Annotated in this window: 44 protein-coding genes and 7 pseudogenes (1 of these 51 running past the window's edge); 25 read left to right on the top strand and 26 right to left on the bottom strand. The window is 40.3% G+C overall.

All coding sequences use genetic code 11. The features are described 5' to 3' along the window. Window positions 1–1,294 carry the beginning of a hypothetical protein gene (locus AB4249_RS05320; RefSeq protein WP_408063646.1) on the bottom strand. Its footprint begins 6,068 nt before the window's first position, so 1,294 of the gene's 7,362 nt are visible here — the first part of the coding sequence; the start codon lies at window positions 1,292–1,294; its stop codon lies beyond the left edge, outside the window. A 258-nt stretch (window positions 1,295–1,552) separates the two neighbouring features. Here AB4249_RS05320 and AB4249_RS05315 point away from each other — a divergent pair, with 258 nt between their 5' ends. Both AB4249_RS05315 and AB4249_RS05310 read left to right on the top strand, forming a co-directional pair. Further along, window positions 1,553–2,512 (top strand): peptidoglycan DD-metalloendopeptidase family protein, encoded by a 960-nt coding sequence (locus AB4249_RS05315; protein ID WP_372102451.1) that lies wholly within the window; start codon window positions 1,553–1,555, stop codon window positions 2,510–2,512. A 530-nt stretch (window positions 2,513–3,042) separates the two neighbouring features. Next, window positions 3,043–4,269 (top strand): tyrosine-type recombinase/integrase, encoded by a 1,227-nt coding sequence (locus tag AB4249_RS05310; protein ID WP_086714117.1) that lies wholly within the window; start codon window positions 3,043–3,045, stop codon window positions 4,267–4,269. 770 nt (window positions 4,270–5,039) lie between these two features. Here the strand turns inward: AB4249_RS05310 and AB4249_RS05305 are convergent. Further along, the gene (locus tag AB4249_RS05305; protein WP_086714118.1) at window positions 5,040–5,810 is read right to left on the bottom strand and encodes a TerC family protein; all 771 of its coding nucleotides are present in this window, start codon (window positions 5,808–5,810) and stop codon (window positions 5,040–5,042) included. A gap of 280 nt (window positions 5,811–6,090) precedes the next feature. After that, window positions 6,091–6,599: pseudogene (locus AB4249_RS05300) on the bottom strand (transposase); the annotation flags it as partial. A gap of 152 nt (window positions 6,600–6,751) precedes the next feature. Between AB4249_RS05300 and AB4249_RS05295 the strand changes: the two are divergent. Beyond that, the gene (locus AB4249_RS05295; protein WP_228761174.1) at window positions 6,752–7,678 is read left to right on the top strand and encodes a LysR family transcriptional regulator; all 927 of its coding nucleotides are present in this window, start codon (window positions 6,752–6,754) and stop codon (window positions 7,676–7,678) included. Between the two features lie 694 nt (window positions 7,679–8,372). On the opposite strand, the gene AB4249_RS05290 is transcribed toward AB4249_RS05295, so the two are convergent. The 5 genes and pseudogenes from AB4249_RS05290 to AB4249_RS05270 form a co-directional block, all read right to left on the bottom strand. Then, window positions 8,373–8,699 (bottom strand): hypothetical protein, encoded by a 327-nt coding sequence (locus AB4249_RS05290; protein ID WP_229647823.1) that lies wholly within the window; start codon window positions 8,697–8,699, stop codon window positions 8,373–8,375. Window positions 8,700–8,727: 28 nt separating this feature from the next. After that, window positions 8,728–9,297: an AbiV family abortive infection protein gene (locus tag AB4249_RS05285; protein ID WP_229647824.1), complete on the bottom strand. Its 570-nt coding sequence runs from the start codon at window positions 9,295–9,297 to the stop codon at window positions 8,728–8,730. A gap of 61 nt (window positions 9,298–9,358) precedes the next feature. Continuing rightward, window positions 9,359–10,084: an EAL domain-containing protein gene (locus AB4249_RS05280; protein ID WP_086714120.1), complete on the bottom strand. Its 726-nt coding sequence runs from the start codon at window positions 10,082–10,084 to the stop codon at window positions 9,359–9,361. Between the two features lie 704 nt (window positions 10,085–10,788). Further along, entirely contained in the window at window positions 10,789–11,580 is a 792-nt protein-coding gene (gene trpC, locus AB4249_RS05275; protein WP_086714121.1) for an indole-3-glycerol phosphate synthase TrpC, read from the bottom strand. Window positions 11,581–11,786: 206 nt separating this feature from the next. Further along, window positions 11,787–12,712 (bottom strand): annotated as a pseudogene (locus AB4249_RS05270) (alkene reductase). Window positions 12,713–13,275: 563 nt separating this feature from the next. Between AB4249_RS05270 and AB4249_RS05265 the strand changes: the two are divergent. Together AB4249_RS05265 and mrdA are read left to right on the top strand one after the other, a co-directional pair. After that, a complete protein-coding gene (locus AB4249_RS05265) occupies window positions 13,276–14,571 on the top strand; it encodes a dicarboxylate/amino acid:cation symporter (protein ID WP_086714200.1) in 1,296 nt (431 codons plus the stop codon). A gap of 191 nt (window positions 14,572–14,762) precedes the next feature. Beyond that, window positions 14,763–16,649 (top strand): penicillin-binding protein 2, encoded by a 1,887-nt coding sequence (gene mrdA, locus AB4249_RS05260; protein WP_102333503.1) that lies wholly within the window; start codon window positions 14,763–14,765, stop codon window positions 16,647–16,649. Between the two features lie 285 nt (window positions 16,650–16,934). On the opposite strand, the gene AB4249_RS05255 is transcribed toward mrdA, so the two are convergent. The 4 genes and pseudogenes from AB4249_RS05255 to rarD all read right to left on the bottom strand — a co-directional run bounded on the left by AB4249_RS05255 (window position 16,935) and on the right by rarD (window position 19,909). Further along, the gene (locus AB4249_RS05255; protein ID WP_267868993.1) at window positions 16,935–17,324 is read right to left on the bottom strand and encodes an IS30 family transposase; all 390 of its coding nucleotides are present in this window, start codon (window positions 17,322–17,324) and stop codon (window positions 16,935–16,937) included. Window positions 17,325–17,329: 5 nt separating this feature from the next. Beyond that, window positions 17,330–17,491: a diacylglycerol kinase gene (locus AB4249_RS05250; RefSeq protein WP_102333505.1), complete on the bottom strand. Its 162-nt coding sequence runs from the start codon at window positions 17,489–17,491 to the stop codon at window positions 17,330–17,332. A gap of 359 nt (window positions 17,492–17,850) precedes the next feature. Next, window positions 17,851–18,881, bottom strand: a pseudogene (locus AB4249_RS05245) (IS630 family transposase). 98 nt (window positions 18,882–18,979) lie between these two features. Further along, window positions 18,980–19,909, bottom strand: coding sequence for an EamA family transporter RarD (rarD, locus tag AB4249_RS05240; protein WP_086714197.1), 930 nt, complete (start codon window positions 19,907–19,909; stop codon window positions 18,980–18,982). A gap of 1,114 nt (window positions 19,910–21,023) precedes the next feature. Here rarD and AB4249_RS05235 point away from each other — a divergent pair. Continuing rightward, window positions 21,024–21,995 (top strand): LysR substrate-binding domain-containing protein, encoded by a 972-nt coding sequence (locus AB4249_RS05235; protein WP_086714196.1) that lies wholly within the window; start codon window positions 21,024–21,026, stop codon window positions 21,993–21,995. A 168-nt stretch (window positions 21,996–22,163) separates the two neighbouring features. Next, window positions 22,164–22,871, top strand: a complete 708-nt coding sequence (locus tag AB4249_RS05230) for an SDR family oxidoreductase (RefSeq protein WP_086714195.1) — start codon at window positions 22,164–22,166, stop codon at window positions 22,869–22,871. 607 nt (window positions 22,872–23,478) lie between these two features. Here the strand turns inward: AB4249_RS05230 and AB4249_RS05225 are convergent. The 3 genes from AB4249_RS05225 to AB4249_RS05215 all read right to left on the bottom strand — a co-directional run bounded on the left by AB4249_RS05225 (window position 23,479) and on the right by AB4249_RS05215 (window position 27,434). Beyond that, entirely contained in the window at window positions 23,479–24,228 is a 750-nt protein-coding gene (locus AB4249_RS05225; RefSeq protein ID WP_086714194.1) for a 3-oxoacyl-ACP reductase family protein, read from the bottom strand. 482 nt (window positions 24,229–24,710) lie between these two features. Then, complete coding sequence (locus tag AB4249_RS05220; protein ID WP_102333506.1) at window positions 24,711–26,558, bottom strand: hybrid-cluster NAD(P)-dependent oxidoreductase; 1,848 nt, start codon at window positions 26,556–26,558, stop codon at window positions 24,711–24,713. Window positions 26,559–26,666: 108 nt separating this feature from the next. Continuing rightward, window positions 26,667–27,434: a carbohydrate deacetylase gene (locus AB4249_RS05215; RefSeq protein WP_086714192.1), complete on the bottom strand. Its 768-nt coding sequence runs from the start codon at window positions 27,432–27,434 to the stop codon at window positions 26,667–26,669. A 210-nt stretch (window positions 27,435–27,644) separates the two neighbouring features. On the opposite strand from AB4249_RS05215, the gene AB4249_RS05210 reads away from it, so the two are divergent. Next, complete coding sequence (locus AB4249_RS05210) at window positions 27,645–28,538, top strand: LysR substrate-binding domain-containing protein (RefSeq protein ID WP_086714191.1); 894 nt, start codon at window positions 27,645–27,647, stop codon at window positions 28,536–28,538. Window positions 28,539–28,699: 161 nt separating this feature from the next. On the opposite strand, the gene AB4249_RS05205 is transcribed toward AB4249_RS05210, so the two are convergent. Beyond that, on the bottom strand, window positions 28,700–29,674 hold the full coding sequence (locus AB4249_RS05205) for an alpha/beta fold hydrolase (RefSeq protein WP_086714190.1): 975 nt from the start codon (window positions 29,672–29,674) through the stop codon (window positions 28,700–28,702). A gap of 396 nt (window positions 29,675–30,070) precedes the next feature. Between AB4249_RS05205 and AB4249_RS05200 the strand changes: the two genes are divergently transcribed. The 4 genes and pseudogenes from AB4249_RS05200 to AB4249_RS05185 all read left to right on the top strand — a co-directional run bounded on the left by AB4249_RS05200 (window position 30,071) and on the right by AB4249_RS05185 (window position 33,015). After that, window positions 30,071–30,493 carry an IS1-like element transposase gene (locus AB4249_RS05200; protein ID WP_086714189.1) on the top strand — a complete coding sequence of 141 codons (423 nt, stop codon included), beginning with the start codon at window positions 30,071–30,073 and terminating at the stop codon, window positions 30,491–30,493. Between the two features lie 31 nt (window positions 30,494–30,524). After that, the gene (locus AB4249_RS05195; RefSeq protein WP_086714188.1) at window positions 30,525–31,694 is read left to right on the top strand and encodes an MFS transporter; all 1,170 of its coding nucleotides are present in this window, start codon (window positions 30,525–30,527) and stop codon (window positions 31,692–31,694) included. Window positions 31,695–31,978: 284 nt separating this feature from the next. Continuing rightward, window positions 31,979–32,710, top strand: a pseudogene (locus AB4249_RS05190) (AzlC family ABC transporter permease). Beyond that, window positions 32,707–33,015, top strand: a complete 309-nt coding sequence (locus AB4249_RS05185; RefSeq protein WP_086714187.1) for an AzlD family protein — start codon at window positions 32,707–32,709, stop codon at window positions 33,013–33,015. The pseudogene AB4249_RS05190 and the gene AB4249_RS05185 overlap by 4 nt, the downstream one beginning before the upstream one ends. A gap of 390 nt (window positions 33,016–33,405) precedes the next feature. Here AB4249_RS05185 and AB4249_RS05180 read toward each other — a convergent pair whose 3' ends face one another. From AB4249_RS05180 to AB4249_RS05160, 5 genes and pseudogenes are all read right to left on the bottom strand, one after another. Then, a complete protein-coding gene (locus tag AB4249_RS05180; protein ID WP_102465043.1) occupies window positions 33,406–34,911 on the bottom strand; it encodes an AbgT family transporter in 1,506 nt (501 codons plus the stop codon). A 4-nt stretch (window positions 34,912–34,915) separates the two neighbouring features. Further along, window positions 34,916–36,832 (bottom strand): TonB-dependent siderophore receptor, encoded by a 1,917-nt coding sequence (locus AB4249_RS05175; RefSeq protein ID WP_229647825.1) that lies wholly within the window; start codon window positions 36,830–36,832, stop codon window positions 34,916–34,918. A gap of 324 nt (window positions 36,833–37,156) precedes the next feature. Further along, a pseudogene (locus AB4249_RS05170) lies at window positions 37,157–37,342 on the bottom strand (DUF2913 family protein); the annotation flags it as partial. Window positions 37,343–37,494: 152 nt separating this feature from the next. Then, complete coding sequence (locus AB4249_RS05165; RefSeq protein ID WP_102304078.1) at window positions 37,495–37,701, bottom strand: AlpA family transcriptional regulator; 207 nt, start codon at window positions 37,699–37,701, stop codon at window positions 37,495–37,497. A gap of 118 nt (window positions 37,702–37,819) precedes the next feature. Beyond that, window positions 37,820–38,257, bottom strand: a complete 438-nt coding sequence (locus AB4249_RS05160; protein ID WP_102465041.1) for an RNase H family protein — start codon at window positions 38,255–38,257, stop codon at window positions 37,820–37,822. A 219-nt stretch (window positions 38,258–38,476) separates the two neighbouring features. Between AB4249_RS05160 and radC the strand changes: the two genes are divergently transcribed. From radC to AB4249_RS05135, 5 genes are all read left to right on the top strand, one after another. Then, complete coding sequence (gene radC, locus AB4249_RS05155) at window positions 38,477–38,953, top strand: DNA repair protein RadC (RefSeq protein WP_102333509.1); 477 nt, start codon at window positions 38,477–38,479, stop codon at window positions 38,951–38,953. Then, the gene (locus AB4249_RS05150; protein ID WP_102333510.1) at window positions 38,950–39,375 is read left to right on the top strand and encodes a DUF2787 family protein; all 426 of its coding nucleotides are present in this window, start codon (window positions 38,950–38,952) and stop codon (window positions 39,373–39,375) included. The genes radC and AB4249_RS05150 overlap by 4 nt, the downstream gene beginning before the upstream one ends. Before the next feature lie 26 nt (window positions 39,376–39,401). After that, entirely contained in the window at window positions 39,402–39,830 is a 429-nt protein-coding gene (locus tag AB4249_RS05145) for a DUF2787 family protein (protein WP_017102422.1), read from the top strand. Window positions 39,831–40,041: 211 nt separating this feature from the next. Further along, on the top strand, window positions 40,042–40,602 hold the full coding sequence (locus AB4249_RS05140) for a tyrosine-type recombinase/integrase (RefSeq protein ID WP_102333511.1): 561 nt from the start codon (window positions 40,042–40,044) through the stop codon (window positions 40,600–40,602). Between the two features lie 102 nt (window positions 40,603–40,704). Further along, on the top strand, window positions 40,705–41,205 hold the full coding sequence (locus tag AB4249_RS05135; protein ID WP_102333512.1) for a lecithin retinol acyltransferase family protein: 501 nt from the start codon (window positions 40,705–40,707) through the stop codon (window positions 41,203–41,205). A 37-nt stretch (window positions 41,206–41,242) separates the two neighbouring features. Here the strand turns inward: AB4249_RS05135 and AB4249_RS05130 are convergent, their stop codons facing one another. Continuing rightward, window positions 41,243–41,899, bottom strand: coding sequence for an inovirus Gp2 family protein (locus tag AB4249_RS05130; protein ID WP_086714178.1), 657 nt, complete (start codon window positions 41,897–41,899; stop codon window positions 41,243–41,245). Between the two features lie 393 nt (window positions 41,900–42,292). Here AB4249_RS05130 and AB4249_RS05125 point away from each other — a divergent pair, with 393 nt between their 5' ends. The 3 genes from AB4249_RS05125 to AB4249_RS05115 all read left to right on the top strand — a co-directional run bounded on the left by AB4249_RS05125 (window position 42,293) and on the right by AB4249_RS05115 (window position 46,440). Next, window positions 42,293–43,291: a hypothetical protein gene (locus AB4249_RS05125; protein WP_133154074.1), complete on the top strand. Its 999-nt coding sequence runs from the start codon at window positions 42,293–42,295 to the stop codon at window positions 43,289–43,291. Window positions 43,292–44,187: 896 nt separating this feature from the next. Beyond that, complete coding sequence (ylqF, locus tag AB4249_RS05120; RefSeq protein ID WP_086714176.1) at window positions 44,188–45,132, top strand: ribosome biogenesis GTPase YlqF; 945 nt, start codon at window positions 44,188–44,190, stop codon at window positions 45,130–45,132. Between the two features lie 282 nt (window positions 45,133–45,414). Beyond that, a complete protein-coding gene (locus AB4249_RS05115; RefSeq protein WP_017070587.1) occupies window positions 45,415–46,440 on the top strand; it encodes a GGDEF domain-containing protein in 1,026 nt (341 codons plus the stop codon). A gap of 168 nt (window positions 46,441–46,608) precedes the next feature. Here the strand turns inward: AB4249_RS05115 and AB4249_RS05110 are convergent, their stop codons facing one another. Next, the gene (locus AB4249_RS05110) at window positions 46,609–47,154 is read right to left on the bottom strand and encodes an N-acetyltransferase (RefSeq protein WP_017062600.1); all 546 of its coding nucleotides are present in this window, start codon (window positions 47,152–47,154) and stop codon (window positions 46,609–46,611) included. Between the two features lie 166 nt (window positions 47,155–47,320). Between AB4249_RS05110 and AB4249_RS05105 the strand changes: the two genes are divergently transcribed. From AB4249_RS05105 to AB4249_RS05085, 5 genes and pseudogenes are all read left to right on the top strand, one after another. Further along, window positions 47,321–48,463 (top strand): fatty acid desaturase, encoded by a 1,143-nt coding sequence (locus AB4249_RS05105; RefSeq protein ID WP_017062601.1) that lies wholly within the window; start codon window positions 47,321–47,323, stop codon window positions 48,461–48,463. A gap of 279 nt (window positions 48,464–48,742) precedes the next feature. Next, on the top strand, window positions 48,743–50,113 hold the full coding sequence (locus tag AB4249_RS05100; RefSeq protein ID WP_372102447.1) for an endonuclease/exonuclease/phosphatase family protein: 1,371 nt from the start codon (window positions 48,743–48,745) through the stop codon (window positions 50,111–50,113). 192 nt (window positions 50,114–50,305) lie between these two features. Beyond that, complete coding sequence (locus AB4249_RS05095; RefSeq protein WP_065584768.1) at window positions 50,306–50,596, top strand: putative quinol monooxygenase; 291 nt, start codon at window positions 50,306–50,308, stop codon at window positions 50,594–50,596. A gap of 275 nt (window positions 50,597–50,871) precedes the next feature. Beyond that, window positions 50,872–51,767, top strand: a pseudogene (locus tag AB4249_RS05090) (hypothetical protein). Between the two features lie 191 nt (window positions 51,768–51,958). After that, window positions 51,959–52,711, top strand: coding sequence for a YdiY family protein (locus AB4249_RS05085; RefSeq protein ID WP_010430032.1), 753 nt, complete (start codon window positions 51,959–51,961; stop codon window positions 52,709–52,711). Between the two features lie 88 nt (window positions 52,712–52,799). Here AB4249_RS05085 and AB4249_RS05080 read toward each other — a convergent pair whose 3' ends face one another. The 3 genes and pseudogenes from AB4249_RS05080 to AB4249_RS05070 form a co-directional block, all read right to left on the bottom strand. Next, window positions 52,800–55,877: an efflux RND transporter permease subunit gene (locus AB4249_RS05080; protein ID WP_372102445.1), complete on the bottom strand. Its 3,078-nt coding sequence runs from the start codon at window positions 55,875–55,877 to the stop codon at window positions 52,800–52,802. Continuing rightward, window positions 55,864–57,171 carry an efflux RND transporter periplasmic adaptor subunit gene (locus AB4249_RS05075; protein WP_102333514.1) on the bottom strand — a complete coding sequence of 436 codons (1,308 nt, stop codon included), beginning with the start codon at window positions 57,169–57,171 and terminating at the stop codon, window positions 55,864–55,866. The genes AB4249_RS05080 and AB4249_RS05075 overlap by 14 nt, the downstream gene beginning before the upstream one ends. Window positions 57,172–57,365: 194 nt before the next feature. Beyond that, a pseudogene (locus tag AB4249_RS05070) lies at window positions 57,366–57,656 on the bottom strand (OmpP1/FadL family transporter); the annotation flags it as partial. Window positions 57,657–57,671: the final 15 nt, after the last annotated feature.

Genomic DNA, 57,671 nt, shown 5'->3' with positions numbered 1-57,671 from the left:
GTGCCGCAGTTACATTTGAGAGTCCCGTATCCGAATCAACTTCTACCGCGTCAATGGCTTTTGTGTCTACACTTACTTTAATACTTGTTTCTCTAAGACCAGATTCAAAGCCGTCGAATTCCAAGAAACAAAACTCACTACCCGCAGTTTGTTCATCGTCACACTGACTCTCGAGAGACCAGACACCGTCCAGTTGGTATTCAAGGTACGCTGAGACACCTTGAACACCAATTTCATCATTGAGCTTAATATCCACTTTATCGAGGCTTACCAATACATCACTGTCTGTTCTAGACACTGTAGGCGCTTCGGTATCAATTTCGGTTTCGTCGCGAGGTGGGATCACACCGCCAGTACCGCTATTGGTGCCTTGGTCATTAATCTTACGGCTAAACTCAACATAGTCGTCTGCGTCTGTTCCTGAAATATTTAAGTTAGGATCATTGACGACAATTAGAACATGCTGTGCCAAATCGTGAGTGTAAATATCACTAGAGACTTTTTGTTGACCGAAGGTTAAAGGGGTTACCCCTCCCGACACAGTACTTATTTCCAGCCCATCAAGAAGACCATCGGCAATGACATCTCGATATTGGATATCAGCCAAATGCATCGATGTGTAAATATTACTCTGAGTATCACCGTATTTTTGAATTAGGTCGTACGAATAAGAAGAATAAGCGGTTAACAAAGCACCATATTGGTGACCGGATGTAGCAAAACTACTTTGACCACCTTTAGTAATGTCTATCGGAGTAGTTTCATTGACATCGAAATCATACATATCGTTAATGCTATTTAGTGATTCCGATATAGCAGTAGAGTCTGACACTCCCCTGCCTACTTTGTATTGAGTTAAGCCTGAAACGATGTTCGTCAAAGGGGTCAGCATTAAGTTTTGATCACGCCCTTCTTTGTAATTGAGCATGGCTTCTAAACGCAGTGTTTTGCCGTTACTGACAGACACTGTATTTTTCGTTAAGGGATCGGTATAACTGCCTTCTTTAGCTACGATGAAAAGTGGCATCGATGAAGATTCAAATTCAACCTTGTAGTCACCAAAAGCATCGGAAGTCGTACTTGCTAACTTCCTACCTAGGTTTCCATCCTTGTATTCAAACACCTCAATTTTCGCACCGCTCACAGGAGCGTCAAAAACGTTACCTGAGATGCTTCCGGTATTCCTTGCTGGCGGGGTGTTATCACCTCCGCCTTCCCCACCGCCACATGCGCTTAAGATAAGCGACGTAACAATAAGACCTAATGTTGATTTCAACGTATTTTTAGTGAACATAGTTTTCTGGCAGAGTATATTTTTCCGCGATTATATTATCGTCTAAGATTTTCTCAACATGACATAATAACTACTTATAAAGTACAGTTTAGCTAAATCAAAAGGTGAAACGTTTGTTTTTTATCTCTCTAAAAACACACCCTATACCTTTAGCTAGTCATTACGAAGGAATGAACTAAAATAACATGCAAAAAAAACAAATAAATATTATGATCTAATTCTTATTTTTATCCATTAACCGAATTTTATTGATAATTTATGTATTTGAAAATAAATAGCCATTTAAGTCGCCGTACCCTTTCCTTTGGCCTTTTGATGGTTTTTTTGATCGTTTCAACAGCCATATCGCTAAGCTACAATCATTCAAATACTGATAAAAAACAAGCACCTAAAATAGCCAAGCCCAAAAGCATTCATATTCCAACCCCAGCTCCGACATCTGAAATGGTTTCAGGGGTTGTGAAATACTCTTTTGTCAGTTCTATACTATCCTCTGGTTTGACGAACAATGAATTAAAATCACTATTGAGTCTATTAGGTGATAATTTTGACATTATTAAATCAGTTAACAACGGTGATAAGTTTTCAATAAAAACCCAACATGATGGTACAAAAACAGAATATGTCAGTGCTTTTTACTATTTAGGTAGTGATATAGAATTTTTTGCTATGAGAGGGGCGGATGATAATATCTACAACGAAAATGGATATAAAATAAACAATGACTATGTATTCCCTCTTGCTAAGCATTATCGAGTGAGTTCATCATTCGATTTAAACAGGAAACACCCTATAACGAATCGAATTGCACCTCATTTTGGAACGGATTACGCGACACCTATTGGCACAGAGATTCATTCGTTGTCCAACGGTGTCGTTTTGAAGTCTCGATATAACCGTTTCGCAGGTAACTACTTAACCATAAAACACACTGATGGAAACTATGCGCGCTACCTTCATCTTTCAGAAAGACATGTCTTAGCTGGGGAATACATCACTAAAGGTCAGATAATCGGTCTTACTGGGAATTCAGGCCGAACAACTGGACCTCACTTGCATTTAGAGCTTTCGGTTGCTGGAGTACCAGTTAACTGCGAACAATATATCAACGCAGACAAAAGCTACAACGACCAATTTATATACATTGCTCAAGCTGAACGTAAGCAGCTAATAAAAAGCCTAGCTCAATCTGTACAATCAAACCAACCTCCAACATAGAGTTCCCCTAGTAATATTCGATTTGCCTTTGAGGCAAACCAAGCAAATACTCGCATTATTTATCTCTGAATAGGAGACTCAGATAACGCGTTGTCTCACTAACTCATTTCAAGTTGTTAGCAGTTGAATCAAAGACTTAGCCGCATAAGTACTGCGTTCTAAATTGTAACTTAATAGTCAATTTCAATTGAACTCCCAAGAATCTTTGCGCAAATGTCTTTTTCTGTAGTTCTTCTAGGCGATATAGCGCTTTACACGCCCTATCGAACCCTTACAATGTGCAGCAAATATATTTATCAAGGTTTATCTCTATGTCTATTCAATGGTTTCCGGGTCAACTGAATTAAAATTCCAAGAACAACCAATAAATACCAAAATCAACACAAAATCAATCATTTAAATAGAGAAACCATCCCAGGACATTCCAGTAAATCCCACTCCAATTCAACATTTTGGTACCCCACCCGGTACCCCACCAGACTAGTTTGCTATACAATGGTCTCTATTTTCTCATCTATGTGATTATGATTATGGCTAAACGGATTACAGATACATCAATAAAAGCGCTCGTTATCAAAGACAAGGAATATACCTACACTGTTGAAGAGGGCTTACAGCTCCGTATTCGACCTAAACGCTCTAGTGCAGGAACTGGAACGAAAGCCTGGCAGTTTAAATATCGTCACCCTGTAACGCGAAAAGTAACCAAAATTTCGATGGGAACCTATCCTTCTTTACGACTGGCAGCCGCCAAATTAGAAGCAGCAGAGTATCGGAAACAAATTGCGGAAGGTTTAGACCCTAAGCGCCTTAAAGAAGATAAGAGAATTGAAGAGCTGCGTAAGCACAACGATAACTTTCTTGCTGTTGCAACGATGTGGTTTGAAAGAAAACGTAAATCTGTTAGCCCCTTTCATGCAGAACGAACCTGGAGAACATTGGAGAAATACGTATTCGACCATTTAGGCGCACTTCCCATAAGTGAGATCAGTCGACGTTATGCTATTGAAACACTGAGACCATTGGAAACCGACGGTAAACTATCAACTATTAAAAGAATTTGCCAAAGTCTAAATCAAATAATGGAATACGCTGTCGCAAGCGACGTCATAGCAGCTAATCCCCTAACAAAAATGATCCATTCGTTTGAGAAACACCAAGTTGAAAACATGCCCACTATACGCCCAGAGCTTTTAGGCGAATTTCTGTCTCGCTTGTCACAGAACGAAAACATCCAAGATAAAACCAAACTACTTCTACTGTGGCAGTTACATACCATCGCTCGCCCAAAAGAGGCGGCCAGAGCGCGCTGGAAGGATATTGATCTTAAAAATAATTGCTGGACTATACCTGCTGAAGAAATGAAGCGTAGGCGTGAACACAAAGTACCTCTAACCGAACAAGCAATAGATATTCTTAAATACATTAGAATTCAAAGTGAAAATAAGGAGTTCATCTTCCCGGGAGAACGAGACCCAAACAGTCATATAAGTATCTATACGGCCAATGCAGCTTTGAAGCGTAGTTTAGGGTTCAAAGATGAACTTGTAGCACATGGATTGAGGTCCATAGCTTCTACCGCGTTACATGAACAAGGGTACGATACGCTTCATATTGAGGCTTGCCTATCACACATGGACAAAAATACGACAAGAGCAAGTTATAACAGATCTGACTTTTTCGAAAAAAGGAAAGTGCTCATGCGCTGGTGGAGTGAGTATATAACGCAAGCGCATAGCAGCGATAGAATAACGTAAATGAGGTGGTTGAAATTTAATAACTCTAGTTAACTTTCGGGAGCACTCTCTATTTTAAAGAGGCCAAAACATAGAGAATAGCTGGAGTGACCCAACAACGTCTGCAGGTAAATTAAGCAACTATATAAGCGAGCTTAGGATGGTTCTGCCATATGGCAACTACTAATCTATGCCCGCAAACACATTTAATGTACGTAAAGAAAATGGGAAACAACTTCCTCTGAAAAACCAAAACTGTTTGAACGCTAGTCCAAAGGACAATAACTTAAGCAAACGAAACTAACGTGGGAAAATAATTCCGCACACCATTTTATTATGCCTTAAGGCTTGAGCGCAATGTTCAATATGCGTCCACACGTCAAATAGCATAGCATTAACAGGACAGAAACTCATGGTAGTACTTCTTGTTTCTTTGGCGAGAAGAGCATACCATTTTCAGCAGTTGGCTGCCTCTTCTACACCTTTTCATGAATGTCGCACTTATTATCTAAATCGGGTATAGAAGCTAGAAGACCAAGTGGATACCAAGAACACCGAACACAAATTATGGTAAAAAGAGACTTTGATTACTACCTATAAGTTACTGCACCGACAACTGCCATATTAAATAAATAATGGGTTGTCTCCAGTAAACAAAGAAAAACCGGCCTAAATTAGAACCTAAGTCTATTGAACACCCCACCAAAAATAAGTTCAATCAGTTAAGTGGAATGAGTCGTAGTCAATTCCACTTCTACTTGATAACCTCGTCAATGCAGAAAATTATATTATTATAACGTCATCTGATTCGCTTTAGACTTAAGTACTTTAATGCGATGGATAATTAACGTTCTCTTTTGTTTGTTTTTTATTTGTATATGACATAATTCAAGCGCAAGACCAAACACCATAGCAAAGTATACATAACCTTTATTAATATGAATTGCTAACCCTTCGGCCATCAACAATCCGCCTAAGAGAACCAAAAACAATAAAGCCAGTGTCTTAAACCCGGGATAACGCACAACCAAATTGTTTATTTTTTCCGCGGTCAAAATCATAAAAACAGCGGAAGTCAAAATAGCAGCTACCATAACAGGTATTTCAGACGTTAAACCAACAGCGGTTATAACTGAATCCATTGAAAAAACGGCATCTACCGCTACGATCTGAAGGAGTACTACAGCCAGTCCAGCCTTGGCACGAGTTGAGTAAGACGATGGTGTATGCTTCAACCATGACCAAAGTTCTTTACCACTTTTAACCAACAAGAATCCACCGCCCATAATCATAATTATATCTCGTCCGGTGAACGTTAAATCGGCTAAACTCAACAAAGGGTGAGTAAGAGACATCACCCAAGAAATAGAAAAGACCAAACCTATTCTGGTTAAAACGGCTAAACCGATCCCCAAATTACGTGCGGTTTTACGCTGCTCTACGGGAAGTCGCTCACACAGAACAGAAATGAAGACAACATTATCGACACCCAAAACGATTTCAAGAATCAGTAAGGTTGTAAATACTACCCAGATTTCGGGTTGTAGAAAGAGTTCTAACATTGTCTTGCCCTCTCAATAAAAGAAGACGATTGAATACAACGGCACCTAAAGGAGTCGTCCATAGAAATAAATTACCTCTTTGTTAACGGTTAAAAATTAATTTCTAATATCTTTTCGTTACGAATAATAGAAACAACCAGTAATAACTCAGCTAAATAATAGCTTATTCACGCACCTCGATTAAGACAATAAAAATCACAACACTTAGTCCAATGAAGACCCAATAGATCGACCTAATGATTTAAATCAACAACTTTGCCACAGAGCTACATAGGGGTCATAGAACCAATACGGCTCTCTTAATCTTAATCGCAGCGTGACAAGCTGTCGTGTAGTAAGTGCCATCACCAGACACCTCAAGGATGCTTCGGTGTGTTTGTTTAAGTAAGTTCGGGAGTGCTTCTCCATCTGTAACCGTCGATAAACTTAGCTTAGCTGCAATAATTTCATGAGTGTTTGTCTAGACTACAATATGAAGCTTTCGCTAAACTCTACGCTTGCCATCCATCCCGTGTTTTTGACTTTCCATTCGTCTTCGCCATAAACCTTAAGGCCAGTTGCATCAATGGTTAGGTGTTGGTATCGCTCCTCTCGTTTTAGTCTTAAATGAGACCTCAACTTGCTTTGTTCGATAAATCCTTGCAGAGATCTCAGTGGCATAGAAAACACTCGTTTCACTAAAAGCGTTGTCGTGATGGCCAAATCACTGTACCGACGTGATCTCCAGCGCTTATTCGGTTTACTTCGCGCCCACCTGATTATCACCTCTTCATCACTCCAAAAAGTCAGAATCGAATGAAGCTATTTATATTGTTGTTATTTGTGTAAGAAAGATAACTGATTTTCATCCTAAACCGACATGAGTAAATTAAATAATTCACAGACACCAATTAAGTCCGTATAATTATAAATACAAAGTCAACATGGGAATTAATGGTATAATGAAAAGCCATATTATTGAAATTCGCCACTTTATTACAGTAGCTCAACTAGGTAGTTTTACGCTTGCGGCCCAAGCTCTCGGTATGACAGGCTCAGCCTTAAGTAAAAGCGTTCTTCGACTAGAGAAGCAACTGGGTACAAAACTACTGCATAGAACGACTCGACGCATCGCATTAACCAATGATGGAGATTCTTATTTTGCAGATTGCCTTAAGGCAATGACGATTTTAGAGGAAGCTGAAAAGCGATTAAACAACCAACAATTACTGCCTTCTGGACGTGTTCGTCTCGACTTACCAGCTGTTCTCGGTAGAAGAGCAATTTTGCCCAAGTTGCTAGAATTAACGTCCAAGTTCGAGCAATTAGATTTATCAATCACCTTTAATGACCGTCCTACTGATTTAGTCAGCGACGGGATTGATCTTGCGATTCGAGTTGGCCACTTAGAAAACTCAGGCGATATTGTTGCGCGTAAAATTGGGGAGCAAAAAAGGGTGATATGCGCTTCACCCTCTTATTTAGCTACTCGAGAGCGTATTACCAAAAAAGAGGATCTCGCCCAACACGATTGCATCGTCGGTTGGCCTATAGGACAAAGGCATAGTTGGTTATTAAAGAATAAAAAAGGTATGAATGAATCGTTTCATATTGATGCCCGCCATGAAATAGCCGATTGCGAAGGTATCTTACAGTCAGCTTTATCTGGCACGGGTTTAGCGCAATTACCTGTCTGGCTAGTTCAAGAGCATATTGAGAAAGGACATTTATCCCCGGTATTGGAAAATATCTCAGGTGAAAGTTCACCAATAAGTGTAATTTGGCTTAAGACACCTTATATTTTACCAAAAATTAGAGTCATCATAGATGAACTCGTGGCTTTAGCGAGCTCTCACCCAAATATTTTCAATGCTTCATTAGACGAATAAACCACTCATTTTTAGTAAGAATAGTTGTACAACGTTATATATTTCTCTATCAAGCCCACTTACTGGTAACCCAAATAAAGTGGGCTCCCAATAGTATCCATAACTATTATCTCTTAAAATCTTATTAGCTGTCGTTTGATAGAGAAGCTGCGATCATTTTTTAATATTAAACAGGATTTTTCAATACAGTAATTTAGAGCCCCACATTCAGGCCTCAATTTTTACGTGTGACAATTTAATAAATGGTTTTCTGTGCTGATAAGAGCTTGGTGGTATAGTCATGCTCTTGATAAATAAAGTTCACTTCATTCGAGCATTGCTATTTATTAATATAACGATAGCTATACTTTTATGCCTCCCTCTATCTTGACATAGAAGTCTGAACTCGCGCCCAATCTATTTTCTCTTCTCCAATTGGAACTGGGAAAGATCAAAGCCGTCAATTAAGCTTAAGAAGTAACAGTATTAAATGGTATTTCCTTTATTCTTGAACATCAATCACCGACATTATGGCAGGAGCCTTATTAATATCAACACTTGGACCTGCATTGGCAGTTACAATCATAGTCTCGCCTAAATATTATTTAGCTAAAGAGATTAGTGGAATGAGTAATAATAATCCCATATACTTGAGTAAGTAAGGCTTTAGCTTTATTTTCATATTTTTATCGTGATTAATTTATATTTTCAATCATTAATTATTCAGATTTTCGTGTAGTTCTCTAATCTCAGAAAACAAAGAGACTGTAGTTTCCATACTATCTTGGTTAGTCACTACTGATATTATATCGTTACAAAAATTGTATTTTGACATGATCACGCCGCCCCGATGTGTCGAAAGGTCGTTTTCGATCTTACTATTTGTATCAATTAGCCCCCAATCAGCATTTCGATGACGTTGAAAAATTACCCACAAGTTTGCCCCTATATTTCTATCTAACAAACCATTTATACCATTTGATATAATAACAGTCCCTAAATCAAAATTGGTGGCATTACAAAAATATTGTCCACTTCCCAAAATTAACCCCATAAAATAAAATGTCAAATTATCCGTTATCTCTAGCGCTTTTTAACCATAATTCAACCTCTTTATACAAACTATCAATTGAGTCACAAATAACTGATGACTCGGATGTAACCCCCCAAAACTCGTTACTAAACACACTAATTACTGTAATAAAATACTCAGCAGTAAATATAATATCAAATTTATCCAAAGGTGAATTTAACCCATCCTTATCTCTATTAAGAGTTAATATTTCCTTATCAAAATTTACCCCTAATGCGTATCTATGAAAAATGTCTTTCACACGATCATCACTAATAATTAATGCTAATCTTTTAGCCACACTAGAGTTAAGACCGAGCAAAGTATCATGTTTTTTGGTGCTCTTAACTAAGTTTATACGTTGCTCTTCTACACTTGAACCTCCGTATATTTCAATTTGCCATTTTTTAATCTTCGATATCTCGTCAAATACTGAACTTAGAATAATAGAACTAGATACATACTTCTTCGAAAGAAAAAGTACGTAAGCTGACTCTATCAGTTCACCAACGTAAAAGATTGCCAAATTATACTCTTTACGACTTAAATGCTTCATAACACTAGCCATTATTTCCTAATAATAAACGTTCCAAAAAGATCCCACTAATTAAAAATTTCATATAAAAAAGTCAAACATTTCTTAATGAAAGATTAAAATTATTTATTTCATTAATAGGCATTGGCTTCCCAAAGACAAAACCTTGGAAATTAACCACACCCAAATCTAATAAAAATTTTAGGACTTTTTCATCTTCGATCCCTTCAGCAACTGTTTCAATATTTAACTCTTTATGCGTAAACTCGACAAGCCACTTTAAAACTTTTCTTTTTTTTTCACATTTTAAAATATCATTGGTTAAAAATCTATCCAACTTAATTACATTAATATTCTCAATATTAATTATTCTTTCTAAGGATGTATAATCTCTTCCAAAATCATCAAGAGCTAACCTTATAAAGGGAAATTCTGAGGTCAGGAAATTCATAACTTTATTTACTTTAGAAAAATCGTTTACTCTTGAGCTCTCTAATAATTCAAGATCCAAACTAGCACAATTAAAACCATCAAAAATTTTGTTTTCTGAAATTTTAAAAAATTCAAAAAAGGAAGGGTGTACATTTACACTGATGTTTTTATTTGAGAAACAACTCTCTTTTTTTAGGCTATCTCTTAACAACCTAATAATGAATATATCAAACTCATAGTTATCTTTACACTTTTCAAGTATATCAAGGGGAACATTATAAACCCCATTTTTTTTACAGCGTAACAAAGCCTCATAGCCGTATATGGAGAAAGTACCGTCCTTCTTAGCAGCTACCTTAGGTTGATAAAAAAAGACCAAGTCATTCATTATGATGAATGCACCTCTAAAAAAATTATCATAGTTGTACTTACAATAACCTATTAACTTCTTTGATAGAACTTAAAGAAATACAATTCTCTTAGTCCTAACAAGACCTAATTAGAGTTCAAAACTTGATACATAAAAAATGAACGTTTGAAATATTAACTTGCAAAGCCATAAACAACCATTTTGACAACATCGAAAACACTCCACCAAGTAATAAGGTTCCTATTCTAACCAGAGAAGTGGCACAAAGCGTTAACAGCAAGGCTGGTTTATAGATAACGGTAAGTCGCTGATCTAGTCAAGCTGAAGAGAAATAGCAGCTACATTATCAAAGTTTTTCGGTGGCTTGCTGAACAAGATTATCGTCCATTGTGAGCCTAGCAATCGAGACTGCACTAAAAGCAATCCAAACATGATAACCAACGATAGTGAGATAAATTATGAATCGTAAAGTAATTAATTAGGTAAGCTTAGAAAATAAAGTTTCGATCAAAAGAATGCCACTCTCCTTTGATCGGGCCATGCCTCCCACATCTGCACTTATGGTGGTTATTTCCTCTAAAAGTAAGAACCACCGGCATAGACGGTGGTTTTAAAAGCCAACAAAAAACTGATGCTATCGTTATACGTTTGTTTAAAATAATCTTTAGAAATCATACTTTGTACAAATAATAATCGACTTCTCATAGAGCAACAATAATTCTTTAGATACCTTCAATTAACTCTTTAACTGCATGTGCTACGTCATCTTTCCGCATTAAGCTCTCCCCCACTAGAAAACTATTAAAACCTGATTTTCTTAGTCTCAGGCAATCGTCATTAGTAAAAATACCACTTTCACTAACTAACAATTTATTTTTGGGCGTCATTTTTGACAAATGCTCACTAACGTTGAGGTTCACCTCAAAAGTTCTGAGGTTACGGTTGTTTATCCCTAACAGAGGAGACTCTAACAATAATGCTCGCTCCATTTCTTCTTGATTGTGAACTTCAATTAGTACGTCCATCCCAAGTTCAATAGCCAAACCTTCGAAATCTTTAACTTGCGAGTCACTCAAAACGGACATTATTAACAATATACAATCGCTTCCCCAAGCTCTAGATTCATATATCTGATAATAATCAAATATAAAATCTTTTCGCAACACAGGTAACTTGCAGGCTTGGCGCGCATGAGCCAAATAATCTAAAGAGCCTTGAAAACTTGGCGTGTCCGTCAGAACTGATAAGCAAGCAGCACCACCTACTTCGTAACCATCTGCTAATGTTGCCGGATTAAAATCTGACCGAATCAACCCTTTAGACGGACTGGCTTTTTTTATTTCTGCAATTAGACCAAACTTTCCTTGTTGTTCTTTGTTCATTAATGCTTTGACGAACCCACGCGTTGGTGGCTGGTCAAGAGCTATTTCCCTAACCTCTTTTTCTGGACGCGTTAATTTCGCGACCTTAATTTCTTCAAGCTTATAATTTTCTATCTTTTTAAGTATATCCATAATAACGTTTCCTTAATATAATCCATAGTAGTTTCCATATAAAAACCATTTTAACATAAAATCAAATCATCATTAGTTGTCATATGTACCGTAAGATGCTAATAAATATCAATTTAATAAAATAAAAAATAATCAACCAATCCTATTCTACCAATTGTGAATAAAGTTTAGAGTTATATTTACAAAATTTCTAATTATTCTTAATTCTATTCAGTAAGTTGGAGGGGGGGCATAAACAGTGGACCGAACCCTACCATATCAGTTAAATCAGACTCTATTGCTATTCTGGCCTGTTCGGAATGATATCGACCAGTAGAAATTATTATTCCTTTATATAAATCTCGAATAGCTATTTTAAACTCTATAGGGATTGCTGGGTCATCACCCGAATCAAATTCATCTATATGAATATAGACAACTCGCGATTTATTGAGAGATTTAACTGCTGATATATAAGTTTTTGCTGTATTTTTATCGACAGCTCCGTTTAGAGGTGCAAATGGAGCCAAGCGACCCCCTACACGGTCTTTTCCTATAGCACTAATAAGAGTATCAACAACCACATTCAAAAAAGCAGGCGATTCTCTGTAAAACCTTCATACTCATAAACGAAGGTATTGCCCTCTGATTCTATGAATTGATGAGCGAAATAGCCATTTTCTACATGTAGTTCGACACCATCAAAGCCAGACGTCATAGCAGTCAAAGCAACTTGTCGATACTTTTCAGCGATGTCGAAAATACTGTTTGTAGTTTCTTTTGGTATTGCTGCCCCGACAAACTCCTGATTACGATTTTTAGTATCAACAAAAACCTTAACACTATCTTTTTTGACTACGGAAGAAGTAATAGATTGTCCACCATCGATATTTTCGGGGTGACCACCGTACCATAATTGAGCGAAAATCACGCCACCACTTTTGTGAACTGAATCAGTGATTTTTTTCCATTCCATAATCTGTTCTTGAGTATCGAGAGCAGAAGGCAACGAATACTCTTGTTCTTTCGGATAAAACAGATTTCCCACAGCGATTCTCAATCCCGCAGATGAACGTCGAGAATAATATGTTGCCATCATATCGTTAACGAAGTTTCCGGATTTAGTGGCTTCAGAAAATGCTACAGGTGGCATAACGATACGATTTTTTAAAACAATTGAACCTAAATTAATAGGATGCAATAACACATCAACCATATCAATCCTTTCTTTTAATATCAAAAATTTAAATGCCTATTATTAAATTGACATAAAAAATAATTTTAAATGTACCATTTATATTCCAAGATAATTATAAATTATTTCATAATTATAGTATAAACACAAAGTCCCACCGAGACTCAATCAAAGTATTGAAAACCAGATAAAACCGGGTTAGCTTAACATGGACTTTTATAACTTACATAAACATATAAATATAAATATAGATAAATTGATAAAATCAATATTTCCCGACATCAAAAATATAGTTTAACTGAAATTTTTCTAAACAAGAAAAATAGCAGGGGAAAAGATTTAACATCATTATTTTTATAAATTGATAATCTTAATATTAACTGAAAGTAAATACCTGATTTTATAGTTTATTTGTTAAAATTTTTAGTAGTGGTTCTCACCAAGTCCACAACTGAGCATGTATTTCCACCTACTGTATTCTCAACCATTTTTAAATGATTTCAACATAATGGAGTATCTTCATGAAAACTAACAAGCAGATGTCTTTAACCGGCCGTGTAATATCAGGGATGGTTATAGGCGTCTTGACAGGATTTATAATTCGCACATTTTTTTCCTATAACGAGTTTATTGATTCCTATATTGTAAATGGACTATTCGAAGTCGGGGGGCAAATCTTCGTTGCTAGTTTAAAAATGTTAGTTGTACCACTAGTATTTGTTTCACTCGTTTGTGGTACTAGTTCCTTAAAAGACATATCTACATTAGGAAGAATGGGAGGGAAAACCTTAGTTTTCTATGTAGCAACAACTGCTATCGCGATTACACTCGCACTTACAATGGGCGTATTGTTTGAACCGGGATCCGGTGCCGATCTCACAGCTGCTAGTTCATTTAAATCGGTAGAAGCGCCGTCTTTAGGCCAAGTGATCATCGACATGTTTCCAACTAACCCAATAAGCGCCATGGCTGAGGGTAATACACTGCAAGTTATCGTATTTGCAGTCCTGTTTGGCATAGCCATTAGCATTTCAGGCCAACCTGGCAAACAAATTGCTGAATTATTTTCCAACTTAAATGAAGTAATAATGAAGTTGGTTGCTTTACTGATGAATCTAGCGCCATATGGTGTATTTTTCTTGATGGCAAAACTGTTCAGTGGCTTGGGTATTGGCGCAATACTCAATCTTGCTGAATACTTTTTAGTTCTAGCCGGAACCTTAATTTTACATGGTCTTGTAACGTATGGCTTAATGTTAAAAGGCTTTACAGGTTTGAATCCTGTTTTGTTTCTGCGAAAAATGGAAGATGCGATCATGTTTGCTTTTTCGACAGCATCATCTAATGCCACTATTCCGGTAACAATGGAAACTGCAAAACACCGCATGGGCGTAGCAAACCGAGTATCTTCCTTTACAATACCTTTAGGTGCAACTGTAAATATGGACGGTACTGCAATAATGCAGGGCGTTGCTACTGCATTTATAGCTCAAGCGTTTAATATTGATTTAACAATGGGCGATTATCTAATGGTAATCATGACTGCTACACTAGCATCTATTGGTACAGCCGGCGTTCCTGGTGTTGGGTTGGTCATGTTAGCAATGGTATTAAATCAAGTAGGTTTACCTTTAGAAGGAATAGCGCTAATTATGGGCGTTGACCGCCTTCTGGATATGATTCGTACAGCGGTAAATATTACAGGCGACAGCGCAGTAACAATTATTGTCGCAAAATCTGAAGGAGCATTAGACGAAGCTCGTTTCAATGATCCAACGGCAGGTTTAACTGAACACCCAATACGAAATAACTCCTAAATCATTCCTCGTTCTATTTCCAAAAAAAAAGCCTGGTAATAATATCAGGCTTCTAAAAACTAAGTTTAAATTCAATCTATATAAACGAGTGCATCCTATAAAATAAAACATAACTTCAAACCAATGAAAAATTACATGTTTCATACATAATATAAAAGCCTCTAATATATAGAAGGTCGAGTTTGATATGAATAATAAAAAAAATAAAGCTTCGTGATCATAAAAGAGAAATTAGTATTTTCAGGACCAGAATAATTGTTGTATATTCTGGAATAATCTTTCTCACTTTAATCTTAATTGGGAATTTATACAGGCTCCAAGTGATAAATTTTGAACGTTATAAAGCATTAGCTGATGGTAACAGAATAAAATTACTTCCTATTGCTCCTACACGTGGATTAATATATGATCGAAACGGTTCTTTACTTGCCGAAAATAAGATCACATATACTTTGACATTGATTCCAGAGCAAACAGTTGATGTAGAATTGATGCTACAAAGGCTTAGCAAATTCATAGTCCTAGATACAAAAAAAATCAATAACTTCAAACACCGCTTAAACAACAAACGTTCCTTTGAATCGGTGACGCTCTTAGAAAACATGAATGAAACAGAGGTCGCGAAGTTTTCGGTTCGTAAATATCAATTTCCCGGTTTATCTATCGAAGCCAGAAAAAAACGCTTTTATCCTCATGGTGAAGTCCTTACTCATGTGTTAGGTTATGTGGGAAGGATTAACAATAACGAATTGATAAAACTGGATAAAAAAGGTGTAGTGGCTAACTATCAAGCAACTAAAGTGATTGGGAAACTTGGTGTCGAACTATATTATGAACATTTACTTCACGGTAAAAAAGGGTACAGAGAAGTAGAAGTCACGAGCCAAGGCCGCATCGTTAGAACAATTAAATACATACCGGCATTACCAGGTAAAGATATCGTTCTAAACATCGACTTGGAACTACAAAATTACTTATTTCATCAACTAGCTCCGCATACAGGTAGTGCCATCCTACTAGACTCAAAAGACAACAGCGTATTAGCGATGGCATCAGCTCCTAGCTATGACCCAAATCTTTTTGTCGATGGGATATCTAATAAAAACTACCAAAAATTATTAGATGACCCTGCCCGTCCATTGATTAACCGAGCTACATTAGGCGTTTACCCTCCAGCTTCAACAATAAAACCTTTTATGGCCATCGCTGGTTTGCAAGAACGTGTAATTTCTAACAACACGATTCGCGATAATCATGGTAAATGGAAAATCCCGGGATCTGCACCAAACTCGAAAGTGTGGCGAGACTGGAACAGGTGGGGGCACGGTCCAGTAAACGTTACCGAAGCTATAGAAGAATCAGTCAATTCATTCTTTTACCAAACAGCATTTGATTTAGGTATAGACCGAATATCTTCTTGGATGAAACGGTTTGGTTTTGGTGAACCGACAGGAATCGACCTTTATGAAGAAAGTACCGCTAACCTCCCGACTCGAGAATGGAAACTGGATCGTTATCGTATCCCATGGTATCAAGGAGACACTATTCCAGTAGGAATTGGTCAAGGTTACTGGACCTCCACTCCTCTTCAGCTTGCGAAAGCTACATCCATCTTGGTTAATCGTGGCCAGGTTACAGCTCCACATTTACTTAAAGCAACGTTAAACCATGGAGAAAGTTTTAGTACACAAAAGATAATTGTACAGGCACCGATAAGAGTCATGAAGGAAGTGTCAAATAAAGTTTGGGATATTCCACTTAACGCAATGCGTCTGGTAAACCATGGTAGCCGTGGTAGCGCTAGAAATGCTTTCAAGCATGTAGAATATATAAGTGGTGGTAAATCCGGAACTGCACAAGTCTTCAATCTTGCGAAAGGCCAGGTTTATAACTCTAAAAAACTTGCGAGGAGCTTACATGACCAAGCGCTATATACTGCATTTGCACCGTACGAGTACCCACAGTATATCGCAACGGTCGTAATTGAAAATGGTAATGGCGGCTCTAAAGTAGGTGCGCCTTACATAAGAAAGTTATTAGATTTCGCTTTCGACAATCAGAAGAATGACGTTCAATAGATAGTGATAGTGATAAGTTGTTAATCGTCTATAGCTGTAGAAATAACGAAAAGCTATTTACTATCTTTCAATATGTATCGATGTTACTTTCTCTTAGTACGAACGTTCCTCCACCGATAAGCAGGGTGGAACAACAAATATTTGAGCTTTTTGTACCGACAAGTGTAAATACCCCCTTAGCAGAAATCTGATTTTAGTAGTTAGGGGGCTACATGAATTAGGGCATTAGTTTTTATGACAAAAATAATAGCCCGTATTCAAGTCCTAAGTGCGACACTTCGCCATTTAAGCAGCCATGCAAATTTCTTTGAATATAACCGCAAGTTGCTTAAAACCCAAACACTTCTCCGGCCTATAGTTAATCCTCGCTATAGCAAACAAGATAACATCATCGCCAACTTCTCTTATGTTTTTCCCTTTCGGAACATACTGACAAAGGAGTCCATTTGTATTTTCATTGGATCCACGCTCCAATGAACCGCATAGATGAGCAAAGTTAAATTCAGCGTCTAATGCTGTTGCTATCTCTTTGTGGTTCGCAAACTCACTACCGTTATCGGCGGTCAGGCAAGAACCTATTCTTGTTATCATGCACATTATTATTCTTAAACACTCAACCGCGATAATGTAAATTCTGAAAATTAAAAATCTATCGAGTGAAACGTTATTGCCCATGTCAATCAAACAACTCTAGAAAAAACTCGACATACTTCGATTATTATAAACGATACAAATATACTTACACCTACTGCGGCAGAAGAAACATCTTTGATTCGACCTATTTTAATATTTTGATTTAATTCAACAAAGTCACATAGTGCTTCTATGGCGGTATTAAACATTTCTGATACTGGACTAATACGGTCGCAATGAATACCAAACTAAAATCTAACCATTGACTGAAATAGAAAAACCCTATCATCAATATGATAAAAAGTGCTAATTTGTAAGCGACGGAAAAATCCATAAGGACAGCAAGACACCTCTAAGTTCTCTCCTAATTTTTCGAATCGGTTTAAACCTAGAGCCCCCTTATCTAATCTCATATATTCCCTTAAATAAGTTAAATAGATAATAAACCAGCCACTAATTCAAATATTATTGTTTGATATCAATTAGTTCACCTATTTCGAATTTTTATTATGAAACCAATCATCAAACAGCTTCGGTTAGTCGTTGAGTAACCAGGTACTATACCCAATCAACTTGAAGATGCTGGCTTGAACACCTGAAAATTATCATTTATTCGAGACGTCAAAGAGCTTGCGATCTCTGGAAGAGTCACGGTGCAAAATTCTCGATTGCTTCTCTGAATTCCCGTTTAGTTTTTAAATAAACGTTGTTCCTTGAATATTCGTTCATCACCTTCCAAAGCCGCTCGATTGGATTTAGATTTGGACTATAAGGTGGAAGGTAGTGAAGCTTAATATTCAAGACAAAAGCAGCATTTCTGACTAAATCACTACGATGGTACCCCGCACCATCTAAGATAATGTGGAGCTTGTGTTCCAATGGATAACGTTCTCTAATTTGGCAGAAAAATCGAACGATGCTTTCACTGTTTATGGTCTCGTAATCATTAATAATAGTGCCGCCAATGTCGTTAAGATTCAAAGCACCAATGAGGTTGAGACGACTTCGACTTCCCGTTGTTTCAACGGCTTTATCATGCCCTGTTCGTATCCAACCATGTGATATTTTGGTTGCTTGAGTAGGATGGACGGCATCAATGAATAAAATCGATTCATCTTTACTACAGCTTGCTTTGAGCGCTTCATAAGCCTCAATAAAAGCTTTCTGTTTGGTTTCATCGAATTTATGAGGTACGCCTTTGGGCATCTTGTAGCTGAAACCATTTTGGTGAAGCCACTTGTTCATCCCTGCAACACTATATTGCACTCGATAAACTGTGAAAACATGAGCAACAATCTCACGCGTATGATGATAGATGTGCACGGTTAGGTGTGTGATTAAACTTTGGGTTTGCTGCTGAGATAGGTAGTTTTTTGAGCCACCGTTTTCAGGCTTGAGCTTGTTCGATAGCGAGTAATCTTTGAGATGCTGTCTAACCGTTGTTTCATGGATAAGTAGTGCATCGGCAATTTCTTCAGGACTCCACCCGTTACTGGCATGAATAACAGCTTTGATACGGTCGCGAACTCGATCATCACGAGTTGTATCATGTTGGTTAATCAGCGTAAGCTTTTGTTCATTGGATAGAGTTATTTTCATGTCACCTAGCATGATCCTCATTTTGGCTAAAATCAAGCATCTTCAATGATCACGGGTATAGATCTTATTAACTCGTACCCAAATTTTACTAATCTAGTTTACCTAAACCTTTTAATCCCATCTAATACGAGTGCGAACAGTGATAACGTAATCAACAAATAAGTTGGTATTTCTTGTACTGTAATAGCGTCACCAATCAATAACCCAACAACAAAAATAAAAGCAGGCTCAACGTAACCAAGCAACCCAAAGACAGAAACTGACAATTTAGAGTAAGCGTACAGATAGCAAAGCATAGGTATTACAGATACGATACCTAAGCCAGCATAATATGCATAATTACCGACAGAAAGAGATAAAGAAAAGTCTAATGGATAGAGCAAGAAAAAACCGAACAAAGCCAATGGCATAAGGAATAGGTGATCTACAGCCAATCCAATATCGGTAGCTAATGGTATTGTTTTTCGGTGCATAAAATAAGCTGGGTAACCCAAAGCTATCACTAGTACCACCCAAGAGATTCCGTCGGATAAAGCATACGTATAAAGCGTACCCGACAGTGCGAGATAACACGCTAGCTTTTGATAAAAAGACAACGTTTCTCGATATACCAATCGACCAATTAAAACCATTACGATTGGCATCGTAAAATAGCCTAATGCAAGAGACAAAGTCTCTCCATTCACAGGCGCCCAAACAAACAACCAGTATTGCGGTGCAACCAAAAGTGCTGAAACACAGTATTTGGGCCACATTTTCCACACCTTTAAAGCTTGCAGTAGTAGGTGAGTTCTTTTGGAGATAAATAATAATAAGCAGAGTAACATTGTACTCCACAGTATACGCTGCACTGCTAACCAATGGCTTTCCCCCCCTGTAATCTCACTTGGGGGCAGTGGTGGTTGAAACTGGACATATACAGGTATGAATGCAAACAAAAATGAACAAAGAATAGATGCTATAATACCTTTGGTTTCTGCTGGCAAGGTTTTAATGTGGCACTTTAATGAAAAATAGAAACACGTCATGATTAATATGGCCTTTTTTACGGCGCTGCGTTCAAGAAAATACTAGTTTTTTAATTTATTGTTTTATTGGATCGTTATCAATCGAACGAACTAAAACATTAAAAATAAGTGCCACTTAGAAAATCTAAATAGTCCACGCATGCCAATTCATCTTAATTAAATTAATAAATGAGTGACTGACTGATTCTCACCCATTAAATCTATAGGTATATAAACCATTCACGCAATGCATTGCAAATAAAAAACCAACCTGGCTTATATTTTTTAATACCTTATTTAAATTAGCAATTTTTATTAAAACCAGTTTAAAATATCAACACAGAGTTATAAGAAAAATTTTCATTACAAATTTGTCTAGATATTTTTTCGGTTACCACTTTCATTCTCACTCCCATAAAATCATTACTAGTACCCTTACTACCATTTATCTTTTATTTCAAAGAATTGTTTAAAGAGCAGGCATCATAGTTCAAATCTAACCGTCAATTAAGACCACATAGAAATAAACACACAGTCCCCGCAGGACTTAATCATTAATAACAAAGTCAGACAAGTACACCCAACCTAAGCACCTGTTTTATATTGATTTGTTATATTTTAAACTGAAGTACCCTGGTAGAGAAGTGGTACAAAAAAATTAGATAGTATTTTAATTTTACATAAAAACCGCCTTGCCAAATGGGAGGAAATATGACACATTCCTCAAAGAAAACGGTATATACCATTACAATTCAGCTCCCAATTTTATTACGTAGCGAGATGACTTAACATCATGAAAAATGTTTAAAAAATATCAAACAATAGAAATATCTTTTACATTATACAAAGTAATCAGAGCTCACAATAGATTATCTAGAACAGAAGTTACACTTCCAACTAACAAGAAAAAATGATTAATGATGACTGAAAAAGGTGACGCCTTAAAGTTGAATATTTTTCCTGGTTTTAACTTTAAATTAAGTGAATGATTTATAAAAAGACACTTTTATTTTTTAACTTAATTTTACTTTTAAAAAAACTTACAGTGGCGTTGCGCCTAATACCTATTTTTTAATTAATACACCCCTTCAGCTAGAGTTCACGCTATAAAACCATATATAACAAGGAGCAGAAAATGAAACTACAGCAACTTCGTTACATTAATGAAATAAAAAAAAATGGGTATAACATATCTCTTACATCACATCAGCTATATACGTCTCAGCCCGGTATCAGTAAACAAGTTTCACTTTTAGAGGATGAACTGGGCGTGAAAATTTTTGATCGACAAGGTAAACACTTATCTGGTCCTACAAATGTCGGTAAGGAAATCCTAAACGAAGCCATTAAAATCTTAGAGATTGAGGATAGAATCAAGGCTATTTCATCCGAAGTTACATCCCCAAAAAAAGGGAAACTCAATATCTTTACAACTAACGCCATTGCAAATTTCATACTACCTAAAAGCGTCCGTTACTTACTGACAAGCTACCCAAATGTGTCTCTGCACATGTCGACAATCGAACCAAGTCATCTTAATAATTCCTTGCCGGCTGGACCCGGTGATATTGCGATTGTGGCTCAGGATATTGAAGAGATGACAGGCCTAACGGTACTCCCAGTTTACAAGTGGTCATTGAGCTTAATTATCCCTTCTGAACATCCACTATCAAAGACACACACATTAACCCTTGAACAAATAGCAAAAGAAAAACTCATTAGCTATGAATTAAAATCAACAGGGCGAATCGCTATAGACAATACGTTTTCTCAACTAGGCCTAACCCCAGATTATATTGTCACAGCAATGGATGTAGAGGTAATAAAAGAATATGTCAGTAAAGGGGTCGGTATTGGTATCATAGCGTCAGTTGCTGCCCACTCAATAGATGATTCTTTTACCGTACGCTCATTAGAAGGATTTTTTCCCGATTGTTACGCATGGCTTTGTTTTGGTAAAAACGTGTATTTGCAGACATACATGTATGATTTTATCGAAAAGCTTGCACCACACCTCACAAAAGTAGTGATTGAACAAACCAAGCATATGACTAAGTCGGAAATAATAGATTGGTTTAAGACTGTCCCTCTACATACTTATAAGTAACAACCATTACCCTCTCAAGTCATTAAGAATGTGACACATAACCTCCAACTGTTTATTATATGCAAAAATTTGCACTACTATCTATTTTTTATGAGATATGTTCGTATTCAAGAAAATCTTAGATACGTTACTTCAACAACGTCTCATACGTTAAATTAGGAGCTCACCATGACTAAAGTTGCCATAATTACAGGATCTAGCCGCGGTATCGGGAAAAAAATTTCTCACTATTTCGCTCAGGAAGGATACTCTTTAATTTTAATGTCCTTGAATAAGCTGAATCTTGAACAGGCAAAAGTAGAAATAAACACACTCTTTCCATCGTGCAACGTAGAAGTAGTGCCTATCGATTTCAACGTCCCGTCCGAGGTAGAAGCAACAATCACATCAATCATCAAAAAAAATAAAAACATTGAGGTCATGGTCAATAGCGCTGGTATTTTGGCAGCAGGCAACACTAAACTACCTTTAGTCAAACTTTCTGAATTAATGAATGTAAACCTACTGTCTACCATCACTGCTTGTAATATCGTTGCAGAACAAATGAAAAAACAAAGGTTTGGAGAAATATATAACATCGGTTCCACTGCAGGTTTGACGCCAGTCCCCAAAATAGCCGCTTATGCAGCTTCAAAAGCGGCCATTGTCAGTTATAGCGAGTCGCTCTATCATGAGCTTCTCCCATTTGGTGTAAAAGTTTGTTGTTTATGCCCAAGTGTCGTAAACACAGACATGACTAACGATGGTCGAATTGATAATAAATTAAAAATTGAAACTCAAGATTTAACAAAAGCACTCGATTTTATTCGAAGCTTATCTTCTGCGGCAGCCGTAAGCACACTCTCCATACGCTGTCGTATCATAGACTTAGAGTAATAAAGAACGTTCAGAGAAACTCTAACACCTTTAATACCATACTTAACATCACTGTAGTGGTCTATAACGGCCATCGTTCGACTATAAAAAGTTAGAGTAACCTGGGAGGTCTACACCAATATTCCTAGACACTGAATTAAGTGATCACTAACGACTTAAACAACGACGTCTAAGGAAACTAGAATCCTTAAATTAAAAGGAGATGCAACAAAACTAGCAGAGAAAGTGAGAAGGGCTGTGGCAACAAGACAGCTTTATTTACATGAATATCAAATCGACGCTTGGTGAAAGAATTCGAAGGAAGACTCTAAACTAATCAGCAAGAGCGAGGAGCTAGCAGCAGATGCTGCCAAGCTCAAACGGCAGCTAATCGAATGGGCAGAAGAACTAGAAACTGGACAAAGAGCCACCACCATCCTCGAAAAACTCTAAAGTAAGGTATCGGTTAATGCGGGGGTCTCTCCTACTGGAGCAGATTAAAACCAATAGCTTCTAAATGACTGACCTATGAAATAGGCCAATCATCATACTTATATTTACTCATCACGTATTGATGATTACATGAAGTTAGACTGATAGTAACGAGTTACTCGACCACATATTTTTATTAAGCGGAAAAGCCACCGTCGATCATCAAATCAGCACCAGTGATGTAACCCGCTTCTGAGCTAGCGACGAATGCTACTAAGCTAGCAATCTCCTCCACTTGACCATAACGACCAAGTGCACCGATAGCTTTTACAGGCTCTGAAGTATCGCCATTGTCTGGGTTTAAGTCAGTATCGACCGGACCAGGTAAAATGTTGTTGACCGTAATACCTCTAGGGCCGAGATCGCGAGAGAGACCTTTGGCCAATCCGGTTAGTGCAGACTTGCTCATTCCATATATAGAACCGCCAGCAAAAGGAATACGCTGAGCATTAGTACTACTGATATTAATTATTCTGCCATGATTATTCATATGCTTCGAGGCTTCATGAATAGCTACAAATACACTTCGTACGTTAGTATTGATGGTCTTGTCCCAATCATCCATCGTCAAATTTTCTATATTATCCCAGATAAGCGTACCTGAATTGTTTACGACAACATCAATCTTACCAAGTTGCTTGATGGTTTCACTGATTGCATTTCTGATATCTTCCGGCTTCGTGCTATCCGCTTTTATCGCGATAACTTTACCACCTTTTGAAATTAAGCTATCAGCAAGGTCTTTTGCTTTACCCTGGGATGACACAAACGTAAAAGCAACAGACGCGCCCTCTAAAGCCAATCTCTCAACAATCGCAGCACCAATACCGCGACTGCCGCCTTGGATAAATGCAACCTTACCTTTAAATCTATTTAAGTTGTTCATTATGTTTGCCTTAATTAAAAGTAGTCAATGTGAATCATCTTTTTAATGTCTGCATCATAACCGATTAAATCTCAATTATTAAGTCCTTAAAGTTAAAATCAAAAAGTCCCTATAGGAACTAATTGTAAATACAAAGTCAGCTTATAGAAGTTTGTCACTTGGTTATCGTAGCGAAGTTAAGCAATTTTGCCCAAGTTACTAGAATTAACATCCAAGTTCGAGTCATTCGATTTATCGCTCACCTTTAATCGTCGCCCTACTGATTTTATCAGTAACGGGGTGCTCCTGTGACTCGAGCTAGCTACTTAGATAAGAGCATTAGGAAAGGAGCGATCATTTTTATCTAGATAAAAACGCCTTACATTCTACCTAAAATAAGAGTAAATCAGATATTTTAGGTGTCATTGTTTTTAGTTAGATCAACGATATTGAGGCCACTATCAAAGTTTGATAGTGGCCTCAATCATCATAAAACCTACATACTAGCTAACAATATTTACATTTGTCTTAGGTATCGCGCAGCAAGCTAGGGCCATTCCTTTCGCCTTATCACTGTCTTCAATTCCTGGGGCATCGGGCTGGTAAACCTCTCCTGATTTCACAGTGACTTTGCAGGCGCCGCAGAAACCAGCTCTGCAGTTATTCGAAATAGAAAGCCCTGCTGCTTCAGCTTGCTCCAGAACGGTGCGCTGGTTGCTTCCTTCAAACACGACACCATCAAGGTTGATTTGAACCCTTTTCTCGCTCCCGTCCGCCACTCTTGCAACGCCAAATGTCTCTTGATGGTACTGTTCTTCGGGCAGCCCACTCTCTATCATCAAGCGCTTTACACTCTCCATGAAACCACTAGGACCACATACAAAAACTTGACGTTTGTGAAACTCTGAAATTTGATTTAAATGAGTACGACTAAAATGCCCCTTTTCGCCTAGCCAATCAGTTGATGGCTCGCTAAGGGCTAGAGTCACAGTGACATTGGCGTGTTGTTTTTCTAGCATAAGGAGCTCTTCCATGAATGGAATATCCGCTTTCGTCAAACATTGATGATAAAACGCAATATCACGCGTGTCTCGTTGGTCTGTCAAATACCGAAGCATAGCGATCATGGGCGTCACACCGCTACCGGCAGAAAGCAGCAACAGCGGCTCATTCGATTCTTTAGTAATATGAAAAGTGCCTTTGGGTTGATCCGCAATAATGGTATGGCCAACTTGTAAGTGGTTGAACAACCAGTTGGAAACTTCACCACCATGGACTCGTTTCACTGAAATCGACAAACGTTCTGGCCGAGAGGGGCTAGATGACAGCGTATACATTCGTTTGGTCAGTTTGCCATTAATCATGAGCTCAATAGGAAGATGTTGCCCCGCTTTATACTCAGGCACCATGCCGCTTTTGGGCTCAAACCAAAATGTCTCGAAACTTCTTGCCACTGATTCTCTTTCAACGCAAATCAACTCTTGTTTTTTGGCATCGAGATCTTCATAAAACTCCTTGGATTTATACTCAAGTACTTCGATAGCATCATTGATGGAGACAACACCTTCGTTTTTCGCTACAAGGTTTTGCCCGAAAAATATTTTGCCTTGCTCGTTGGCTCTAAAGCGCGAAAAGGTCGTCAATGGCTCTTTACTGTTCCTAAACTCTCCATTTTCCAGATCAAGTGTCGTTAAAATGCACCGCTCACACGGCTCTACAATTTCAAATTCGACATCACCTATTTTGATACGCTTCCATGAGTCTTCGATAAAAGGTTCGTCTGATTGCACCACCAGGTTGGTACGAAACTGTTCCATGGTGTGAACTTCGCTGCTGCGTCTATTTAGCTCCGCTAATGAGCCAGAGCTAATAAGCAAAACAGGAAATCCGTCGGCAAAGCTCACATTATGACCAAGATTTTCTTTCACACGCTTAGATTGCTCGCCAGTAAACAGTAACTCAACTCGCTTCCCAATTACTTGGCTAAACCAGTCATTCGCTTCATCGGTTGTTGTGTAGGCTGAAAAGCTGTCCCTCCAAACACTGGCATCTGTCGCCTGCATTTTGAAGGTAGAGTAGTGTAATTTTAGTGCCGCCAGCCCAGGGTAAGAAAAAATGACACCGGTTGGCATTAGACTAGAACTCACCTTCACCATATTTGGATACTGGCGCGCCGTCACCATGGTTGGGTATTTAGCCGAGGCGGAGACATCATCACCAGTTAACGCCAACATAAAGCGACGATCAAAAACAAGGCCTTGCTTTTCGACCCATGAAGAAGAGAGAGAAAGCCCGCCAATGGATTTGACTGGATAGATATTAACTTGGGAAAGTACGGTAGGATTTACCACAATGTCACCCTTTATTATTGTGTTGACTTATTGAACCGAAAGGAACTGTTTTAACGACCTAACAAGGCAGATGGTTTATCTTGTCGCTACGAAGATTACCTCGCGGACTTAAGCATGAAGCGCATCGAAACCAACGCATTCAATACCATTTTTTCTTAGCCAGAGAGAAAACTCATCGCTGGTTAAAATCTTCCACTCTTCAACACGAGCATGAGCATAGCTAGAGATTTCCTCTAGCTCTTCAGTTAGCGTCCTTGCTGGGTGGCACATTAATTCAATCGTACTGTTAGGCATGCTGTCTTGATAAGCCAGCAATACTGCTTTGAGGTATTCAATATTGACACCTTCAGCATGAAAGCCCATATCAAACGCATCTGGGGTAGGAACCGACAGTAAACTTTGACCCTGTATAAAGCTATCAATACGCCTAACTGGAAGACCTATTTCATTCGCTGCCTGCGTGAAACCTATCTTAAGAGGACGGTAGGCACCAGCAAAATGGTGGCTATCGATATGATTAATATTAAATCCCGCGTCTAAAGCCGCTTGATATTGCGCCATACACTCTCTAAAGACTTCATCAGAAGACACATCAGATTTATTAAACAGGGCCTTTCTATCAAAAAAATGACCATTCTCGTCAACCAGTGTTGGAATTAATTTAGGGGACGATATTGATTTACCTGATGTCACTGTAAAATGCAGTCCAACTTCATGAATAAGACCACGCTGATAGAGTTGTGACGCGTGAGATACACCAGGTTGGTTCATCATTATGGTGGTCGATTTTACGGTCCCGGCGCGAAAACAATCAGCGATACCCAAGTTTACAGATTCCGTCAGACCGAAATCATCAGCGTTTAATATAAGTTTCATCGTATCTTGTCCAATTTATAAATAATCAATTCTTGTAACGTATCTATAAGACCCGACGTCTATTTTAAACATCTCACACAACAACTTTGCGTTTGTTGATTGAGTAAAATTTAACACTTCGCCCATGACCCATTACAAAAATTACTCTATAATAGCTAAAAGCTTCTGACAAACGAACAAAACTTCAATATAAATTAACTAGAGTAATGCATGAACTTAGTGACCAATCAACAACAACAGCTTTCTCTTCTTCATACTTTTAGCGTTGCAGCGCGCCACTTGAGTTTTACCCAAGCAGCAGAGGAGCTCTTTATTACTCAAAGCGGAGTCAGTCAGAGAATAAAAAAACTGGAAATACAGCTTCAATTCAATCTGTTTATTCGAAAGACCCGAAAGCTAGAGCTCACCCCAGAGGGGCAAAGAGTTCTGAGTGTTTTAAACTCATCATTTGAGTCCATATTTTCCACCCTCTCTGACATTCAAACCGGAGAGCTGACTGGTAGCTTACATATAGCCACATCACCTTATTTCGCCTCTGCTTGGCTGATCCCGAGACTCCCCTCACTTCGTCAGCAATACCCACACTTAAGCATCAAGCTGCAAACCAAACAAAACCAATCTGATTTTGAATTTGAGCCATACGATGTAGCTATTTTTTATAGTAAAGGAGAATACCCAAATCACTACAGTGAGCGTTTATTTTCTGGAAAGAGAACACCTGTGTGCAGTGCTGACTACGCCGAGGAGCATTGTCTTAACAATGGAATCAATACTCTATCAGACGTTAATTTTATCCATAGAGGGGATACAAGTGCGTGGCAGTATTGGTTAGATGAGATAAGTGTAGGCATCGACTGCGAAAAGCGATGTGATTTCTATAGTGATAACAGACTGGCGATGGAAGCAGCGGAATTATCACTCGGTGTGTTTCTTGCTCGATTAGAATTTGCGCTGCCTTTAATTCAAGCGGGTAAGTTAGTCGCGCCATTTCCACATATTGAATCAGGAAAAGGCTACGATTTGGTTTGCCCTAAAGGAATGGAAACCAGAGCGAAGTTCCAAGCGTTTTCTCGCTGGGTACATTCTGAGATAGACAACGGATAAAGAGTTCTCGTTATATTGCTACATAACCGAGTACAAATTATAAGCAGTTCAAATATAAAAATACCCTAGAGTGGCTCTAGGGTACGAATTAACAATGATAGGCAATCTACGACAGTAATCAAGACTGCATTGTCAACAAAACTTAGCTCTCGTTTTGTAAGTTATTTTTTGTTAAAAAAATCAATAACTAGATCTTCAACCTGGACTGGACACTCCTCCATCAACCAGTGACCACATGACTCCAACACATGACCTTGAACATCATTAGCATATTCTTTCATTTGATTAAATTGAGTCGCTCCTAAACTGCCTTGACCATTACCTGATATCGTCAGAATCGGCATTTTCAACAAGTTATTCTCTGATAGATTGTCATTTTGAATCACAGATTCAGGAAGTGCTCTGTAATACTCAAAAGCAGCGTTTAGAGTTTGAGGTTTTTTATAAGATTCCGCATACATACCGAACAGTTCATCTGAAAATGCATTCTTATTCTCTGCATGCTCAAGAATGAAGTGCTTAAAAAACTTATCTTCATTGCCTGATATAAGTGATTCAGCCAATTCGTTTTTCGCAGAGAAAAAGCTAAAGTGCCACGCGGTCGACTCTCCCTGAGGAGTATAAGCTGGGAACGTGTATATTAAGTCGCTTGGTACGATGGTCTCCAGTAGAGCGACCTTATCAATATCATTCTGATGTTGAGCTAGCATAGGATATGTGACCCAGCCACCAATATCATGAGCTATGACATTGAATTTATCATCCGGGCTAAAGGTCTTAGCTAAAGAATGGATATAAGGTGATACGTCCTGCCCTGTATAAGTGGAGTCTAGCGGCTCAGATAAACCAAGACCTGGAAGATCCATAGCAATAACTTGGTAATCTTCTGCTAATTTAGGCATTAACTGGTGCCATTCGTACCATGACTGAGCAAAGCCATGGACCATTACCAATAAAGGCCCTTCCCCTCCAATTACATAATGAAGCTTCACTCCGTTAACTTCTTTAAAGCTGCTTTCAAAACCAGAAGGAATTGGAAACTCACTGTCCGCTTGACTCTGCTCATTACCCGCAAAAGCCATTGAGGAAAGTAAAATGCCCGATGCGACTAAAAGTGTTTTCTTCCATTTTTTCATAAAGTTAAATCATCTCATAACGTGTTAAGTCGATATGCACTTAAAGTTAATGGCATACCGAAGCAGGGCGCAAAATGTGTCATGATGTTTCAGAGCAGTCAACAGGACATTTCTTAACAAATTAGAGTAACGCCTTCATTTCGCGCACTAATCCTCCCAACAGCCACCAAAGAAAAATTGAATATAAAAAACATTAAAAACAATAACTTAACTAGTTTCATTCTATTTCTGATTTGGCGACCGATACCTCTAAATAACACATTAAGTCCCAATTGGAATATCTATTAATAAACATTAAGACTTAATTGAATTCATTTTATCCGTTATTATGCTGTCCAAGTTGATAATTAAATTTAAACGACTACAGATATCTTTTGGTGAGATTTAAGGTTCCATGTGACAACGAATAAACCCAACTGCCGCTTCTGTCATAAGAGTGACAGTGTCATAAAGCATGGTTATGGCCCCAATGGCCATCAACGATTTCGCTGTCTTGCTTGCCGCCGTACCTTTCAAGTGAATTATTGTTACGAGGCCTGCAAACCAGGAATTCGAAATAGGATTATTGAAATGACCGCACAAAACCATGGAAAGCGAGAAACCAGTCGTCATTTACACGTTGCCTACAACACAGTTCTAAGCACATGTCATCGGGTAAGAAAAAAGTCTCCACCCTTTGATAATACGAATTCTGATACGTTGCCGAATTCAATCACATTGAAAACGGCATTTTTATTGGATAAAAAACAACATTTTTGTGCCACTTTTCCAACACTTGGACTTAGGGCTCTAACAACAACCAATATCGACGGTACGTAATTACCGCATATTAATAATTTGAGTTGAAACAATGAAAAAACAAAGCTTGTTTATCTTTGCTCTATCTTTAGCCGTTTTTGGCGTTATCACGACAGAGCTTGGTATTATTGGTCTCCTTCCACAAGTCATGAAAGACTTCAATATTGATGTACAAGAAGCTGGTCTATTAGTCAGTGTCTACGCTATTGTCGTCGCGGTGAGTGGCCCCTTTATTACGTTAATGATGTCTGGATGGAATAGAAAGCATGTTCTAGTCGGCATTTTGTCTCTATTCGTTGTCTCTAACCTTGTGTACGCTATGACGCAAGATTACACAACCATGATGATATTTCGCGTTCTACCGGCGTTAGTACATGCTGTATTCTTTTCTGTCGCTTTAGTGGTTGTCACATCAATGGTTCCAGTTGAAGAACAAAGCAACGCCGCTGCTAAAGTTTTTGGTGGAGTAGCCGTAGGATTAGTCTTTGGTATTCCGATTAGTGCTTTTCTTGCTGAAGAATATTCTCTCGCTTATGCCTTTTACTTTGGTTTAGCCGCTTGCGCCATTGCGTTAGTGAGTGTGATGTTCTTGATGGAAAGTGCTCCCGTTAAGGAAAAAATGTCATTCGGCTCTCAAGTAACTATCTTACGCAGCAAATCAATGTGGTTGTCATTATTCACCGTTATATTCATCTTTGCAGCGATGTTTTCTTCGTACAGTTTTATTACTCAATACTTAAGTACTGTAACGAATATGAACGGTACGTGGATTAGTGCAATGCTGATGGTGTTTGGTATCTTTGGTATCTTTGGAAACTTCATTTTTGGTAAGCTACTCAGTAAAAATATTCTTAAAACAGTGATGCTGTACCCTATAATATTCGGTCTTACCTTCATAATTGTTTACTTCATGGGGTTCTCATTCTACTTTATGATCGGCATGGTCGCGTTTTGGGGTGCAGTGCATTCTGCAGGATTGATCGTGAGCCAGACATGGATAATGGAAAATGCAGGTGATTCAAAAGTATTTGCAAATAGCCTCTTTGTGTCTTTTTCTAACTTAGGAATTACTCTTGGCTCAGTTATCGCGGGATGGTTTATCTCTCAATTCGGCGTAGAAAATCTATTTTTATCAAGCTTAGTCTTTACGATGTTAGCATTAGTTAGCATCTTACTTAACCAGAAGAAAAGTTCAGATCTCAAACTTTCAAAAGTGAATTAGTCTATGAAAATGCGGCTTTCGTGACTAGAGCCTTAATCACGAAAGCCTGCATTATTTTTGAGTTTCCATCCCCCAAACAGCTGTTCAGATCGTAGGGGCTTGTTTATTTCTCCTGAATTACGTACAAAGCCCTTTCAAGATCCTATCTTCACCACCGTTTATGTTTTTTCATCTGTGACATAACGTTTGAAAGCCTAACTAATTGATGTTAAACATGCGGCTTAAAAAATAACAACAAAGATCCTTCAATGGATCTGCTCTTTTGCCTACTGGCTAGGACCTCTATGACAGAAAACACTCAACACCTTCAACGCTCCTCGATTGAGTTACACGAGTTTACACGTACCGACATCTGGAGCGGCTTCACCCAACTTTTGCCTCTCTCTATGTTTGTGATCGTATTTGGTTTCGCATTCGGTGTCGCTGCAGTACAAACTGGACTGAATTCTTTTCCAACTATGTTAATGAGCACACTTGTTTTTGCAGGTGCTTCACAGTTTGCTACGTTGGATATGTGGGGAGCAGAAGTCCCCCTTATTCCAGTTCTTATTACCGTATTTGCGATCAATGCTCGCCACCTTTTGATGGGGGCCACGCTATATCCTTAGTTACGTCAACTCCCCCCGACAAAACGATATGGTGTGATGTTGATAGCTTCGGACGCAAACTGGGCAATGGCACTCCATGCCTTTGGAAGGAAGGAACCCGGTTTTGGATTGCTCGTTGGCGGTGGTTTAGCACTTTGGTTATTTTGGATCATCGGCACTTGGGTTGGCATTTACTTTGGCAGCGTAATCCAAGATCCAGTGGGGCTTGGGCTCGATATGGTTATGGGCTGCTTTTTACTTTCCATGGTCGTCGTTGGGCCTAAAAACTCAAGAATCTTTATTATTTGGGCCACAGCAGCGGCATCTTCAATATTGGCATATTGGTATTTACCTGAAAACAGCCATGTTGTTGTTGGTGCTATTTCTGGTGGGGTGTTGGGTGCTTGTTGGAAGGAGAAGAAATCATGAGTATTGAAACAAATGTTGGTGGTACTTTATTGATAATCATTGCAATGGCATTGGTCACATTAGCTACACGCTGGGGTGGTGTATATGTCATGTCATTTGTTCCAATTAGCGAGCGTGTTCAACGTTTTATTACAGCGATGTCAGGTTCTGTATTAGTCGCCCTTCTCACACCTCTTGCCGTAGAAGGTGACAACGGAGCTAGAGCTGCACTCTTTTCTACAGCTGTCGTCATGTTCGTCATCAAAAAACCTCTACCAGCAATCGCAGCAGGAATCATTGCCGCGGCGGCAGTACGATCTTTGTAGCCATTACCACTACTACGAAACTCCCCAAATAGCTAAACCACATCTGCGCCTTGGTCACATCTTTCGATGCTATCAAGGCTTACCCAATACCTGAAAGTGACGGATATAAACCAAGTGATCTGCACCAGTCTGACTGGTGCAGATCAGTATGACGGTTGTTCATTATTGTTACAACCCAATAGAGATAGAGTGGTCAAAGAAATAAAAATAATTTTGTTAAAAAAGCTCATAATCTAATCGCCTATACATAACAATTCCATTACAGTAGCGACATGATACTTGTCTGAAACTTCTCGAGCAAGTGAGTCTACCCCTGCTTTTCCAGTTGGTTATTACAATCCACATCACCCACATCAATATAACAATGGATTTACACAGAATTAGTCAAGTCTATAACCCCATCGGCCACTGCAATACGTATACCCAAACTAGTAGTAAGGTCGTCCACACCAACAAAAACGCCAAGCTAAAAGGCAACATTAATGACATCAGGGTACCTAATTTAGCCTCCTTATCGTAATCTTGTGCGGCCGCTAAAATTAACCCGAGATAGCCAAACAGTGGGCTAATAATGTTGGTGACTGAGTCTCCAATCCGAAACGCCGCCTGTGTCACTTCTAGTGGAATGCCGACATAGAACAATGAAGGGATCAATACGGGCGCTATCATGCTCCATTGAACAATCGGAGATCCCATAAAGATATTCAGAAAGGCACACAAAATAACGACCAATAAGAGAATTATTGCTGGATGTAGTTGTACCTCTGTCACTAAGCTACTCATCGACATGGCTAATACACCCGACAACTGGCTGAGCTTGAAGAGGTAGATCATCTGCGACGCAACAAAGATGATCAGTAAAAACACTCCAAGTTGGCTCATGCTTTTTTGACAAGCATTCAGCAGATCGCGCTCGCACTTGAAGCTTCCAGAGAGGTAGCCATAGGCTAATCCACTTAAACCAAATGTAACGGCAATAATAATAGGTAGTCCACGCATCACTTCGCTGCGTCCTAAAGGTTGGCCTTCGTATGGGGCTAGCCAGCCGTTGGGTAGGACGGTTGAAAGTACAACAAACACGGCAACCATGACGAATACAACGGCTGCGGCCCACATGGCTTTGTCATTATTGGCAGCTTTGTTGTTATCGAAATCATAGCTGTCAGTGAACCTTTGTTCAGGCGTAGCATAATGGCATGCGAATCGACTTTGACGCTTTTCAACGATATTAATCGAAACAAACGAGCCTACTAAAACGAGAGCGAATACGCTGGCACTCATAAAAAAATAGTTAGCCAGAGGGCTGACGATAATAGTCGGATCAATCAGTTGAGCAGCAGAGGTCGTGATGCCTGCAATCACAACGTCATAAGTGGTTAAGAATACGGTGGCGTGAGTTCCCCCTGCTACCCCCGCAAATGCGGTGGCAAGCCCAGCAAGCGGCGGGCGATTGGCGGCTTGGTATGCTCGACAAGCCAAGGGGATGAGTACAATATAGCCTACAGAACCGACGACATTCGATAAAATGCCCAAGATCATGATGCTTACTGTCAGCTGCCACTTGCCGGTTTTACTGACTAACCGCTGAACGGAGTAACTGATGAGGCCAGAAGAGTCCGCCAAGCCAATTCCAATGGTGGCAATAATGACGACGCCTAATGGTGGGAAGCTGATGAACTCTTTGACGCTGCCACCGAGCCAAGTTCTTACCGCCTCTAAAGACAACAGGTTGTTGACGTGTTCAATGTTTCCACCGGGCAGTGTGTAAGAGACTTGGGCGTTGGACGTGAAGAATGAGGTTACTATGATTATCAACGACAACCATAGAAACAAGAAGACAGGATGGGGAAGTTTATTTCCCCATCGCTCTAACTTATCAAAAAATGTATTTGGCATCAGGTTAGAAAGCGTAATTCAAGCCAGCGTAATACGTTCGGCCTTGAATGACTTCGGTATAAGTCTCAGGGCTTGATACATCTTCATCCATCACGTTGTTGACACCGAGTTTCAGTTCCAGTTCCTCCATTAGGGTATGACGCATGCCAATATCAAAGGTTGTGTATGGGTCAGAGACATCATTGTTACCGAGCTCACCACGTACTTCACTGCGGTAATGGGCTCTTGCAAACAGATCGGTATCGTAAGTGACATACCAATTGGCTTTTACTGAAGCTTCATGTTCAGAGGTGCCGACAAGGCGTTCGCCGCTTGTGTCGTCTGTCGCATCAAGGTAAGTATATGAAGCGTCAAATCCAACGTGCTTGAACTGGTGTTCGGCATACAACTCTAAGCCTTTGAGCGTCGCTTTATCCACATTGATAAACGTATAGTAGCCGTCGCTCCCATTGGAGCTTTCAACTTGCTGAATAATGTCGTCAACGCGGTTATAGAATACGGTGGCGTTAGCAGAGGTGGCTTCGTTGGCATAGTAGGCGCCAATTTCACTGAAGGTGCCGGTTTCTGCTTTGAGATCTTGGTTGCCATAGACGTTACAAGCCGCGGGTCTATCAGGGCAAGCTGGGCCGCTGGCTGGCGCGGTATAAGACGGTGAGATCTGTGCCATGGTCGGTGCTTTGAATGCGGTTCCAGCGCCGGCTTTTAAGCTCCAGTTGTCGGTTAAACCTTGTGTGATGTATCCACGATAAGTAAATTCACTGTCAAACAGGGAGTCATGATCAAAACGTCCACCGAGTGTCAGTATGGTCGAATCGGCAACGGCTAAGTTGGTTTCAAGATAAACAGCAGTACTGGTTCTATCGGTAGAGCCTCCTGTAATGCCGACGTTTTCGATTTCGGCATTGCGAGCCTCGGCTCCCACTGTCATTGTATGATCATCGACAAAGAAAACGGCTTGTACATCACCGCCATAGTTTTGTTCGGTGATGTCTGAACTTGGGGTGTCGTATTTAACATCAAAGTCACTGTAGTAGAGGTGGGCATCGACACTCACAAGATACGATTGGTAATCATACCCTAACGTGTAACTTTGGAGTTGACGCTCTTGTTCATACGAGCGGCCACGATACATTGCCGTCCCCGATTGATCCTCATTCGACAGTTGGACTTCCAAGTCAATCGTGTGTTGGTCGTTCAGCGCATAATCAAAAGAGTTCACTAAATTGTAATTTTCTTGCGCACGACGTTTAGTGAAGCTCGACTGTTCGGAATAAAAAGATTCGTCGGTGTCTAAATAGTTACCATATACGGTATAACCCAAAGCATCGGTAATAGGGGTTGAAAAATACAGACCATAAATTTGTCCACTACCACCCTTGTCACCTTGGTTGTATTGCCCTTCAACGCTTATCGCACCCTCTGCGGTACCACTGTGCTGACGAGTGATGACATTGACCACACCGCCCATGGTATCGGCACCATATAGAGTGGACATTGGGCCACGAATCACTTCGATATTATCGATAGCAATACTTGGCGTTAGGCTCAATGCATTGTCGCTACCACGCCATAATGCTTCTCGGGTATAAGATCGACGGCTGTTCAATAACACTTGCGTGTAGTCACTATTTAAACCACGAATTCGCACACCACGAGAGCCATTTGCTTGGGTCGACACGCTAACGCCTGGTGCGTCAATAAGCAGATCGCCTACGTCCCCTGTCATCTGATATTTACTCTGCTCTTGAACGTCTATCACGGTCAAGGTTGCAGGGGCTTCTAGTAGACTTGTGTTTTGGCCAGCGTTTGCGGTGACAACCACGGTTTCATCAATTGCCGATTCCGCCATAACAAAAGAAACGGGTATAAAGGTCAGGCTAAACAGACACGGTACAGCATGACTTGATTTGAGTTTTAACATGTAATGACTTCATGGTTTTTAAATGAGGACTGGCCTAGAATATAATGAAAATAAATCTCATTGACAATACCACTCACCATAAAGTTCTTTTGATTATATTCTATTGAAATTTAATATATTTGTGGATAATAATTCAGACTTATTGATAGTTTAAAATGATGTTGAATTGTTTTTTGATTGATAAGTGTGTGATGCCGTATTGCCATACTTTGAATGTATGGCTTAAAGGGTTGTTCCGCAAACAAATGTACTGGTTTTCAGATGCAATTAGGTTGCTAGTGCGTAAAATTGCTCCCAAGCAGATAAGCCTTCAGGATTATCGAGCTTCAATCTCTTTTTAATCGCACTATACCTAGCTTGTTTAACCTTTGACTTTAAGAAGTTAATGATGATCTTATTTCGTTGCTCTTCTTTGACAAAACCACGAGAAGCCTCCACTTTAAAGTAAAGGTGGAGAAGGGTATTTTCGAAAGTAACTTTCAGTAGTTGATGATATGAACATTCAGGCATTGGTAAGGCGATTCACGTCAAGTTCAAGGGCTGATGGGACACTTGTTCAGTTACTGGTTTGCCTTGATTATCATAGACTTTAGGGACTGGCTGAAAAATGACAAAAGACTGATAGAGTGTGACGGCTACCTTAAAAACAAAGCGGCATTGAATTACCTTAAAGCTAGACACTCCTCCATCCACGCATCAACTTCACTTTCAACCCAAGCTACTGCCCTACCCCCCAGACTGATAGACTGAGGAAATTGATCTTCATTCATTTTTCGGTAAATCGCTGAACGGCTAAGGGCGGTCTTTTGCATTACTTCTTTTAGCTTTAGAAATCTCATGGGACGTCCTCCTATGTTATTGGTTCCCATGTGATTACCTGGCACGTAGAAAAATACCGTTTTGTACCTTGTGGTGTTCAATGCCAACTTCAAACCCAGTAACAACAAAAAACACCTGCTGGCTATGCCAGCAAGTGATTCCTTATCATTACAATTGACGATTCGCAGCTGCAAGAGCGTATCTATAAGCGGCATCTTTTCCTGCGGAGCAAGCAGCGACTTTTCTTACCTCAACTTGCTTATCTGTACTTCGTTTATCCACTAGCTCCCAAAGGTCTTGATGAGCTATCGGCTTTTTATTTGCTTTACGCCAATTTCGACGTTTCCAACCATCAAGCCAGTCATTAAAACCATCAACGCAATAGTCACTGCTTGAATAAATAATATCGCCATCACAAGCACGCTCTAGCCCAAAAGCAAGTGCTGATAACTCTGCGTAATTACGGTCTACGATGCTATCAAGGAACAACCAGTCTTCACCCGCTATTCTTTCATAGTCATCGAATACAACCTGCCCTACCCCAGCAGAGAGTCGTCCTCTTCGCTTCTCTACGATGGCTGCTTCTACATAAATTTCTTTTTTCATTTTTATACTCTCCAGAGACTGAAAAGCCGATACATCCTTTGCACCAGCTAATTGTGTTGATTGTTCATTCGTCGCTCTATTGCGATTGCTACATAACAACGGCAAGAGAGTTATTTTTTACCTGTCTCTGGAAATACTCTCCTTCACACCCCGATTCAAAATGCTCTCAGATATATTTCATCAGTACGCATAACCAAACAGATAACCCAAGGAGCTCTTATGCGTAACGCCAACAACCAACACGATTACCCATTTAAAACTTCAGAGTTAAATGAACTGCTAGAACGTGCAGCCGACGCACTGGCTGCAAAATACAAACGTGAAGGCACGTTCACTAACCCAACTAATGTCAAAGAGTACTTAAAACTCAAATTAGGAGCTCATGACCGAGAAGTGTTTGCGGTGATGTTTCTTGATAACCAACATCAATTGATCAGTTTTGAAGAGTTGTTCTTTGGCACCATTGATGCTGCCTCTATTTACCCACGCGAAGTACTCAAAGCAGCACTAAACCATAACGCTGCTGCCGTCGTTTTTGCTCATAACCATCCTTCAGGTATTGCTGAGCCCTCTCAAGCAGATAGACGCATTACACAGCGTTTAGTAGATGCTCTCAAGCTGGTGGATATCCGAGTGTTGGACCACATCGTTGTGGGTGAGGATTATGTGTCATTTGCAGAAAAGGGGTGGATATGAATAAGTTTTCTATCTCTGGGGTAAATGATGAACTCGTTAGTCCCATGCATTGTTTTCTTGAAGCACTTATGTCTGAAAACGTCATCCCCAATACAGTCGAGCGGGTAGCGTTAAACATACGCTCTAAAGATATAAATAGTCGCTTTCAACCAATCGAAATTCAATTAGAGCGAACATCAAGCAAAACACCTTGGCAACTTCGCTTTATTGCCACCTTTGATGTGATGGTTACTGGTAAGCCACAAAAAGAGTTATCGCTGTATTTCAACTTCGCAGGGTGTTGGTTCTACCACCCAGAGATTAAGCAGTGCAACTTACAACGGCCAGAAGTTCAAACCTTACTTGCTAGCTGGCTTAAAGCCATCACTCACACTCTCATCACGCAACCGGCTATCTCAATCAACATCATATCCGTTCGTTAATCCTAACTTATTTCAAAGAGGTTCCTATGAATCAAGCAGCCAATCTGGCTATGTTCGCGTGCAAGCGAGCTAAGCCTTCACATCAACTGAAAGACTTAATCAAACGATCTATTGATGATGTTAATTACCGAGGAAAAATGACCATCTGTTTTCAAGATACCAATTACCACCCGAAGGACGGCGGCTTTCACCCTGTATCTATTACGGTAGATATCAAAGATAGCCATATCGCTCTTATTGAAATCACTGACCTTGTTTATGTGGGAACCGGTACACCAGAGCTCGTTCCTGACTTGGCTTTTGATTTTGCTAACAACGTCGCTTTCGCTCGTTTCAGCGGATGGCTTGGTATGTACCTGCAAGAAACAACCGAGCTATATGAAATGTGGGAGTGTAACTTTCTAGCTTATGTAGAAATGAACGCCTACGACCAAGTTCAGGTTGAGTACAGTTAATCATCACTCGTAGCAACCCTATCCACTAACCGTCCCGCTCCACTTCATATCACAAACATTCAGCACAACCACCAGCACAGAGCCAAAACGAGGCTGCTTCCCATATTGTTAAAACGGGAAGCTTCCATCCCTTGCTGTATAAGGGTTCTTTAATATCGTCTGCTCTGTGCTTCCCAAAACACCCTTCTACAGACAAAAAAGGAAGCAGACTATGGCTGAAGTCCAAGCAATTAAAGACGATGACACCATACGTATGGTTGGTCACTTATTGAGTATTCGTTGTCATCCACAAATGGCCGATGTATGGCATATCGGATTAAACCTAGCACTGAGGATTTCTGATTTGTTGTCGATTCGCTTTGAAGACATTCATGGCGACCGAGTCATTATTCGAGAGAGTAAAACCGGAAAGCTCGCCAACATTCAACTCAATACCAAAGCGCAGCAGCATATTGCTAGGTTGAGAGAGCAACATCCCGACCACATCTATTTGTTTCAATCCCACCGATGCCAACAGTTGAAAAACAAACCACCCCAGCCAATCTCACGACGCGCCGTGTCAATGGCGTTTCAGCAAGTAGGCCAAGAACTGAATATCGCTTTAGGTACTCACTCGATGAGAAAGACGCGAGGTTACTTTCTCTATCAATCCACAAAAGATATAGGACGTGTCATGAAAATGCTTCGTCACACATCTGAGGGAGTCACACTTCGCTATATAGGAATCACTCAAGATGAAGTCGATAAAGACTTTGTTTCTCTTGAACTTTAAACCTAATCATTTACTCAGGGGGCGGGACCGCTAATCCCTTATTAACATTAAGCTCAGAGCCCTTTTGAGTTTCGTTATCATCACATTTGAGAGGTAAATAACATGAATCCATATCACGCAATAGGGAGCTTTGTTGTAGGCAGCTTATCGAAAAGTTTAATCCAAAATTTATTCTGGAAAACCGACGGTCCAGTAAGGGGGAGCATTGTGTATTGCGATCTCGCATTTGGATATGCTGAGCATTCAGGTGTGTACATGGGAAATGGACGTATCATCCATCGTAATGGCAAAGGCCTTATCGAAGCTGCATCAATTCGTCAGTTTCTAGCAGATACCACAGCCCTTTCAATTTACGTCAGTTGCAACGCCCAAGGTAGAGCCGTTGGCAATGAGTCTACTGTTCAAATAGCAGGCGCTATGCTTGATGTACAAACAGACTATTCCCTGTTAAATGAAAACTGCCATCAGTTCTGTAGCCACTGCCTAAGTGGTGACATCTTCTCAAATACCTTCACCTTGACTCAGCTTAAACGTGACGCTCTTTTGCACATTCAAGCGAGTCAATGGCGCGTGTGGGACTTGAGGGATCGTCACAAAGGATAAGGGGATTCTCTCCCCTTTTTTAATCTCTTAGTCGAGGTTACCTAGTGCTACAGCCAAAGCAACGATGCCCCTCGCCATAGCGCTTAGTTCTCTTCTTTGCTAGATAGCTAATTCGATAAAACAGCTTACTGTACCAATAAGAAAAATCTTTGTGGTTTGAATCCAGGTGATAACCATGATTTCTCGGGAAGTAGACCAAACGACAAACATCTTCGGCTGCACAGCCAAGCGCACTCGCCCAGGATTTTATCACTAAAGCGGCTAAGCTATCTTGCCCTGAGTAGTCACCTGCCTTGCAAAAGCGCTCTTTATTGAGAAACAGAACTAAATGGTAATGATCGTTACATGATGTATCACGCTCTCTTACCCAAGCATACCTGACATTACAGGAATGTACTCTTTTTCGCTCTCCACGTATCTTTCGCGCCTGAGCTTCAATTCTGGCGCTTAAAGACTCTGTAAAGCGTTTCATCAAGTTTGTTCGTCTAAGGTTATAACTAACAATTTCATCTCGGCTAAGACAATCAAAGAAACTATCATCGACTGGCAATCTGAGATCAATTCGAATAGCGTACACTCGCGTGTATTCTTCAAGCGCACTGTTCATTGTAGTAAGCAATCTATCGAGATAGAGCATGTTATTTTCTTCCTGCGAACCTTGAATAGTTAGTCCATGGTAAGTTGATTCTTTCATGAGTTAGTTCCTGTGTTGTTTATCTACAGGTATCCCCACTCATCTTATTTTTTACCTTATCTCTATCACCTACTTAGGGTAGGTGTAACGCTTATAGTTACCCACCTTACTATCAGATAATAGTCATACCGACACTCCTGCTCTTCAGCTACTTGGTCACAAACCTTATAGGACAATGCTGCACGTAATACGGGTGTCCTGTAATCCACTCAGAAGTTATGTACATCTAGCCTAGTTCCGCTCACCGTTCAGAGCAACAATACCAATGAATTGCCACAATAAAATGCAGAATAACCTCACTAATAACTCACACTAAAACCACATAATAACCACCAAAAAATCACATATATATCACTAAAATTACTACACAGTAATTATAATTAATGATATATATTGGATACTGAACTTAACGACAGAGGCATATCAACTATGGCTTTTCACGTACCTAAAGAACCATTTAATGCTTATTCCTTCCGCGAATGCAGCTTCTATATCAACTACCTAAATCAAGCCCTTAATCAGGATACTTTTCAATCGGTGGAAGGTTTCAGTAGCGTTCAAGAATGTTTGAATGCTCTTAGACAGGAATTATCCTACCTAGAAAAAAATGGGAAAATTAACAGTAATCACATTAAGAAAATGAAGACTGATTTTCAAAACTGTCAACTATCTGGTGAGGATTTTTTATGGCTCCATAACTCAGATGAACGTTTCTGTAACTGGGTATGGTGTTATCTGAGGGAACAAAGCAAGATATTTGACAGAATTAAGTTTCGAGATCAGCTTAGAAGAGGTAACTCCAACAAAATAAAACTACATGACTTTGGCCTCGATCTTGATATTGGCAGAAACTTTGATGGATTATCACATGACGCTTTTAAGCCAATGAGTAATAATTTCACTGCAAGGAAAAGCAATATCATTGATAGCTTTCGGAGTTCCGAACTAGAACTATCACAGCAGCGTAAAGTTATTCAAACACTGCTAAACACTTGGGAGTCCATTCTGGAAGATACGAGAATGTCAGCCTGGCTTGAAGAAAACCAAACAGCTCAAAGCAATTGGTCATGGAAGTATATAAAAGATACAGGTTACAGACTTCAGTCAAAAGTCTGGAGCGTTTCAAGCGAACAAGACAAAAGAGCCGCTATTGTTGCGATTTTCGATATGCTTCACGATAAGCCAGATCGTAAATCACTCTTGATTGGTAAAATGAAGCGCGCATGGAGTCAAAAAAAGTTTCGAGATAAATGTAATGGTAAGAGGCCCTATAGCGTATCGATGACAGACAGGACGAAAAAGCGATTGATGTGGTTGGTCGAACAAGAAGACAGTAGCATCAATGAAATCATAAAAAATCTCATTGATATGCGCTTTGAGCAACTGAAATAGCACAAGTTGTGGTTGCAATGCGACACTCTCGTTAACAAAAAATCAAACCTTTTTTTAAATAACAAAAAAGTCAACACTGAAAATCAGAATACTAACTGCTTTCAGCCTCAATTCACAACCTTCAATAAGGCCCTATTTATAGGGCTTTTCTTTATTTTCGTCCATCTGGTGCCCATAGTTATACGTTAAAAAACCGAATTCAAGTCCAAAAGCGAAACTTCACCATTTAAGTAACCACGCATATTTCTCTGAACATGAAGGCTCATTGCCAAAAACTCGAGACACTTCTTCGGCCTGCAATTAAGCATCTAATGTTTTGCCAATCGCTTCGAGATTCTTAAAATAACGATCATTGTCGGCTGTAAACCGTGCCTTCATGCCTTTTGTAAGGCATCAGTATATTCAAGGTTGTCTCTCTGCGACGCCTTTATCTAATTTACAGTACCCTCATAATAGCTACAACTTTAATCCTTTTACCTTTGCGATACTCTTTATGTCCTTGCCTAAAGTGTCGGCAGAGCTTATCTTTATTAGCCTTCTCTTCAGCTATATATCAATAAATCAGCACATGCCTCCTGGGTATTCCTACACCCGTTAAAACTCCTAAAATTTAGTCTGGACTCCAGTTACGCCCAACCAACAATCTGATGAGCTGAACCCGTTCAAGTAGAATGATGTATTTCGCAGACAGCTTCCACCTACCTAAGTGAAATTTATTAAATTGACTATGATTTTCGTCCAAACAGTTAAAGTGTTAAAATGATCACAACAATGTTGATGGGGCTTAAGGTGGTCGTAAAAATACTTCTAGTCCCCCCACTATCTGATTTTTTCTTTTGGTACCCCACCTGATACCCCATCAGATTTACCATAAAAACAAAAGGTATATTTTTCATATGGTTGCAAGTAAAATCCAATGGTTTCCGGGTCACATGCATAAAGCCCGCAAAGAAATCGAAGAAGTTATCCCACAAGTTGATGTGATCATCGAAGTACTGGACGCTCGTATCCCGTTCAGTAGTGAAAACCCAATGATCTCTTCACTGCGCGGCGATAAGCCTTGTGTAAAAGTGCTGAACAAGCGTGACCTTGCAGATCCTGAACTGACTCAACGTTGGATTGAGCACTTCGAGAAGGAGCAAGGCGTTAAAGCGATTGCGATTACGACTAGCGTAAAAGAAGAAGTTAACCACGTTATGGAGCTGGTACGTAAACTGGCACCGCACCGTGAACAGATGGGCAAAAACATTCGTACAATGATCATGGGCATCCCGAACGTGGGTAAATCGACCATCATCAACTGCTTGGCTGGACGTACGATTGCGGTTACTGGTAACCAACCTGCGGTAACTCGTCGCCAACAACGTATCAATCTGCAAAATGGCGTGATCCTTTCAGATACTCCAGGAATCCTTTGGCCTAAAGTAGAAAACCCACACAGTGGCTTCCGCTTGGCTGCAACAGGTGCTGTAAAAGATACAGCAATGGAATACGATGAAGTGGCATTCTACACAGTAGAATACCTAGCAAAGCAGTACCCTAACCTTTTGCAAGAGCGTTACCAAATTGAAGAGCTGCCAGAGTCTGACATCGAATTGATGGAAGCAATTGGTCGTAAGCGTGGTGCACTTCGTGCCGGTGGTCATATCGACATTCACAAATGTTCAGAAATCCTGCTTCACGAATTGCGTAATGGCACTTTAGGTAAGGTAACGCTTGAGTTGCCAGAAATGATCACACAAGAGCTGATCGAAGTTGAAGAAGCGGCTGCGCTGAAAGCGGAACAACAGATTAAGAAAAAAGAAGAGCGTCGTAAGCGTTACCTGAAGAACAAGCGTTAATCGCGATTAGTTTTTATAATCTGCTTTAATTTCTGTTTACCACTCTTACACCAGCCTCTAGATATTCACGCTCTATCGATAATAGAGCGTGAATATTGCCCGCTACCGTTTGTTGATCTAGCTAACATACTGACAAATCTATAGAAATGGTCGTTTACAATCCCAAAAACTGTGACATACTACGCAAATTATTGTGTATCAATCTCGGCTAATTTCTCAATGCGCTCTTATTCTGGGTTCAAGAATCAAAGATTTAAAACCTATTTCGATAATGAAATTTATTTGCCGTACATAAATTTCATCTACATCCCTATCTCAATATTCTGTGCTTTTATCGTCACCGACTACATCCACTTTGGTAGCGAGTGCATTACGCCTATCATTTTCCGAGTCATACTTTTTTTATTGATGATGGCCGCCGCCAGATACTGTATTACAAACAAACCCAACGTTTTGGAACTCGTAGAAAGTGCCTTCCTTGTAATTAGCTCACTTTTCTTGGTCTATGTCGGTCGACTAGCCATCGAGCTGAACAACTTCGATTACCAAGGTGGCATCATTTTAGTGATGATCTACATTGGTACGTTTTCAAGATTGTCAGCCAGATACAGTATATCTACGCTGTCGTTTATCTTTTTGGCTTATCTCATCGGCCTTGCGCCACTGCTTTATGAAGCGGAGCCAGAGCATGAAATAGAAACAATTTCCGTTTATATCTCGGCTTACATCCTAATCTCAGCGGCCTGTGTTAGACGTGACCTGGAAGTACACAAACGTTTCGCTCAATCCGAGCAACTCCGCAAACAAGCGATTCAGCTTCGCAAGCAATCTAATATGTTCGAGGCCCTTTCCTATCAAGACGCACTAACGGGCTGCTACAACCGCCTTTATCTTCATCAGGTGATAGAACCGAGCATAGACCGTCAGCGATCCATTACATCGCTCATGATAGATATTGATCATTTCAAATCGATTAACGACACCTACGGCCATCAAATGGGTGACATGGTGATTAAAGAACTGGCCGATGAGATTCAAAAACGACTACCGACTAGCAGTAACTGCTTTCGATACGGCGGTGAAGAGTTTTTGGTGCTGGTCCAAGGAGAAACCGAGGCTTCAATTGAATCGCTGGTTAATGCCCTTTTAGAATCCCCTACTCGCCTTAGATTAGAAGTAACAATTTCAATCGGTGTGAAACATGCCCCTCAAGCCCTTGGTTCTGTCGAGCAGCTTATCGACGACGCTGACCAAGCACTCTACATTTCGAAAAAAGGCGGTAGGAATAAGATCACATGGTGTGATTAATCGCCCAATATTTCACGCATCTTTGCGAATCATTAAAACGACCACTAATTCAATCAAAAAAGCCCCGAGCAACTTAATACTCGGGGCTTTTGTCTTTGTTCTTCTGCTTTAAAATAGCTTCGTTAAGAACCTGCTACTCAGCAAAAAACAGTATTCAACAAGAATCGACTAAGAATACACAACGCTCGCTGTTTTCTGTTCAAGTTCAACGGGAGAGCTCCAAGAAATCACTTTTTCATTCACTTGGCTGCCACATGGTGCGTTCCAAACTTGCTCTAGTTCTTCTTTGCCACCAATCGCCTGATAAAAAGCAATCGCTTGGTGGTTCTCAGACATCACCTCTAGGTAAAGCCCTGAGTCCGAATAGTATTGCTGCAACCACTTCGACAATTCAGACAACAGACGCTTGCCTACACCTCGTCCACGATAATTATTATCTACATGTAACGCATCGATGAACGTACCACGCTCAAAGTTGTGATTACCGAACGCGCAGACAAAACCAACCAGTAAACCGCCTTCCTCAAGCAATAAAACATGTTGGTTGAAAGGAGGATTAATCAAACGAGTCTGCCAAATAACAGATCTGTCCTCCAAAACATCATGTTCTAGGTAATCATCAGCAAGAATGCCACGGTAATATAGCTTCCAGCTATCCGCGTGTAATTGGGCAATCCGCTCATAATCTTTATATTCAGCTACCTTAATTTCCATTTATTAGCCCTTAGTACTTCCATTTATGACTTGCTACTACATTTCACACTACCTTTATACAATATTTAAGCAAAACATACTAATACACGTTTACACTTTCAATATTGACTTACACGTGTACGCTGATATTCTAGCGCACAGATGTAAGCCCAATGGAAATTTGCTAATGAATAGTGCCGACAAACAATCTACAAAAAAGCCGCCATTAATCTGGCTCAATATTTTTGTGTTCTCTTTTAGTATGCTGCTTGCTGTTGTAGCGGCTCCCGTTTATGGCTACTTTTTTGGCTATGGCATGGAGCACTGGATATGGCTAGCAATCTGCTTTACGTTCTGTAACCTTTCAATCACGACAGGTTATCACCGCTTATGGTCACATAAAGCGTTTGAAGCGCATTCAAGCCTAAGATTCCTGTTTGCATTAGGTGGTGCATTTGCCCTGCAGAACAGCGCGCTACACTGGTCTTCTGATCACCGTGTTCACCACAAGCATGTCGATAACAACGACAAAGACCCATACTCTGCAAAACGTGGATTTTGGTACTCACACATTGGCTGGATGATTCGTAATTACAGCACCTCAATGTACGAAAACTACGAAAACTGCCGTGACCTTAAAAAAGATAAGATTGTTATGTGGCAGCACAAGCACTATGTTCTGTTAGCATTACTAATGAATTTCGGTGTTCCTATCGCTTTAGGCGTGATTTACGGTGACGTGATTGGCATGTTGTTAATCGTAGGTGCAGTTCGTTTGGTACTTAACCACCACACAACATTCTTTATTAACTCTCTTGCTCACATCTGGGGTAGCCAACCTTTTACTGACAAAAACACAGCGCGTGATAACGGTGTGTTAGCAGTACTCACTTTCGGCGAAGGCTACCACAACTTCCACCACATCTTTGAGAACGACTACCGTAACGGCATCTACTGGTGGCAATACGATCCAACAAAATGGTTGATTAAGAGTGCTTCGTTGATGGGACTGGCAAGTAAGCTTAAGAAAACCCCTCAAGCTCGTATTGAGAAAGCTGAAGCGTCAATGTTACTTAAACGCACCCAGCAAAAAATCATGCATCGTGCCGACAAGCAACAAATCGCAGAGAAGCTTCAACAAGAGTTTGATGCTCTAGTATCAAACATGAACGAATATTACGAAGTTAAAAAACAGCTACTTGAAAGCAAGCGCGAAGACGTTGTGAAGAAGTACGAACACTCTGTTCTTAAGGTTCGTTATCAGCAAATCAAAATGAATTTCGAACAACAGAAGAAAAATTGGGCGATGACAGTGGAACAATATGCTTAAAGCAAAAAAATACGCTTAACACACCAATAACAACACAGTTTGATTCTTATTCTGAAGCCCTTATATTGCTATGAGGGCTTTTTTAATTCACAGTTCTAATTAAATTTATGAATTTTAAGTCTTTATTCTAATTACAGACACTAGTTCCAAATGTCACATTTTCAATGCAACAAGATATCACTTCAGAGCCTTGCCTGTGACAAGAATCACTTACAGAATGATATCCATCTCATAACATGCGCGTCCCAAATTTCTTTCAGCAATTAGCGGACCCACTTTATGAAATTGTTAAAAACATCTATCGCTTTCGCCATCTCTTCTGCACTTTTGATTGGTTGCAGCAGTGACACAGATTACGTTCAACCTGAAGAAGTAAAGATCGCGACTTATAACTTGTCTTTTGATCGTGCCACCTTCGAAGACCTTGTAACAGAAATGCAGATTGAACCAAGCGCTCAAACAAAACTAGTAACCGACTATTTGGATAACACGATTGATGACGCTGACAAAGTAACAGCTGCCAAGGTTATCCAGATCCGCAACGTCGCTGCCGTGATTCAAAAGAATCGACCTGATGTGCTGATGATGGCTGAATTTAACAATAATGGTACTGGTACCGACAAATCAGCGCTCGAAGGCTTCCAGAAGAACTACCTTTCTGTTGCTCAAAGTATCGAAGGTGCAGGTGGCGACGCGAACCTAGAACCAATTTCATATCCATATTTTGAAAGCTACTCGACCAATACAGGTTTGTTGAACGAATTTGGTTTTGATTTAGACAATGACGGTAATTTTGGAACACTTCCCGGTGATGCGTGGGGCTTCGGTTTCTACCATGGTCAGTATGCGTTTGCTCTAATGTCTAAATATGAGATAGACACGGCCAACACTCGCACATTCCAAGAATTTAAATGGAAAGATCTTGAAGGTGCAACCATCCCAACAATCACAGTTTGTGATGATCCTAGTAAGTTCCCTGTCGGCATGAACTGTGGCGACGAGTGGTACACAGCAGCTGAATGGGAAGAAGTTCGTCTATCGTCAAAAAACCACGTTGACGCGCCGATCCTAATTCCAACTAAAAACGGGACAGAAACCGTTCACTTGTTGATGTCACACCCTACTCCTCCAGCTTTTGATGTGGGTAAGAACATTGAGCAAAACGCAGCGGAAGTCGACTTCTGGCACCAATACATCCAAAACAAGTCGTTCATCTATGATGACACTGGAAAAACAGGTGGCCTAGAGCAAGGCAAGCACTTTGTTATGATGGGTGACCAAAACCTAGATCCTGTTGATGGCGACGGCATTAGCTCTGTAATGCAAGATTTGCATAACGACTCGTTAGTTAACCAAGACGTCACCAATGGCAGCTTGTATCCAACAAGTTATGGCGCAGCTGAACATGCGGTAGATAAATCATCGTCTCACCTACAACCGAACCGTATCACTTCAACATTTGGACTTGCTGTAGATTACGCACTGCCTTCAGCAACACTTAACATCGTTGATTCTGGTGTTTACTGGGCCGCTTCTTATGAAGAAGGACGCAAGCTATTCAATGACTCACGAATTGGTGATTATGGTAACGGTAAAGATGTTTCATCTGACCACCGCATGATCTGGGTAAAGGCTGATTTCAGTAACTAATTCATTCACTTTTTAAAATGCCCGGCTTAGTGTCGGGCTTTCTTATGAGCGTAATTCATTAAAAATCTCGCGATTACAAAGAGAATTATGGACACAAACAGCCATAGTCATTGGATAGATCGTATCTTTTTCTTTGGTTTATAGATACTTATATTACCCGGACCCAGAGATTTATTGCCCTAGGAATTCACAATGACTAAGCTAACCATTATTGCAACGATCGTCTCTAAAGAAGATAAAACTGAGCTAGTTAAATCAGAGATGATTAAATTGATCGATAAAACCCGCTCCGAAGAAGGCTGTATCAACTACGACCTCCATCAAGATAACAGTAACCCTGCTCACTTCGTTTTTCATGAGAACTGGGATTCTGAAGCTCATCTAGAGAAACACTTAGCGAGCCAACACATCGCCGAGTACATGGCTGCGACTGAAAACTGTATTGAAACCTTTGTGATTAACAAAATGACGCACATTGCCTAACCAGTCACTCAGTACTGATTCAATAAAAACCCTGCTTTCAACGCAGGGTTTCGCTTTTCTTGCCTGTCATGTTGTTTCGAGTTCATTTTGTGCCAGGCTCGATGTGCCGCTTCCTCCCTCATAAACAGAAGCTAATCTCTCCACAGTCGAAATATTCCTAAACCAATATCAAGCAACCTCACGAAAGATCATTCACGTTCATTTAAATACTGTTCGCGCACTTTGAACATAAACTAAGCGCCAAATGACAAGAACAACAGTCGACAGGAATGTAGATGAATACCAAACAACTTGAGGACGCTGTAAGTGAAGTGACCTTGTTCAACCAGCACCTGCACTTAATCCAATCCGTGCATACCATTCCGACCCCAAAAATGAATTGGGAGTCGATTGCGATAGAACCTGCACCAGTAATGCCAACAGTTCGATTCGATCATAAAGTCAAAGCCATAGAAGCGCTTGATGAATACAAACCATACTGGCTAGATATTCTGTTGGGTAACAAGTCTAAGTTTCACACCCTCACAAGCAATGTCGAGCGAGCAGCAGAAAAAGACATAGAGCAATATAAAACGGAATTTGTACATTGGGTTCAGAACTACAGCTACTGGGTAAAAAGCAATCAGTTATCGAAAGGCGTTTTGAATAACGATAGCCAAGCAAAGTTGTCTGCCCTTTCTAAAGCTCAGCAAAACCTGATGAACGTAGCGGTGGTCGACACCAAACTGATTAACCATAACTTCAATACCTATAAGAATGGTCACCTGTTAGAAATCAACATTCAGGTTAATAAGCACAACGTGATCCCTAAAGAAAAAAGGTATTGTGCCAAGGCGAAGTAAAGCTTGAAACGATGTCTCTTTATGAAAGCAATACCTTATATCGTGAGTACGTGTGCAGCTGTATTCTTAAATGTGCGCAAGATGCTTTCAATGTCTTACCCGAGACGAGCGTCTTGGTCAACGTTGAACAGATTTCAGCAGATCAATCGAGCGAAACCATCGTTTCATGCCATGTAGAACAAGGACTACTCGAGTTCTTATTAATCGAAGACGATAAACCCTCTGAGACACTTGAATTCTTTGTCCACATTGAAGATTTTAATCCTCATCGAGGTAATGGGTTCTCAGCGATAAAAACGATCTTTTCGCCTTTGCCTATTGCGTCGTAACTCACTCGCATTTTCGATTCAATCATTGACGACTCTTCACGACTAACCTTGCGTTCATCGTGTTCAATCACCTTATATACCAAACCATTATGTCGACACACGCTATCTCACAAACAACGCGCCCATTAACCAACACAGTTTCATACACACGATCCTTAATAAAGCTACCTTTAGTTCTAATCGCTATCTCTATGCCCGTATTTGCCGAAGAAGTTGAAGAAGTAGAACTCGAGGGCGACATCGTATTAAGCGAAGGTTCTGACTTACAAGAAGAAGCTCAAGCATCCCCTTTTACAACCCTGACCAAACTCGGGTTTATCTACTCACAAAACACCAGCTCATCTTTGTCGATCAACTCTGGAATCTCTGTTGGATACAAAAAAGAGAACTGGGGCCAACGAGTTCAGTTTGATACCTACTATACCGATGCTGAAAACGATGAAGACGGCACCAATCGCTATACCACCAACTATGGCATCAGCTATGACTTGAACGAAGTCACCTATTTGGTCGCGACAACACGTTTTGAACACGACCACTTTGGTACTTATCGTAAGCAATTTATAACGGCTACAGGATTGGGTCGCCACTTTTATGATACTGAAAGAATCAAACTTCAAGGCTCTGCTGGTCCGGGTTACCGAATCAGTCAACGCCAATCCTCCGATGAAGAGTTCCCGAACAAAGAGAACTATGAACTGATCGTGAATGCCAGTGTTGATGGCTCTTTGACGATCACAGAAACGTTTTCTATGGGGGCAACGGCTAACATGGCTTACGGTGAAGAGAACACCAATTACAACCTCAAAGGCTATCTAAAGAACATCTTAATGGGCAATTTGGCGCTGACTTTTGATACAGAATACATCTACAACACCACTGTCGCATCAGACCAAAGTAACGCCGAAATCTACAGCTCAATGAACCTCAACTACGATTTCTAACCGCTCTCCTCACTTAATCTAGCCCACAACAGCAAAAGGCCCTCACAATGAGGGCCTTGAAGTATCTAGCTAAACCTAAAACATCTCGCTACGCTGGTTTCGTTCTCAATCGAGTCAACAAATCCATTTGCTTTAGGTTCGCCATACCGACATACGCGACTGGCACTAAGAACAATGAGAAAAAAGTTCCGACAGACAAGCCACCGACCAGAACCAAACCAATATTGATTCGACCTAAGGAACCCGGGCCATCCGCCAGTGCCAATGGCAATGAACCGAGGATCATCGTCAGTGAGGTCATCAAGATTGGACGTAACCTTGAACGTGCACTGCTGATCGCCGCTTCTTTCGCACTCGCGCCAGATTTGCGTTTCTCGTTGGCAAACTCCACCAGCAAAATACCGTGTTTGGTCACGAGACCAACCAGTGTCAGCAATCCTATCTTCGAGTAAATATTGAGGCTTTGACCAAATACCGAAAGCGTCAAAATCGCGCCCACAATACACAATGGAACCGTTAGCAAGATGATCATTGGGTCAACAAAGCTTTCAAACTGCGCCGCCAAGATCAAGAAGATGAAAATCAACGCCAATACGAACAGCACTTGTGCGCCCGCGGTTGAATCAACCAGGTCTTTAACTACGCCATTGAACTCGTAGCTCTGAGCAGGTTTCAACAGACTTGGTACCGTGTCATCAATGTATGCCTTCACGTCGCTCGCCGTATATCCGGGCATCAAGTCCGCGGTGATTTCAGCACTGTCTTTACCCATGAACGTCTTGAAATTAGATTCCGATGTCACTTGCTTGATTGATACAAACTGAGATAAAGGAAGCCTTTGACCCGACTGTGAATCCACGTACAGCTTATCGAGCACCTTGAAATCGCCAAGATCACTAAGATTTACTTGAACTTGAATTGGGTACGTATAGCCATCATCCGCTTGTAGATCTGCCGCTTTCACTGATCCTAAGAAAGTAGATAGCGCATTGGTGACATTACTGTAATCCACACCAGACAATACGATAGCATTGCGGTTAATCGACAAGTCATAACGCAATTGGTCACGCAACATCGAATTTTTAATGTTGGTCACGCCCTCATAACTCTCAAGCGCCTCCACCACCTCATTCGCCGTTTCCGACAATACGGTGGTATCACGGTTAACCGTCGTTAACTCTAGGATCATATTAGTGGCAATGTTCAAGTTATCAGCCGAGCGAACCTTGAAAGACATGCCATAAGCAGAGACCGAACTTTGCGCTTTAGCGATAAACTCGTTCACCAACTCATCAGCTGACTGGTCACGCTCGCCCCATGATTTCAATAAAACGTGATTGGTCGGAGTCCCTTCGATGTAAGACAAGTTTGCCTCTACCGAACGATCACCTTTGAACACACTGTTAAGTTGCTCGTTGTTGTCTAGGTGATACTGACGACCTACCCCTGTTGGTGGCGTTGAAGTCACCTCGACAAAACCAGTGTCTTCGGTTGGAAGTAGCACTTGAGGCATTTTCCAAACCGCCAAAACAGACAAAGCAATCAACACCAAAGCAATACTACTCATCAGTGTTTTACGCTCAAACCATTTGCCCAATTCTTTGGTGTACAAGTCAGACAGAACATTCAACTTCGCATCAACTTTTTTGTACCACCTTGCTGGCTTTGTAACTGGCTTCATTAAGTAAGCACACATCATGGGCGAGAGCGTTAAAGCAACAAACCCTGAGATGATCACTGCAGCTGCTAAAGTGAAAGCAAATTGTCTAAATAGATCGGCGGTTAAGCCCGACATCAGGCCAATAGGTAGATACACGACCGCTAACGTGAGCGTCATCGCTATCACAGGAAAAACGATCTCTCGACACCCTTTGATTGCAGCATTAAAAGGGGGTTCGCCCTCTTCGATATGCCGGTAACAGTTTTCAGCCACAACAATGGCATCATCGACAACTAAACCAATTGCAAGAATGATGGCTAATATAGTCAATACGTTGATACTAAACCCAAGTAGATGCATGACGGCAAATACACCTATCACACACACTGGGATGGTAATGATCGGAATCGAAGCCACACGAACAGAACCAAGGAACAACACGACAACGGCTGAAACCAGAACAATCGCTTCAACTAAAGTCATGAAGCCTTCGTCAATTGCAGTTTTAATAAAATCAGCTTGGTTGTAGACCATCTTCATCTCAATGCCTTCAGGCAACTGAGGTTGAATCACGTCTATTTGCTTCTTAACCTTATTGGCAACCGTCACTGGGTTTTCACTTTTCAGTGGCAGTACCTGAATCGACATAGCTAAGTTGTCGTCAACACGAAGAATACTCGGTGTAAGGCTCTCCTCACCCATTTTTACTTCAGCAATATCGCCAATGCGAATGATTTTTCCGTTATCGACACGAACCACCAAATCTCGCACATCATCAACACTGGTCACTTGGTTGACTGGGTTAATGGAGAAATCTCGCACCTGACCTTTGATAGTACCCGCGGTAAACGTCGCGTTGTATGAGCTTAATGTACCGACCACGTCTGACGCACTCATGTTAAGCGCCATCATTCGATCAGGTTGTAACCACACACGAACCGCTTTTTCACTGCCACCATACGGCCCCCAAATCCCACCCACACCTTGTATGTGCTTAAACTGGGGCACGACTTGCTGGCTAATGTAGTCATACATGTCTTGCTTAGACATCTTGCCGGTATTCACAAACGTGATGATGTTACTCGGCATGCTGGTATCAGAAGAGTCATCCGTTACCGTTGGCTTATCCGTCATACTAGGAGGGAAATCACCAATCGCTTCAACACTGCTACGCAGATTGTTCATCAAGCTCGTGTATTCGACGTCATTAATGTCATCTTCAAAGATGATTTTTAGATTACACGTTCCTTCCTGACAGTCGGTCGTCATGGTTTTCACGCTGTCTAAGCCCGTTGCCGCCGTGATCAGTTTATCTGCCACATTGCGCGACATGAACTCAGCACTGGCACCATTGATCGCAGCAGTGACCGTTGCTGAAGGTGTTTTATGTTCAGGAAAGTATTGGATTGAGAGCTTTTGAAACGACAAAAGTCCAAGCAAAACAATGGTGATACTCAGAACAGACGCAAACACAGGGTGCTTGATACAAATCTCAGGAAGCTTCATTCAGATTCTCCTTTGTTACGGCTTCCTTGCTGTGGGTTTCGCTCGATAACGGCTCAACAGTCGCGCTAGTCTCTGCTTGCTCGCTATTTTCATTGATCGCTTCGTCTACACCTTTTGTTGCTTCCGTCCAATCAACCGAAGGCTCAACCGGATGTGCTTCATCAATCTGTGTTTCGGTCTTTTCTACCTCGTGCTGAACGGTCTGCTTAGTGACCACTTTATCTACTGGCTCCGTTATTAACTCAACCGTTTTCTGCTCCGCATTAGGGTTCATTACCTTAACTAGAGACGCTTTCTTTAGGTTCTGTTGTCCCGTCACTACGACCTGATCACCCAGTTTCAACCCGCTTTCTACAACGACGTACCCATCGTTAGTATTCACGCCTAATTCAACAATGCGTTGCTCGATTTTTTCGCCATTCACAATCCATACAAAACGTTGTGCATTTTTTGCTTGAACGGAATTTTGGGAAACCACCATTTGAGTCGTGTCTTCGCTCGTCATTTGGCTTACTTTGGCAAACATGCCCGGAACTAAGCGATGATCTGGATTGGTCACGTGCGCGTGTACTTCTACGCGACCTGAACTCTCATCAACCGCGGGCGCAATGTAATCCACCACACCAGAAAACGCTTCATCGACAAAAGCATCAACTTGGATAGAGACATTCTGCCCAAGTTTTGCGTTGCCTAAATCCGATTGTCCAATCGAATACTGAACTTCGACAGGATCGAGTTTAATCAAACTCACCAACGCGGTTGCGCCATCAATCTTACTGCCCACTGAGTGGGTAAAATTAGTTAACTGCCCATCAAATGGCGCTACCAATAAATAGTCATTCATCAGCGCTTCTTTCTGTCGGTAATCCGCTGCTGCTAGATTCGCCTGCTCTCCCAGTTCTTCCACATCTTGTTGAGACATAGAGTCGGGCTGTTTCTTTAGTAATTCTTGTACTCGCTTTAATTTCGACTTTGCTAGCGCTAGAGAGCTTCTTGCTTTGTCTAGATCGGCTTTCGCTTTGGTATTGTCCAATTGAGCGATCAACTCGCCTTTTTTAACTGAATCTCCATCTTTGAAATGGATGTTGAGAATTTTGTCGGAGGCACTGAATGTCAATGCAGCAGAATCCGTTGCCCTGATTTTGCCAACCTCGTTGATTGAAGATGTGAATGCTTGTTTGTGCGCTTTTTCGATAGTCACAGGAATCAAGTTTGAGTCTTGGGCAAACGATGGAGAGATATGTAAGGCAAACAGTGCCAAACAGATTGTTTTACTAAGCTTTGTAAATTTCATTTTTAATAACCATAACCGTTGAATTCGTCTGAATTAAAACGTTTTTCTAAGCAGCTATTTCTTACTTAATGAGCTTCCAGCTATTTAAATAATGCTAAAACAGCTAATAATGAGAAAAGGGCTCAACTCACTGTCGAGCCCTACAATTTTTATATGATTCCTAAATTTTTACGTTCTGAACTCCAAAGTAAAAGTTAAAAACGATGTTGATATTGAACACCAAGCAAGAGAGCATCGGCAGTCACATCAGCAGTTATATTGGAACTCGTTCCTGGAATCGTCGTCAGGTTTTCGTCAATATCTTGTAATTCTCCGATGATAAATCCGACTCCAACGTCCACAGAACTGGCATTGGTGAAGTTATATGTCCCTCCGACCGTGAGCCAGTGACGGTTAACATCAGGAATAGAGAGCGATGTGAGTTCGTCAGTTGGGGAAATGTCGTACATGTAACCCGCTCGTAGAACGATGTCTTTCGACAGGCTTTGTTTCCTAAATCA

The sequence above is a fragment of the Vibrio sp. 10N.261.55.F4 genome, assembly GCF_041470465.1.
GTDB lineage: Bacteria > Pseudomonadota > Gammaproteobacteria > Enterobacterales > Vibrionaceae > Vibrio > Vibrio crassostreae_C.
Note: the sequence above shows the minus strand (reverse complement) of the source record. Positions and strands in the feature narration are given on the sequence as shown.

Excerpts from the sequence above, each read along its gene's own strand:
- AB4249_RS05250 (WP_102333505.1), bottom strand. The coding sequence starts at position 17,491 with ATGTTTAATACCGCCATAGAAGCACTATGTGACTTTGTTGAATTAAAT.
- AB4249_RS05160 (WP_102465041.1), bottom strand. The coding sequence starts at position 38,257 with ATGAAAAAAGAAATTTATGTAGAAGCAGCCATCGTAGAGAAGCGAAGA.
- AB4249_RS05130 (WP_086714178.1), bottom strand. The coding sequence starts at position 41,899 with ATGAAAGAATCAACTTACCATGGACTAACTATTCAAGGTTCGCAGGAA.
- AB4249_RS05100 (WP_372102447.1), top strand. The coding sequence starts at position 48,743 with ATGAAATTGTTAAAAACATCTATCGCTTTCGCCATCTCTTCTGCACTT.
- trpC (WP_086714121.1), bottom strand. The coding sequence starts at position 11,580 with ATGGATATACTTAAAAAGATAGAAAATTATAAGCTTGAAGAAATTAAG.
- AB4249_RS05255 (WP_267868993.1), bottom strand. The coding sequence starts at position 17,324 with ATGGGCAATAACGTTTCACTCGATAGATTTTTAATTTTCAGAATTTAC.
- AB4249_RS05280 (WP_086714120.1), bottom strand. The coding sequence starts at position 10,084 with ATGAATGACTTGGTCTTTTTTTATCAACCTAAGGTAGCTGCTAAGAAG.
- AB4249_RS05205 (WP_086714190.1), bottom strand. The coding sequence starts at position 29,674 with ATGAAAAAATGGAAGAAAACACTTTTAGTCGCATCGGGCATTTTACTT.
- AB4249_RS05165 (WP_102304078.1), bottom strand. The coding sequence starts at position 37,701 with ATGGGAACCAATAACATAGGAGGACGTCCCATGAGATTTCTAAAGCTA.
- AB4249_RS05180 (WP_102465043.1), bottom strand. The coding sequence starts at position 34,911 with ATGCCAAATACATTTTTTGATAAGTTAGAGCGATGGGGAAATAAACTT.
- AB4249_RS05095 (WP_065584768.1), top strand. The coding sequence starts at position 50,306 with ATGACTAAGCTAACCATTATTGCAACGATCGTCTCTAAAGAAGATAAA.
- AB4249_RS05285 (WP_229647824.1), bottom strand. The coding sequence starts at position 9,297 with ATGGCTAGTGTTATGAAGCATTTAAGTCGTAAAGAGTATAATTTGGCA.
- rarD (WP_086714197.1), bottom strand. The coding sequence starts at position 19,909 with ATGACGTGTTTCTATTTTTCATTAAAGTGCCACATTAAAACCTTGCCA.
- AB4249_RS05310 (WP_086714117.1), top strand. The coding sequence starts at position 3,043 with ATGGCTAAACGGATTACAGATACATCAATAAAAGCGCTCGTTATCAAA.
- AB4249_RS05150 (WP_102333510.1), top strand. The coding sequence starts at position 38,950 with ATGAATAAGTTTTCTATCTCTGGGGTAAATGATGAACTCGTTAGTCCC.
- radC (WP_102333509.1), top strand. The coding sequence starts at position 38,477 with ATGCGTAACGCCAACAACCAACACGATTACCCATTTAAAACTTCAGAG.
- AB4249_RS05105 (WP_017062601.1), top strand. The coding sequence starts at position 47,321 with ATGAATAGTGCCGACAAACAATCTACAAAAAAGCCGCCATTAATCTGG.
- AB4249_RS05215 (WP_086714192.1), bottom strand. The coding sequence starts at position 27,434 with ATGAAACTTATATTAAACGCTGATGATTTCGGTCTGACGGAATCTGTA.
- AB4249_RS05295 (WP_228761174.1), top strand. The coding sequence starts at position 6,752 with ATGAAAAGCCATATTATTGAAATTCGCCACTTTATTACAGTAGCTCAA.
- AB4249_RS05185 (WP_086714187.1), top strand. The coding sequence starts at position 32,707 with ATGAGTATTGAAACAAATGTTGGTGGTACTTTATTGATAATCATTGCA.
- ylqF (WP_086714176.1), top strand. The coding sequence starts at position 44,188 with ATGGTTGCAAGTAAAATCCAATGGTTTCCGGGTCACATGCATAAAGCC.
- AB4249_RS05235 (WP_086714196.1), top strand. The coding sequence starts at position 21,024 with ATGAAACTACAGCAACTTCGTTACATTAATGAAATAAAAAAAAATGGG.
- AB4249_RS05075 (WP_102333514.1), bottom strand. The coding sequence starts at position 57,171 with ATGAAATTTACAAAGCTTAGTAAAACAATCTGTTTGGCACTGTTTGCC.
- AB4249_RS05265 (WP_086714200.1), top strand. The coding sequence starts at position 13,276 with ATGAAAACTAACAAGCAGATGTCTTTAACCGGCCGTGTAATATCAGGG.
- AB4249_RS05110 (WP_017062600.1), bottom strand. The coding sequence starts at position 47,154 with ATGGAAATTAAGGTAGCTGAATATAAAGATTATGAGCGGATTGCCCAA.
- AB4249_RS05305 (WP_086714118.1), bottom strand. The coding sequence starts at position 5,810 with ATGTTAGAACTCTTTCTACAACCCGAAATCTGGGTAGTATTTACAACC.
- AB4249_RS05140 (WP_102333511.1), top strand. The coding sequence starts at position 40,042 with ATGGCTGAAGTCCAAGCAATTAAAGACGATGACACCATACGTATGGTT.
- AB4249_RS05085 (WP_010430032.1), top strand. The coding sequence starts at position 51,959 with ATGCCCGTATTTGCCGAAGAAGTTGAAGAAGTAGAACTCGAGGGCGAC.
- AB4249_RS05195 (WP_086714188.1), top strand. The coding sequence starts at position 30,525 with ATGAAAAAACAAAGCTTGTTTATCTTTGCTCTATCTTTAGCCGTTTTT.
- AB4249_RS05135 (WP_102333512.1), top strand. The coding sequence starts at position 40,705 with ATGAATCCATATCACGCAATAGGGAGCTTTGTTGTAGGCAGCTTATCG.
- AB4249_RS05175 (WP_229647825.1), bottom strand. The coding sequence starts at position 36,832 with ATGTTAAAACTCAAATCAAGTCATGCTGTACCGTGTCTGTTTAGCCTG.
- AB4249_RS05145 (WP_017102422.1), top strand. The coding sequence starts at position 39,402 with ATGAATCAAGCAGCCAATCTGGCTATGTTCGCGTGCAAGCGAGCTAAG.
- AB4249_RS05315 (WP_372102451.1), top strand. The coding sequence starts at position 1,553 with ATGTATTTGAAAATAAATAGCCATTTAAGTCGCCGTACCCTTTCCTTT.
- AB4249_RS05230 (WP_086714195.1), top strand. The coding sequence starts at position 22,164 with ATGACTAAAGTTGCCATAATTACAGGATCTAGCCGCGGTATCGGGAAA.
- AB4249_RS05210 (WP_086714191.1), top strand. The coding sequence starts at position 27,645 with ATGAACTTAGTGACCAATCAACAACAACAGCTTTCTCTTCTTCATACT.
- AB4249_RS05080 (WP_372102445.1), bottom strand. The coding sequence starts at position 55,877 with ATGAAGCTTCCTGAGATTTGTATCAAGCACCCTGTGTTTGCGTCTGTT.
- AB4249_RS05225 (WP_086714194.1), bottom strand. The coding sequence starts at position 24,228 with ATGAACAACTTAAATAGATTTAAAGGTAAGGTTGCATTTATCCAAGGC.